General features: G+C 53.0%; 57 protein-coding genes and 2 pseudogenes (2 of these 59 only partly in view). 18 read left to right on the top strand and 41 right to left on the bottom strand.

Annotated features, from left to right (window positions below; genetic code table 11):
• The 7 genes from A7Q00_RS05805 to A7Q00_RS05775 form a co-directional block, all read left to right on the top strand.
• Nucleotides 1-137 carry the 3' portion of a TrbC family F-type conjugative pilus assembly protein gene (locus tag A7Q00_RS05805; protein ID WP_179946200.1) on the top strand. The gene continues 775 nt to the left of window position 1, outside the view, so only the last 137 of its 912 coding nucleotides appear in the window; the start codon falls outside the window, past its left edge; the stop codon is at nt 135-137.
• A gap of 13 nt (nt 138-150) precedes the next feature.
• Entirely contained in the window at nt 151-1383 is a 1233-nt protein-coding gene (locus A7Q00_RS12835; RefSeq protein ID WP_082887768.1) for a TraU family protein, read from the top strand.
• Between the two features lie 190 nt (nt 1384-1573).
• Nucleotides 1574-2446, top strand: a complete 873-nt coding sequence (locus A7Q00_RS05795; protein ID WP_064089658.1) for a tetratricopeptide repeat protein — start codon at nt 1574-1576, stop codon at nt 2444-2446.
• A gap of 12 nt (nt 2447-2458) precedes the next feature.
• Nucleotides 2459-3424, top strand: coding sequence for a conjugal transfer protein TraF (gene traF / locus A7Q00_RS05790; protein ID WP_064089657.1), 966 nt, complete (start codon nt 2459-2461; stop codon nt 3422-3424).
• A 12-nt stretch (nt 3425-3436) separates the two neighbouring features.
• A complete protein-coding gene (locus A7Q00_RS05785) occupies nt 3437-4969 on the top strand; it encodes a conjugal transfer protein TraH (RefSeq protein WP_082887766.1) in 1533 nt (510 codons plus the stop codon).
• A 35-nt stretch (nt 4970-5004) separates the two neighbouring features.
• Entirely contained in the window at nt 5005-9594 is a 4590-nt protein-coding gene (locus tag A7Q00_RS05780) for a conjugal transfer protein TraG N-terminal domain-containing protein (RefSeq protein ID WP_064089655.1), read from the top strand.
• Between the two features lie 9 nt (nt 9595-9603).
• On the top strand, nt 9604-9933 hold the full coding sequence (locus tag A7Q00_RS05775; protein WP_064089654.1) for a lysozyme inhibitor LprI family protein: 330 nt from the start codon (nt 9604-9606) through the stop codon (nt 9931-9933).
• A gap of 46 nt (nt 9934-9979) precedes the next feature.
• Here the strand turns inward: A7Q00_RS05775 and A7Q00_RS13445 are convergent, their stop codons facing one another.
• The gene (locus A7Q00_RS13445) at nt 9980-10432 is read right to left on the bottom strand and encodes a hypothetical protein (protein WP_156503756.1); all 453 of its coding nucleotides are present in this window, start codon (nt 10430-10432) and stop codon (nt 9980-9982) included.
• Nucleotides 10433-10760: 328 nt separating this feature from the next.
• Between A7Q00_RS13445 and A7Q00_RS12830 the strand changes: the two genes are divergently transcribed.
• From A7Q00_RS12830 to A7Q00_RS05765, 3 genes are all read left to right on the top strand, one after another.
• Nucleotides 10761-11465, top strand: coding sequence for a lytic transglycosylase domain-containing protein (locus tag A7Q00_RS12830; protein WP_218915558.1), 705 nt, complete (start codon nt 10761-10763; stop codon nt 11463-11465).
• A 61-nt stretch (nt 11466-11526) separates the two neighbouring features.
• Nucleotides 11527-12489 carry a tyrosine-type recombinase/integrase gene (locus A7Q00_RS05770; RefSeq protein WP_064089653.1) on the top strand — a complete coding sequence of 321 codons (963 nt, stop codon included), beginning with the start codon at nt 11527-11529 and terminating at the stop codon, nt 12487-12489.
• A 13-nt stretch (nt 12490-12502) separates the two neighbouring features.
• On the top strand, nt 12503-12868 hold the full coding sequence (locus tag A7Q00_RS05765) for a hypothetical protein (RefSeq protein ID WP_064089652.1): 366 nt from the start codon (nt 12503-12505) through the stop codon (nt 12866-12868).
• 34 nt (nt 12869-12902) lie between these two features.
• Here the strand turns inward: A7Q00_RS05765 and A7Q00_RS05760 are convergent, their stop codons facing one another.
• The 4 genes and pseudogenes from A7Q00_RS05760 to A7Q00_RS05735 all read right to left on the bottom strand — a co-directional run bounded on the left by A7Q00_RS05760 (nt 12903) and on the right by A7Q00_RS05735 (nt 16504).
• Entirely contained in the window at nt 12903-13637 is a 735-nt protein-coding gene (locus A7Q00_RS05760; RefSeq protein ID WP_064089651.1) for a recombinase family protein, read from the bottom strand.
• A gap of 251 nt (nt 13638-13888) precedes the next feature.
• A pseudogene (locus A7Q00_RS05750) lies at nt 13889-14895 on the bottom strand (IS5 family transposase).
• A gap of 62 nt (nt 14896-14957) precedes the next feature.
• Nucleotides 14958-15371, bottom strand: a complete 414-nt coding sequence (locus A7Q00_RS05740; RefSeq protein WP_064089647.1) for an ATP-binding protein — start codon at nt 15369-15371, stop codon at nt 14958-14960.
• 5 nt (nt 15372-15376) lie between these two features.
• Nucleotides 15377-16504 (bottom strand): DNA cytosine methyltransferase, encoded by a 1128-nt coding sequence (locus A7Q00_RS05735; protein ID WP_245637535.1) that lies wholly within the window; start codon nt 16502-16504, stop codon nt 15377-15379.
• A gap of 286 nt (nt 16505-16790) precedes the next feature.
• Between A7Q00_RS05735 and A7Q00_RS12825 the strand changes: the two are divergent.
• Nucleotides 16791-16928: pseudogene (locus tag A7Q00_RS12825) on the top strand (IS630 transposase-related protein); the annotation flags it as partial.
• A 271-nt stretch (nt 16929-17199) separates the two neighbouring features.
• Here the strand turns inward: A7Q00_RS12825 and A7Q00_RS13435 are convergent.
• The 29 genes from A7Q00_RS13435 to A7Q00_RS05600 form a co-directional block, all read right to left on the bottom strand.
• Entirely contained in the window at nt 17200-17673 is a 474-nt protein-coding gene (locus A7Q00_RS13435; RefSeq protein WP_064089646.1) for a hypothetical protein, read from the bottom strand.
• 149 nt (nt 17674-17822) lie between these two features.
• Nucleotides 17823-18581 carry a DUF1281 family ferredoxin-like fold protein gene (locus A7Q00_RS05725; RefSeq protein ID WP_064089645.1) on the bottom strand — a complete coding sequence of 253 codons (759 nt, stop codon included), beginning with the start codon at nt 18579-18581 and terminating at the stop codon, nt 17823-17825.
• A 133-nt stretch (nt 18582-18714) separates the two neighbouring features.
• Nucleotides 18715-19485 carry a hypothetical protein gene (locus A7Q00_RS05720; protein WP_049258619.1) on the bottom strand — a complete coding sequence of 257 codons (771 nt, stop codon included), beginning with the start codon at nt 19483-19485 and terminating at the stop codon, nt 18715-18717.
• A 290-nt stretch (nt 19486-19775) separates the two neighbouring features.
• Nucleotides 19776-20885, bottom strand: coding sequence for a DUF6094 domain-containing protein (locus A7Q00_RS05715; RefSeq protein WP_064089644.1), 1110 nt, complete (start codon nt 20883-20885; stop codon nt 19776-19778).
• Nucleotides 20886-21103: 218 nt separating this feature from the next.
• Nucleotides 21104-23458 (bottom strand): helicase-related protein, encoded by a 2355-nt coding sequence (locus A7Q00_RS05710; protein ID WP_082887762.1) that lies wholly within the window; start codon nt 23456-23458, stop codon nt 21104-21106.
• 98 nt (nt 23459-23556) lie between these two features.
• Nucleotides 23557-23907 (bottom strand): hypothetical protein, encoded by a 351-nt coding sequence (locus tag A7Q00_RS05705; RefSeq protein ID WP_064089643.1) that lies wholly within the window; start codon nt 23905-23907, stop codon nt 23557-23559.
• Nucleotides 23908-23910: 3 nt separating this feature from the next.
• A complete protein-coding gene (locus A7Q00_RS05700; protein ID WP_064089642.1) occupies nt 23911-24237 on the bottom strand; it encodes a hypothetical protein in 327 nt (108 codons plus the stop codon).
• A gap of 245 nt (nt 24238-24482) precedes the next feature.
• Nucleotides 24483-25058: a hypothetical protein gene (locus A7Q00_RS05695; RefSeq protein ID WP_064089641.1), complete on the bottom strand. Its 576-nt coding sequence runs from the start codon at nt 25056-25058 to the stop codon at nt 24483-24485.
• Nucleotides 25059-25298: 240 nt separating this feature from the next.
• Complete coding sequence (locus A7Q00_RS05690) at nt 25299-25892, bottom strand: hypothetical protein (protein WP_156503753.1); 594 nt, start codon at nt 25890-25892, stop codon at nt 25299-25301.
• 6 nt (nt 25893-25898) lie between these two features.
• Entirely contained in the window at nt 25899-26474 is a 576-nt protein-coding gene (locus tag A7Q00_RS05685; protein ID WP_064089639.1) for a DUF3275 family protein, read from the bottom strand.
• Nucleotides 26475-26692: 218 nt separating this feature from the next.
• A complete protein-coding gene (locus A7Q00_RS05680) occupies nt 26693-26926 on the bottom strand; it encodes a hypothetical protein (RefSeq protein ID WP_064087647.1) in 234 nt (77 codons plus the stop codon).
• Nucleotides 26927-27160: 234 nt separating this feature from the next.
• On the bottom strand, nt 27161-27487 hold the full coding sequence (locus tag A7Q00_RS05675) for a hypothetical protein (RefSeq protein WP_049258625.1): 327 nt from the start codon (nt 27485-27487) through the stop codon (nt 27161-27163).
• Nucleotides 27488-27510: 23 nt separating this feature from the next.
• A complete protein-coding gene (locus tag A7Q00_RS05670; RefSeq protein WP_064089638.1) occupies nt 27511-28134 on the bottom strand; it encodes a hypothetical protein in 624 nt (207 codons plus the stop codon).
• Nucleotides 28135-28215: 81 nt separating this feature from the next.
• Nucleotides 28216-28419: a hypothetical protein gene (locus A7Q00_RS05665; protein ID WP_064089637.1), complete on the bottom strand. Its 204-nt coding sequence runs from the start codon at nt 28417-28419 to the stop codon at nt 28216-28218.
• Nucleotides 28420-29737: 1318 nt separating this feature from the next.
• On the bottom strand, nt 29738-29893 hold the full coding sequence (locus tag A7Q00_RS13430; protein ID WP_153716077.1) for a hypothetical protein: 156 nt from the start codon (nt 29891-29893) through the stop codon (nt 29738-29740).
• Nucleotides 29890-30156, bottom strand: coding sequence for a hypothetical protein (locus tag A7Q00_RS05660; RefSeq protein ID WP_049258628.1), 267 nt, complete (start codon nt 30154-30156; stop codon nt 29890-29892). Before A7Q00_RS05660 ends, A7Q00_RS13430 begins: the two co-directional genes overlap by 4 nt.
• 136 nt (nt 30157-30292) lie before the next feature.
• Entirely contained in the window at nt 30293-30958 is a 666-nt protein-coding gene (locus A7Q00_RS05655; protein ID WP_231105384.1) for a DUF3577 domain-containing protein, read from the bottom strand.
• 57 nt (nt 30959-31015) lie between these two features.
• Entirely contained in the window at nt 31016-31594 is a 579-nt protein-coding gene (locus A7Q00_RS05650) for a YcbK family protein (protein ID WP_156503752.1), read from the bottom strand.
• A complete protein-coding gene (locus A7Q00_RS05645; RefSeq protein WP_245637534.1) occupies nt 31591-33507 on the bottom strand; it encodes a DNA topoisomerase 3 in 1917 nt (638 codons plus the stop codon). Before A7Q00_RS05645 ends, A7Q00_RS05650 begins: the two co-directional genes overlap by 4 nt.
• Before the next feature lie 53 nt (nt 33508-33560).
• Nucleotides 33561-33890 (bottom strand): TrbC/VirB2 family protein, encoded by a 330-nt coding sequence (locus A7Q00_RS05640; protein WP_064087651.1) that lies wholly within the window; start codon nt 33888-33890, stop codon nt 33561-33563.
• Between the two features lie 48 nt (nt 33891-33938).
• Nucleotides 33939-34550 carry a TraV family lipoprotein gene (locus A7Q00_RS12815; RefSeq protein ID WP_081258969.1) on the bottom strand — a complete coding sequence of 204 codons (612 nt, stop codon included), beginning with the start codon at nt 34548-34550 and terminating at the stop codon, nt 33939-33941.
• Entirely contained in the window at nt 34547-35818 is a 1272-nt protein-coding gene (locus A7Q00_RS05635) for a TraB/VirB10 family protein (protein ID WP_064089635.1), read from the bottom strand. The genes A7Q00_RS12815 and A7Q00_RS05635 overlap by 4 nt, the downstream gene beginning before the upstream one ends.
• A 1-nt stretch (nt 35819) precedes the next feature.
• Nucleotides 35820-36632 carry a TraK domain-containing protein gene (locus A7Q00_RS05630; protein WP_064089634.1) on the bottom strand — a complete coding sequence of 271 codons (813 nt, stop codon included), beginning with the start codon at nt 36630-36632 and terminating at the stop codon, nt 35820-35822.
• 15 nt (nt 36633-36647) lie between these two features.
• Nucleotides 36648-37532 (bottom strand): TraE/TraK family type IV conjugative transfer system protein, encoded by an 885-nt coding sequence (locus A7Q00_RS05625; RefSeq protein WP_064089633.1) that lies wholly within the window; start codon nt 37530-37532, stop codon nt 36648-36650.
• Nucleotides 37532-37837, bottom strand: a complete 306-nt coding sequence (locus A7Q00_RS05620; protein ID WP_064089632.1) for a type IV conjugative transfer system protein TraL — start codon at nt 37835-37837, stop codon at nt 37532-37534. The genes A7Q00_RS05625 and A7Q00_RS05620 overlap by 1 nt, the downstream gene beginning before the upstream one ends.
• Complete coding sequence (locus tag A7Q00_RS05615; RefSeq protein ID WP_064089631.1) at nt 37834-38355, bottom strand: OmpA family protein; 522 nt, start codon at nt 38353-38355, stop codon at nt 37834-37836. The genes A7Q00_RS05620 and A7Q00_RS05615 overlap by 4 nt, the downstream gene beginning before the upstream one ends.
• A complete protein-coding gene (locus tag A7Q00_RS05610; protein WP_156503751.1) occupies nt 38352-38756 on the bottom strand; it encodes a hypothetical protein in 405 nt (134 codons plus the stop codon). The genes A7Q00_RS05615 and A7Q00_RS05610 overlap by 4 nt, the downstream gene beginning before the upstream one ends.
• Nucleotides 38737-39405: a thioredoxin domain-containing protein gene (locus A7Q00_RS05605; RefSeq protein WP_064089629.1), complete on the bottom strand. Its 669-nt coding sequence runs from the start codon at nt 39403-39405 to the stop codon at nt 38737-38739. Before A7Q00_RS05605 ends, A7Q00_RS05610 begins: the two co-directional genes overlap by 20 nt.
• Nucleotides 39405-40601, bottom strand: coding sequence for a GspE/PulE family protein (locus A7Q00_RS05600; RefSeq protein ID WP_064089628.1), 1197 nt, complete (start codon nt 40599-40601; stop codon nt 39405-39407). Before A7Q00_RS05600 ends, A7Q00_RS05605 begins: the two co-directional genes overlap by 1 nt.
• An 825-nt stretch (nt 40602-41426) precedes the next feature.
• Between A7Q00_RS05600 and A7Q00_RS05595 the strand changes: the two genes are divergently transcribed.
• From A7Q00_RS05595 to A7Q00_RS05570, 6 genes are all read left to right on the top strand, one after another.
• Nucleotides 41427-41885, top strand: coding sequence for a hypothetical protein (locus tag A7Q00_RS05595; protein ID WP_064089627.1), 459 nt, complete (start codon nt 41427-41429; stop codon nt 41883-41885).
• Nucleotides 41876-44395 carry a MobH family relaxase gene (gene mobH / locus A7Q00_RS05590; protein WP_064089626.1) on the top strand — a complete coding sequence of 840 codons (2520 nt, stop codon included), beginning with the start codon at nt 41876-41878 and terminating at the stop codon, nt 44393-44395. The genes A7Q00_RS05595 and mobH overlap by 10 nt, the downstream gene beginning before the upstream one ends.
• Nucleotides 44396-46444: a type IV conjugative transfer system coupling protein TraD gene (gene traD / locus A7Q00_RS05585; protein WP_064089625.1), complete on the top strand. Its 2049-nt coding sequence runs from the start codon at nt 44396-44398 to the stop codon at nt 46442-46444. It begins immediately after the preceding gene.
• A complete protein-coding gene (locus A7Q00_RS05580) occupies nt 46437-47192 on the top strand; it encodes an IncC plasmid conjugative DNA transfer DtrJ family protein (RefSeq protein WP_064089624.1) in 756 nt (251 codons plus the stop codon). The genes traD and A7Q00_RS05580 overlap by 8 nt, the downstream gene beginning before the upstream one ends.
• A gap of 274 nt (nt 47193-47466) precedes the next feature.
• Entirely contained in the window at nt 47467-48822 is a 1356-nt protein-coding gene (gene trhP, locus A7Q00_RS05575; protein WP_064089623.1) for a prephenate-dependent tRNA uridine(34) hydroxylase TrhP, read from the top strand.
• 147 nt (nt 48823-48969) lie between these two features.
• Nucleotides 48970-49137: a hypothetical protein gene (locus A7Q00_RS05570; RefSeq protein ID WP_156503750.1), complete on the top strand. Its 168-nt coding sequence runs from the start codon at nt 48970-48972 to the stop codon at nt 49135-49137.
• 303 nt (nt 49138-49440) lie between these two features.
• Here the strand turns inward: A7Q00_RS05570 and cutA are convergent, their stop codons facing one another.
• The 3 genes from cutA to ilvA all read right to left on the bottom strand — a co-directional run bounded on the left by cutA (nt 49441) and on the right by ilvA (nt 52181).
• On the bottom strand, nt 49441-49791 hold the full coding sequence (cutA, locus tag A7Q00_RS05565) for a divalent-cation tolerance protein CutA (RefSeq protein WP_342668417.1): 351 nt from the start codon (nt 49789-49791) through the stop codon (nt 49441-49443).
• A 112-nt stretch (nt 49792-49903) separates the two neighbouring features.
• Nucleotides 49904-50539 carry an alpha/beta hydrolase gene (locus tag A7Q00_RS05560; protein WP_064089621.1) on the bottom strand — a complete coding sequence of 212 codons (636 nt, stop codon included), beginning with the start codon at nt 50537-50539 and terminating at the stop codon, nt 49904-49906.
• 109 nt (nt 50540-50648) lie between these two features.
• Entirely contained in the window at nt 50649-52181 is a 1533-nt protein-coding gene (ilvA, locus tag A7Q00_RS05555; RefSeq protein WP_156503749.1) for a threonine ammonia-lyase, biosynthetic, read from the bottom strand.
• Nucleotides 52182-52415: 234 nt separating this feature from the next.
• Between ilvA and A7Q00_RS05550 the strand changes: the two genes are divergently transcribed.
• Nucleotides 52416-53657, top strand: coding sequence for a D-alanyl-D-alanine carboxypeptidase family protein (locus A7Q00_RS05550; RefSeq protein WP_064089619.1), 1242 nt, complete (start codon nt 52416-52418; stop codon nt 53655-53657).
• Between the two features lie 76 nt (nt 53658-53733).
• On the opposite strand, the gene A7Q00_RS05545 is transcribed toward A7Q00_RS05550, so the two are convergent.
• The 4 genes from A7Q00_RS05545 to A7Q00_RS05530 all read right to left on the bottom strand — a co-directional run.
• Entirely contained in the window at nt 53734-54513 is a 780-nt protein-coding gene (locus A7Q00_RS05545; protein WP_064089618.1) for a hypothetical protein, read from the bottom strand.
• A gap of 120 nt (nt 54514-54633) precedes the next feature.
• Nucleotides 54634-55410: a hypothetical protein gene (locus A7Q00_RS05540; protein WP_064089617.1), complete on the bottom strand. Its 777-nt coding sequence runs from the start codon at nt 55408-55410 to the stop codon at nt 54634-54636.
• A 105-nt stretch (nt 55411-55515) separates the two neighbouring features.
• Complete coding sequence (locus A7Q00_RS05535; protein ID WP_064089616.1) at nt 55516-56322, bottom strand: hypothetical protein; 807 nt, start codon at nt 56320-56322, stop codon at nt 55516-55518.
• 74 nt (nt 56323-56396) lie between these two features.
• On the bottom strand, nt 56397-56915 hold the end of the coding sequence (locus A7Q00_RS05530) for a FlxJ family methyltransferase (RefSeq protein WP_064089615.1). The gene runs 564 nt beyond the window's last position; only the last 519 of its 1083 coding nucleotides appear in the window; the start codon falls outside the window, past its right edge; the stop codon is at nt 56397-56399.

Here is a 56915-nt window from a genome sequence, read left to right as displayed (position 1 = left end):
GCTTGGCCGATGTCGGCCTGCCAGCTTCGCCGTTGACTCCCCCTCTAGCTGGTCGACTTAACCTTCGTACTGTGCCGACCTACATGCAGCAACAAGGAACCGCTTGGCGGATGGTTTCTGTTCCGCCGTTTGATTAATTGAGGCCACATCATGCAGATCAGATACTTTGTTATAAGCCTGGCTGCCGCACTGTTGGGATTTTCAGGTAGTCTGAACGCCACCGGAATAACCGGATCAAGTGGAGGCACCACCCAAAACAGTGGCAGTACCCAAAGCGACGATTCAGATAGCGGCAGCTGTTCGAATGCCGGTTATAACGCCCTGATGAATTTCAACTATGACTCAGGTTTCCCTTTGCGGATTATGGGTAATACCACCGTGGCTGGCAGCGATGTGCCACACCCCCCGGGCGCAACCAACCAGTCTACCTGCAAATGCGGACAGGAACCTTATGCGGTGTACGGCTACACACGCGGTATGTGGCTGCCAACCCGTTTTGTTGAGGTGGTACGCCGCGCCGACTGCTCGCCGGTGTACGGCGCATCAGTCAAACCTATGCTGAGCCAAATGGCACGATTATCCGGCACGCTAAAACCGGTTACGTTACAAACGGCCGGCGAAGGATCGGCAGGCCGTTACGACACCTCATTCCGCCATTTCCACAGTTGGGAGTTCCCATTTAACCCCTATAACTGGAGTCCGCGCTGCTTCCATAAAGGCGGCAATTTGGAAACCTCAATTACACAACCCACTTGGTCGGCCAAGGATCCAGTATTTATGAACCTGCTGTATCCAGAATGGATGGCTATCGGCAACGTGGTCAATAACCCATTATTCGATATACCGGCACATACTGCTTCCTGCGTAGCCAATACCACCGGTATCGGCTGGGGGCCGGCTGATGATGCTGCCTACTGGCTGGGTGGTTGTATGGGCAACAATTTGCCGGCAGCCGGCTCGATGTCAGCCGAGAAAAACAGCATCATTGGCACGTCCACCATCCTCAATCGCTCAATCCTGTTGTCCAACCGAACTGGAGGCTTCGCCTCGGTATCCACCGTAGGGGATAAAGCATTGTGCACTCCGGTGCCCGTGCCGTTTCCATCCAAATCCGAATTCAAAGCTACCATGCTGTTCCCTTATCCTGAAGCACAGTCAGCCAACAGCAGTGCCGCAGGCAGTGGCATTGACAACGGTACGCTGTTTGGCCAGCTGAGCGGAGAAGTGGCCAATTTCTTCAATCTGAATAGTAAAGGTGCGCACCGACTCGGTGCCAGTGATTTTTCCTGGGCCATTGGACGCAGCGATCAGGCTTTGAACGATAACGACTCCGATGCGGTTTACCTGCTGTGGCGCTGGGTGGACTGCTGTGAGTTCAATTAGGAGCAAACAGATGTCCACAAAGTACAGGGTGGCAGTTACGGCGGTGATATTGTGCTGCCTACCCTCCCTATCGTCCGGTACGCCGGCAACCAACTCCAACCAAGTATTCGGTAACAGGGGCTTGGCTGGACAGGCCAATACCAATACTGCCCCCCGTACCCAAGCGGCCCGGCCGGAAAGCCGGCAGCGGATGTGGCAGCGTGATCAGGAGTTCGCTCTTAGCATGTACCGTCGGGTCATCGGCGGCGACAGTGCGGCTGCAACCGATCTGAAAAATGCTGCTAACCAAGGTAACCGTTGGGCAGCATTGCAGTACGGCTACCTAGCTCACACCGGCAAACTGCCTGGACTGGGTGGCCGTCCTGACTATGCCACTGCCGCTCGTGCCTACAATCTGGCCTCCAAGCGTATGGATGGCGGACGGCTGGCAGATATTAACGGTAATTATGCAGCCGCCTATAACATGGGGTTGATGTACTACTACGGTCAGGGCGTACCTGCCAACGGTGCGGAAGCATTGCGCTGGTTTCGAGCAGCTGAAAGTGCCTATAAAACTGGTGGTCAACACAAGGCTTTTTGGCCAGCTACTGTCTATATTGCGCAGATCTTGGAGCGGGGCTACGGCGTAGCAAAAAATGAACGTGAGGCATTGGAGTATTGGGAACGTTCAGCACGAGCCAACGAAGCTGAGGGACTGTACGGCTACGGTATGGCTATCTTGAATGGTCGTGGCGGTGTTCAAAACCCCTACCGCGCTTATCCGTTGCTGGTACAGGCCGCCGACCGCTGGCATGTCGGTGCCATGTTGGCGCTGGCCGACTACCAGGGCAGGGGCGATCGGCTGCGTGAGGCTAACCCGGTGGATGCCGCCAAATGGCTGATGATTGCTGCCGTAGCCGACCGCCGGCATAACCGTCGAGCAGAACGGGCATTGGCAGCACTGCCGTCGCCAAAGCAGCAACAGGTACGTTCACAAGTGCGCAGTTGGCTTGGTACGCACGGTACTGTTCCTAAGGTTTTTGATTGGAGACAGCCGATTAATGACACCATTCCGCAACGTTAAATAGGGAAGGCAATGCGATACCGACTTAAAAATATCCTGATTGCTGTTACGGTGGTCACCTTGGTGACTGTGCCGAGCGTTTATGCTGACAATGCTTATCGGCGCGCCGCGCCACGCGGCTGGCTGTGGTATGAAGAAACACCGGCGCAGCCTAAACCGGTACCTCGACGGCCTCCTGCTCCGCAGCCAGCCGTGCCGGTCAGAGCCGCACAGCCGGAATCTACTGGTCCTGAGCTATTTTCGGCCGCTTGGGTGCGACAGCAACTACCAATTTTGCTGGATCGCGCCATGACCAACCTGACCGAAGAAAATGTGCGTGCCTATAAATATATGGAGCGAGTGGCATTGGATATGTCCACCAACTACGCCAATATGAGCGAACAGGTGGTGCGCACCGATCCGATGTTGGACGAGTCGGTAAGGTTTCCGATTTCATCAATGGCCAGAGCGCAGGCCTTGTCGCAGATCAGCCGTGCCCGTGAGGGCATTATCCGCGATCTGAGAAGTAAAGCCGGCCTATGGCTGTTCTTCGATTCGCAATGCCACTTCTGCCACAGCCAGTTTGCAGTTACTCGGATGCTGTCGCAGAAATATGGTCTGCCAGTACGCTACATCAGTACCGATGGCGGCGTAATCCAGGGTATGCCTGCTGCGCAAATGCTTTATGACCGTGGTGCGGCACGCGCCCGTTCTTTGGGTATCAAACTGACCCCAGCCGTAGTCTTGGTTGCTCCTCCGGACAAAATGGCGATTGTGGCGCACGGCGCGATGTCTCAAGCCGAGTTGGAAGAAAAAATTGTATTGGCGGCCATCGATATGCAGATTGCCAATCCCGAGTTGAGTAACATCGCCAAACTGCAAGACAGGGGTATCCTGACACCGGGCGACATGGCTGATGTACGGCGGCGGATACGTAACCCGAATAACACCGATGAACTGGTCAAAATGCTGAATGAAATGATACAGCGCAGAATGTAATGGGAGGCAATTATGAAAAATTATTTAGGTATTAGGAAATATGTCATACCGACCATGCTGGCTTTATTACTATGGCTCGGTACAATCGTTACAGCACAAGCCGACGTTTCTAGTGGCATGGATGCCATGTGGAATCAAACCGCTCCCTCTGTTGGTGCTGTCAACGATAATTACGGTGGCACTTTGGGCGGTCTATCGGTTCGTACACCGGTACGCAGTTTTAATGTAATGGCCTTCGATCCACCACGTCTCGGAGCAGGTTGTGGCGGCATTGATGCTTATTTTGGCAGTTTTTCCATGATTTCGGAAAAAAACATGCAGAACTTGGTTCGCGCCATCATTGCCAATGGTACAGGTTATGCCATCAAGATTGCCCTGGATAACCTCTGCCCACCTTGTCAGAACATCATGTCTGGCCTGCAGGATTGGACCACCAAAATCAACAGCCAGGCCAAAAATACCTGCCAACTCGGCACCATGGGAATCGACTACTTGCGTGGCAACCGCAACCCGTCTGCCTTCGGCGATGACAGTAAGGGGCAGGCCGAAGCCGCAATGGCCGCCTCTTCCGGCAAGGCCAAAGACTATGCTGCCGCTAACGACAGCCGTACCTACGATGGTCGCAATGCCAATCGGCCGACGGATGCGGCAGATCAATCTACCGAATATGGCAACAATATGATGAATACCTTGGTTTCCGCCGGCGTATTCAAATCTTCCGGCGATGGTGCCATCGACACCCGACCGTACGGTGGCGACAAGGCTTTCCTGCAAATGGCTATGAGCTTGTATGGTACGCAAATCGTTTTAACCGGTGATAAGGCAGCCTCCTCTTCGTCCGGTGGAAAATTTGTCCAAGGTTCCAGCGAGCGTGTGGATAAAGATCTAGCTCCGATCTGGTCGTTTAAAGATTTGGTTAACGGCGCGCCGACCGGTGCAGCGCTCAGCGAATATCAATGCAAGGATTTCGACATCAACAAAGCCGACAGCTGCCAGGAAGTGAATACAGCCGACTCCCAATATCCTGGTACCCACCGCTATATTCTCAATCTGCTGATTGGTAAACAGACCGCCTTCGGCGACGGCAACAAGCTGGGAGATTCGATACCATCCCAAATCCAGGAAGGTTCGATCATGGCTTATTTTGTCGATAACAGCCAACAGCTGACCGAACAGCAAATCGCCTTCCTCAAACGCCTGCCTAAAGAGGACCTTGATGTGCTCAGCCAGGCGGCGCGCAGCGGTACCCAGACTGCCATTCAGGCGGCCGATGCCGCTGCTCACCTGTACGGCGAGCAGATGGCGGCCGAAATGATATTGGCTATGAATAAGACCATTTCCATCGCTTACTCGGCCAACATTACCACTGATGGTAAACGTGTGGTTGGCCTGTCGCCCAACCAACAAAAACAACTGGCTGAATTGACGGCTCAAGCCGAACGCTATGCTGACAGTAGTAACCGTGCCGCCGCCCACCGGAATTTCGTAACCATGGTGCGAGGGGCGGTATTACTGGCCGGTAATAGCTCTGGATTATCTCAATAATAAATACACCAAATACGCTGATAAAGGGAAATATCATGCCCAGCCCTCTCCACTTCGTCCATTTCAATTTCAACGCAGCCACGTTCAAATTAGGTCGATTTTTGCATAGCAGAACCCGTATCGGGAAAATCATAATCCTGATTGGGATGTTACTGATTCAATTGCCGGCTTGGGCGGATGCGCTGCCGGCATCCATCGATGCAGGCGCGGATCAAGACATTACGACATTATGGGTGGTGGGCGACATTGATGTATTAGCCAAAGGACTGGATGCAGTTGCCATGTTTTTCAACGGCGCAGGTACGGGTTCTCCCTTAATCAGCCTGTTGCAGCTAGGAGCAATGATGGCACTGACCTCGATGCTGGTACAGTTTATTACCAAACGTACTATGCAGCCGGTCAATAACTTCCTGATGATTATCATCGTATCTGCGTTGTTTATCCCCAAAACTTCGGTGTGGGTAGCATCCTACTATGATGCCACCGGCGGATCCACCGGCGGAGCAGTTGGTTTTCGCAAAGTGGATAACGTGCCGATCGGGGTGGCCTACCCCTTGGGGATGTTTTCCTACGTCTCCAAACGGCTGACCGAACAGTATGACACGGGGATGCAGGTCATGCCGGACAGTGCCATGACCGGCGGCACTACTGCTCCAGAAGGCGGTATCCTTACCCATGGGGCAGAAGGTTACTTTAGCCCTCTGAAAACCGTACTGAGACTCCGAAATCAGTTTTCAGGCCCGGAAAACACCCTACTGTTGGCCAACTTAGCTAATGCCTCACAAACCTGCAATTGGTCAAACCGCTGGGGTGAGGCAGATAAAGGGGGGATCTTCAATGTGTTGGCACGCGGGAAACAGACCGGCATGGTACGAATAGCCCTCCCTGCAGAAAAAGCAGGGGATCCTCCTGTTATCGGATTAGTTGGTTGTGCCGATGCCGGCAAGATTATTTCCCTGATGATGGTGCAGAACGTAGTCAATCTACCTGGGAAAAACTATTCACAAACAGCTGTCAGTGCTACTGACAATCGAAATCTGGCTACCGTAAAAGGGGGGAGTGTCAGCGACGCGAAACGTTATGAGCACGCACAATCCGAATTGGATCAACTACCGGCAGCCATGGCCGCAGCCGCCAGTGGCGATACCAGCCGTAGCGGCGCAGCGATGGGGATAAACGATCCGACCGCCATCCTTAATACCGTACGCAGCCAGATTCAACAAGGTCAGGTACAGCCTGCTGCCTTGGCTCAGGTATTTACTGCCGGCAATTCAGTCAGCGTGGCTGAAATCGAAGCCAATATGATTTTTTCACATATCGTGCAAAGCTGTATCGGCAGCAATGACGCCAATTGTGCACGACAAGCCTTTATGCTGACCGAAGCACGCAACCGTTCCGCTATTGATGCGGCCGGCGAGGCATCTTTGTTTCAGAATTTTATGGGGCATAGTATGAATGTCTTGATGTTCATTTATATTGTGATGTCCCCGATCATGATTTTCATCATTTTGGTTATGGGTTGGAACGGTATCCGCATTATGGGCGGCTACCTGATGTTCGCCGCTTGGATAAATTCCTGGCTGCCGCTGAATAGTGCTATCGCTTACTATATGCTGCAGAGCTATAACAACCGAATGCGTGATTTGGTTTTGACGATTGCCGCTTCCGGTGAACCGTCCAGAGTTTATTCGCCAACAGTAATCAGCAGCATCTTTGATGGAACCCAAGATATGTTGGCCTCAGCATCCACTATGATGTCATCCGTACCACTGGTCATGTTGTCATTGATGAGTGCATCTATCTATGGTTTGGTGCAATTGGCACAGCGCGCCAATATGGTTGGCAAAGACTTTGTCGATGAGGATAAAGCCGCACCGAAGCTGGATCAATCGGAAGTTATCGGTACTGCTCGAATGATTGCTAATAGTTCAGCGGGTGGAGTGTTGACTACGGATAATTTCAACCAGAACCTTGTTCATAATGCGGATGCATCTAATCCTGGCTCTATTAACTTACAGACCAGCCAGGACTCTATCGAAAGTGCTCGCCATGCGGTCTCGTCTAAGATACAGATGATGGAAGGCGCAACAGAAAGCCGTACATTGGCAGAAATTGATAGTGATGGCATAGTAAAAACTACCGGCATGGTGTATGCAAAAACTGAGAGTGGTGAAGATATTGCACGTATTGCCCGTCAGGGTGATCATGCTGTTCAGTCGGGAGAGTCGTTTGTAGTGGGTGCCTCAGGCGGGAAAATTATTACTGCCGGTGTTGGTGGGGAGGTTAAAGATACAGTTACCTATACCGACAGCAATGGTCAAAGCCATGATATGAAAGTTGGCACTCGATTAGATGATACTGAGGGTATTCAGACTGCATTCGGTAAGCTCGACTCTCATCAGATTAGTCACTCTGTCCAGCAAGGTTTGTCTGATGCTAGGGAAGAAATGCGCAGTATCGAACACGCAACCAGTAGCACCACTAGTCATGGGTTCAGCAGTAGTATCAATCGCACTGCATTTGACTCGTTGCTTGAGCCTACCAGTGCAGCTGTTACACAAAATCGCTTGTCCGCAGGTGCGACTGAAGCAGCTAAATACGATAGAGCTGCTGGGGCAGCATTGCAAAATGCTATTGGTAATAATAGCGAATACTTCAACACATTAACCCGTCTGTACACTGGATCAAGCAACGAACAAGCAGCTGCTCTTGCTGCCATCCACGGTATGACGTCTGCTAATCCATCAGCCCATGCCCAAGCCTATCATAATCTATCCGCAGGAGCATTGGCCGTACATACAAATGCAAATAAGTTACATAGTAGTAACCAAGAGGCCTTTGATGCTCAGATATCTGCTGATCGGGCAGAAGGTATTGGTAAGTTTGCTGCGCCGCTGGGTAACAAGGAAGCGTTGGAGGAGGCCAATCCGCATGGTCGTACGGAATCGGCATTTGCGACACACCATAATAGTGATGGCAAGGAGCAAAATAATCTGTCATTGGAGGATAGGCAGAAAATTTTGGCCTATAACCGTGCCAAAATGGCAGAGATGACTGAATTTAATAACAATGTTACGAAGGAGCTTAATGAGAGAGGTGCTATGCGAAAATTCTTAGATTACTCCCAAACGGGTGCATGGAGTGCATGGCATAGTGCAGGAGAGCAATTGGATCAAGGAGACTATGCTGGGGCTACATTTGGTTACATAACCAGTGCATTAGATGCGGCATCATTTGGTGGTGGTAGGGTTTTGCGAGATATGTTCGGTAGCACAAGCGATAGTAAAGATGGAATGCCAGCAGCAACCCTTGATCCTGAATTAAATGAAAAAATCAACCAAGTGGTTGCTAATAGAAAATTGATGGAAGGGTTTAATATGTCTGATGCAACAAAGACAATTGATGGCAAGCCAATTGAGGAAGTGATAGGGCATAAACCAGCACATCATACAGCTACTTTACAAACAGCAACATCACGGTCACATGATTCGGTTACAACAGGAAGCTCCTCAACAGGCCAACATGGCCTACCGCATCGTGGACATGAGAGTATGCCATCATCCGATAATAGGATAGATACGGAAAAACATAATAGTTTATCTAACTCTAATTATACAAAACTCGATGCTGCATTCCAAAATCGACATGAACACGGGTTTACTTATAGGGATTATGCAAACGGTCATGTAGCAAGAGAGTGGAGAGGGCATAAACAGTATGGTGATGGCGACTGTGCCTTGAATGTACGCCTGATACTGGATGATAGTGGTATGAATCCATTTGGTAAGGGTACAGGACTGGGAGATGGGAAAGATGTTGCAGCTAGATTACTTTCTAGCGGTCAATATGAACGCATTCCTTTTGATAAGAATATGCAATTCCAACATGGTGATGTGGTTTCCCTTGTTAATCCAAATAAACCTAATGCCCCTGGTCACGTAGCCATCTATAATGCGCATACTGGAAAATGGGTTTCTGATTTTGAACAGGAGCGTAAGTGGGGGGCACCAGGAAAAACATACCAAGATGCTATAGAGTCGGGAAGAATTACACCTGTAGTAGTTCGGTTTAAAGGTTTCTCTAATACGACTGGGACGTTAGGGCAATCAGTAGAATCGAATACACACTCCCAGCATTCATATGCAACTAATATCAGTGGGTTTACACCTGAAAAGGCTTCAATAATTGAACGAGTGGCTAGGAATATAGGGGCAAACCCTAATGATTTGGCTGCTGTTATTTCTTTCGAGACGGCTGGAACATTCAGCACAAATATACGAAATCCATACTCTTCAGGAACAGGATTAATCCAATTTACAGATATTGCAGACGGAAGAGAAGATAATTTGTATTGGGGTATGACTAGGGATCAGCTTGGTAACCTACCATTTGAAAAACAAATGGAATTTGTAGAGAAATATTTTAAAGATCGTGGGTTTAGAGCAGATAAGGCAACTAATATTGCCAATCTTTATACTACTGTTTCAGGGTATGGATATAGGAAAGGATCACCAGCATACAGATTGAATTCAGTATGGGATACGAACCATAATGGTATAATTGAAAAAGGCGAGATGGTTGAGGCTCCTGAATTTAAACAGCATCGTAGAAAATATTTTCTCTAAGGGATAATAATGCAAAAAAAAATATACTTTTTACTATTGTTTATTTCAGTTAACTCCTTTGCTGGTCCAGGCATAAGTAATGATGAGCAGTTACAGCAGTTAGAGGCTAGATATAATCAAACAAAATTACAAATGAATCGTATATATCATAGAATGCAACGCGGTATGCCAGCCAATGAGTTTCAATGGTTTAGTACTGTTCAGAGAAAGTGGATTGATTATAGGAATGCCAATTGCCGCTATTACGGGAGAAGTGCAACTGGGCAAATAGAGTGCCTTGAGAATATGAACGTAACAAGGATTAAAGAGATGCAGGAAATTTTACGTAACTATCAATGAAACAATCTAAATAACATTGTAAAATATTCATATTATATCTTGAAAACTATTCCGCCCAAAATTTTGGAACTGTTTTGCAGGGGATATGGGAGATTATTCTATTTCCATTTCTGATAATAATATATCCTTTACTACGATCTTCACGAAAACTATCATAATCAAAATGGATATGGTATTTTAGCCTGCCTTGTGTGAATCGATAGTCCATTTTAGTATTGCCATCCTCCACGTAGTTATAAAATCCCCTGCGCAGTCTGATCATGGATGCATCTTGTCCAATATCGGCCTGCCAAGGATGAGTTGAATAATCTTTAGGGGTAGGATGCACCAATAAGTGCCTGCCGTCAGCCAAGGTGCAGGCAACATGATCGATAATTAAGTCCCCACGCTCAGATTGTTCCGTACTATTCGAAATCCCTCTAGCTGCTGAGCATAAAGAAATAGTACATAATGTAAGTAAAATGGTGCTAGATAAATATTTAAGTCCCTGTTTTAACATTTAACATTCCTTTTTAAATAAATATTTGACATATTTGTATTTATTCAAAAATACAATGATATTATCACTAATGCAAGTGCGAATAGTAGTGCATATCGCAACCATTTATTATTACCTAGAGTGTCTATAATCTCTTCTATACCTATTTTTTTTGTCTGACTAACGAAAGATTTCATTACTCTCTGATGAGAGAGGGATGAATAATTAGAGTCAGAGATGTCGATATTTCTAAATGGGTTGGCATTTGTATAATGCCAAATATTATGAGATTCATGAGAAAAAATCTGACTAGTATGCCGATTCATATCTAACGATCTGTCATTAAAAGATGAAGAATTATGTTGGTCAAACATTACATATTCCTTTTTTATTCATGAGACTGAATTATTTTTGGCTTACTCTGCTATTACTTTTTATTAGCCCCACCACCTTATCGGATGGTGTTTCAGATTGCCTAAAAGGTCGTTCTAATACACCTGCATGCCGCCGTATGATTACAAATTATTGGCAGCATGCCCCAGCCATCGAGCATATTGCCAGGCAGGAAGGCGTAGAACCGGAGTTATTAAAAGCCATGATCGCTTACGAAAGCAGATATAACCATCAGGCCGTATCCCCTGTTAAAGCTAGTGGACTAACCCAGATTATGCCGACAACCGCCTTGGGGATGCGCGTGCATCCTTCCCAATTGTTTATTCCGGAGGTTTCTATTCGTACAGGGGCACGTTACCTGCGCCAAATGTACAACCAATTTGGTCGATTGGATTTGGCTCTTGCAGCCTACAATGCTGGCCCCCGGAGAGTAAGGCAGGCTGGAAATCGTGTACCGAATATTGCTGAAACGCAGCATTATGTCCGTAATGTTACAGCATTGTACATAGAGTTCAAACGGAAAACTCCTTCTTCAAACCATACGACCTCCCATATAACAGACGGCCTTAGTATCGTACAAGCTGAGAGCCAGCGACCTAGACGGATCAAACCCAATGCGGACGGCGACGCATATCAGTCCCATACCAGCAACCTGTATTAAACTTGCTTAGACTACATATTGGCAAAATCTGCCGCTTTCCAATTTTCATAAAGAGGCCAATATGTTAAAGTCTGAAATAGCTACGCAATTACATCAACACATCCAGTCGTTTTTGGATTATTGCCGAACTAGGTGTATGGCAGACGGGACGATCGAAGGATATGGAAACAACTTGAGGCAGTTTGCCGAGTTGTTGGGAGCTCTACCCGGCAGTAAAACCCTTACTGATTTTAAAGAAGCTTGTACGGAGTCTATCTTACTGGAGACAGTCGTGGTTAGGCAGGGCAGTAATCCGGACTTAAGCGCACATACCATCCGACGCTATATCAGTGCTTGGCGCAGCTGGGTTCGTTATCTAGTCAAAATCGATGTCTTGGACATTGCTTATGACCGGTTCAAGTTTGATTTGCCAAAACTGCCGGAAACGCTTCCCAAAGCAGTCGACATGCCGATACTGGATAAAATCCTTGATACTCCGCCTATCCGTCGACAACCTCAGTGGATGTACTTGCGTAATATCTGCATGTTCGAACTGATGATCTATTCTGGATTGCGGGTTTCCGAAGTAACCTCTCTGACTTTGTCCGATCTTTACTTTAGTCAAAAACAAGTCAGAGTGACAGGTAAAGGTAATAAAACAAGATTAGTCCCAGTTACGGAGTGCGTTATTGAGCGCATCAGGGAGTACCTGCAGGCCCGCAACACATCGTTAGTTAAAATCAAAGTAGATTATTTGTTTACCAGCCGGTATGGTGACAAACTGACGACATGTACCGTCCGACAGCATTTGCATAACTTGGCACACGAGTTATTAAAGGATAAGTTCCGGCTGACCCCGCATATGCTCAGGCATTCCTGTGCTACACATTTTATCCGGCAGACACATGACTTGCGTTTTGTACAGATCCTACTTGGACATAGCAGTGTGGCCACCACACAGATGTACACGCATTTGGATAATGATTTCGTTAAGGCGACCTTTTATCAACATCTGACAGGTAGCCGCATATCCAAACCATCATAAAGGAGTTGCAACTATGAAACTGAAATATTCCGCATCAATCCTTGCCTTGGTTCTGTTGACCGCCTGTTCCACCAATCCGGACGGCAGCATTAACTGGTCGGATAATCCGCTCAATGCCGTAGCCACTCAGGTAGATAAGGGAGTGCAGAATCTAAATCGCCAAACAGACCGGGTTCTGCCCAATGCTAAACCGCATTGCAATACTTGCGACCCTCACGGTGTAACCCATCAGCAAATGTTGGAGTGGGGCTATATCCGCCGCAATCCGGACTACCCGAGGCTCTCCAACCAGCGTTACGTCTTCACATCGAAGAACTGTGACCGGACACGGCAGACGCTGTGCTTCCGCCCGAGCAAGGATATCGCGGAGCGACCATAATCAACTCTACGTTCAAACAAGGCAGGCAGAGACTTTATTCTGTCTGCCCTTTATCTATCTTTGTGACAGGCTGCCTGAAAATACTAGGCTGATTTTCATCAAGCGTACCTGTTCTTTTCTTGTGTTGTCGACTAACCCGGTTTACTGTGGATACGCTGCAGCCAAGTGTCTGCGCTGTTTGAGTAATACTGAATCCTTGTAGGCGCAGTTTAATGATTTTCTCATGTAGCGACTTGTCAGGTTGTCGTCCCTGATAACCACCGCGCCGTTTAGCTAGGGCTATTCCCTCTTTCTGCCGCCGTTTGCGCACAGCCCAGTCCTGGTGCGACATATTTAATGCAATACGTAGGAACATCTTTTGCAGAGCGGCCAATAGGGGTTGTAACAAATAGCCAGGTAATGAGCCATCTTGTTCAAAGAAAACACCCAGTTCTTCAAAATCGAAAATTTCTGGAACTTGGATTTTTGCTCCCTTAGCAGTGATCTCATCAATCAGTCGTTCTGCCTCTGCAGGTGGCAATCTGGTAATGCGGTCGATACTTTCAGCGATTACCCAGTCACCGGTTTGCAGATCGTTAATCAAGCGGCGTAATTCTGAGCGATCAGGATTAACGCCAGATGCTTTTTCTGAGTAAATACCGGCAATATAAAATCCTTGTGCCTTTGCTCGCTCGATCAATTGATGCTGACGTTCTAAATTTTGTTCGTCGGTTGAAACCCGGAAATAGATTCGGGCCGTCTTGCTAATACCTGTATTTTTTAAGTCCATAGTTTATGCTACTACTTTTTAAGTGCGTATGCAATACAAAAAGAACTGTTTTTTTCAATATTCTTTTTGAGTATACCCAAAAAGTAGCAGAAATCGAACACTGGCAGGCTTCTTTGTCGGTGAGAGACCTTTGCAAAAATCCCCCTCCACCCAACAGCCGAAGCCCAAACCCAGGCTTCCGGCTGTTTTTTGTTCCCAATCTCCCTTTTTTTCTCCCCGGATACCTGATAATCAGGCATCCGAGCCGCCTTTTAGGCGGCAACAGGCACACTTAGCCTGTTAGACGCTTTCAACAGGTTCAAACACACCGCCTTCAGATGGCTTTGCGCACTCACTTTAATCAGCCCGAAATAGGCTGCCCGGGCATAGCGGAATTTACGGTGCAACGTTCCAAAACCCTGTTCGACCACATAACGGGTTTTCGACAAATAGCGATTACGTTTGGTTTGCACTTCCGTCAGCGGACGGTTGCGGCAGGCTTTGCGCATAATGCCGTCCGGCAACCGATGCTCTTCCGGATGTTGCCGGTTTTCCTTACTGTCGCAGCCTTTGTCGGCATAGACGGTCATACCTTCGGCTATCCCTTCCGGCAAAGGTGACAGGTGGTTGCACTCATGGGTATTGGCGGGAGTGATGTGCAGTTTCTCGATATAGCCTTCCCCATCGGTACGGGTATGTTGTTTGTAACCGGGTTTGTAGAGGCCGTTTTTCTTTGTCCGGCGGGCATCTTTGTCTTTGCCCGGTGTGGTTTGGCCGCTGGCTTGTCCTTCGTCATCGGCCTCTATGGCCTGACGCTGTTTGCCGCCGGCGGTCTGAATAATGGCGGCGTCAATGACGGCGGCGGATGCTTTCTCTATTTTTAGGCCTTTTCCGGTCAGTTGGCGGTTAATCAGTTTTAGCAATTCGGACAGGGTGTCGTCTTGCGCCGCCGGTTGCGGTAGCGGCATAAGGTGCCGTAATCGGGGATGCTCAGTTCGTCGAAACGGCAAAACAGGTTGAAGTCGATGCGGGTGATGAGGCTGTGTTCGAGCTCGGGATCGGAGAGGCTGTGCCATTGTCCGGGCAGGACGGCTTTGAACATGGACAACAGGGGATAGGCGGGACGGCCCCGGCGGTCTCGGAGGTAACGGGTTCTTTGACGATTCAGGTATTGCTCGATCGGTTGCCAATCAATCACCTGATCCAACTTCAATAGTGGGAAGCGGTCAATGTGTTTGGCGATCATGGCTTGGGCGGTTTGCCGGAAGAAGGTGCTCATGAGAAATCCCCTAAATGTCTTGGGTGGAAATTTAGGGGATTGGGGGGAATTTTGCAAAGGTCTCAACATTGTCGACCATTGTCAATAAAAAAATGGTATTGTTCTCCCATTTTCAATAGTGACCGTTTCAAACCAATACCGTATTGGCCGATACCGTATTGATGTTGGGATTGCCTTGCTATATAGAAAGCATCATTGGTCAATGTTTCTTTTTGCATACCAAAACAGTTGTCTTCTATGCAGATAGATTCCGGTGAGATATCTATGTGCACTTTATACCCTTCATATGACTTCGGCAGGCCCATCACATCTTTTTCATAGTTTCCATTTTTGATAATGCTATTTCTTGCCGCATCGATAGAATTGTCAACCAAATCATAGAGTGCGTCTAATGTGGAAATATCTTTGGTTAAAATATCCTGCAGGAAATTAGGTTCAAGACCTGTACTGATTTCAATCATATTGCTGTTTTTCATAGCGATTATTTCTTATTCAGTTTTTGATGGATGACACTTAAAATCTGTTTCGACACAATAGGAGAAACACTATTCCCAATCATTCTGAAACTATGCCATTTTGTCGGATGGAATGTAAACCAATCCGGGAATCCTTGTAGCCGTGCTGCTTCTCTGACCGTAATAACGCGGCCTTCTTCCGGATGAAGTGGCCGGACGGATTGGAAACTTCCTTTATCCGATCCGGTCCCCGCCCTTAATGTCGGGCATAAGCCGTTCCATGATAGTTTTTTGGAACGGCTGACGGGATCTGTTTCCCCGGGATTGATCTTTTTATAGCGTTCGGCAACCGTCGGAGAATGGACGGTGGCAAACAATCCCGATACCTCTCCTGCCGCGTGTTTTTTTATTGCATCTGACAACCCTAATCCTTTTGGAGCGGGGTTTCTCATTTGCCGCGCATATTCAGATAGTTCGGAAGCTTCAGGGTAGGCAGAAAACCCCCAATCGTGCCCCGAATCAGAATGGGGAATAGGTGCCGGAAGGTCTTTAATGGCATCGGCAACATTGACTTTAGGCAAAGTAAATCTGAAATGGCTTTCAGATAAGGAATCAAAGTGTGCTTTATCATAACCCACAATAATCACCCGCCGACGTTTTGTAGGAACGCCGCAGTCAGAAGCATCGACAATGAGGGGGCCAATTAATGTGTACTTTTTATTTACGATGGAAAGTGCTTTATTCAGTTGTGGTAAATTGCGTTTGTCGATCAGACCCTCAACATTCTCCATTACGAAAAATTTCGGGTCTAGTATATTGACGTGCCTGAAAAAATCTTCCAGCAGTTTTCTTCTCGGATCATTAACATCACCAATCCCCATTCTCGAATATCCTTGGCAAGGCGGTCCTCCTATCACACCGTCGATTTTTTGCCGCCCTAAAATATGGCGCCAGCCATTTTCGTCCAACAAGGACAAATCTTTATTCAGTACTTTTGTATGAGGAAAATTATTTTTATAGGCGGATTGGAGAGTGGGATCTATATCGATAGCCGCAATGGTGTAAAATCCCGCAAGTTCGGCTCCTAAACCGAAGCCGCCGCATCCGCAAAATAAATCTACTAAAACAGGTTTTGTATTCATCGTTTCGACCATTTGTATTTCTTACACGGCATTCTACGTTGAAAAAACCAATTTGTCGACCGTATAGAAGTAATCATTTCAAAACAATAGATTAGGTATTAAGAGCAAAAAATGTGTAACCAATTGTTGCATTTGTTGGCGGCGGGTTTTACTTGCCTATACAGGTATTTCAGACTTGGCTAACAGAAAAATCTAGGCCGTAATAAAGACGCTTCTTGTCGGAAAACACTATCGGGCTTTGGACATTATAATCAATTAAAAACAAAATAGTACAACACTCAACAGTGAAGGTCTAACCATGGCATATTCTGCGGACTTAAGAAGCAAAGCTTTAAACTATTACGAACAATGCAAAAACATCAGCCAAACCGCAGCAACGTTTAACTTGTCAAGAAACACGCTTTACCTGTGGATTCGCCTTAAGAAACAAACAGGCAGAGACCTTTGCAATAACATAGGTTACTAAAATTTTATGCTTAATCTCATTTTCAAAATGCAAAACTTTTCTGATTTTTCCTACTTTTTGCTCAATATTAGGAAGGTTTTAGGCAATTTAAAATTTTTTGGCGCATTTTTATGCGTCAAATTTCGTTAACAGACTATTTTTGCAAAGGTCTCGGTGAGTATATTCGGCAGCCTGAAAACGGCTGCCGAATCTGTTTTGGAATGCCAAATAAAAACGGCTGCCTCAAAGGCAGCCGTCTGTTTTATTGCCCGGATTGCGGCCGGTTTTCAGGCTGCAATCCCAGTCGTTCCTTCAAATACTGGTACAGGTCGCGACCGTCCTCTACCGGCCAGTATGCGCCGGCATCGAAGGTATAGTCCGTTCCCGTCCAATCATTGACGAACCGCACATAGAAAATCAGGCAGCCGTTTTGACCGTACGAGGTAATTTCCAAACGGCTCTGACGCAGTTTTCCTTCATAACCGTCCGAATAGACGGCGATGCCGATGGCGACGTGCTCGAACAGCCACGGGTGTGCGCGGACAACGGCCAAAGCCTGATGCAGTTTTTCCATATCGATTTCGATACAGGCATCGGGTAACTCGAAGTCGTGCTCGTCGCTGCGCCAAAAGTCGTCCAATTGCGGGCTGCCCGGAGGCAGGTGCAGGACCAACTTTTTTCGGCCGTCGTACGAATCGGTTTCCGCCGTAAAGCGGGGTTGCTTGTCGGTTGTCATAGGGTTTCTCCTAAAACAGGCAGGAGAAACCCCGGCGGGGTTTTCCCGCCAAGGGTTGAAAAAAAGAAAGGAATTGCCATCAGCTACACTGAGTTTCTGCGTTGCAGAAGCTCGCGCCGTCTGCTTTCAGGCAGCCTGTCCGGACGGCCTCATTCCTCATCGTCGTCTTCCGAATAATCCCAGCCGAAATGTTCTTCGGCGAACATGCGGAACTCCTTATCAGAGCAGGGATAGTCTTGTAGCACGCCATCCTTGATTTCATATGTACCAGCAAAACCTCCTCCTTCATCAATGTAACGGATTTCCAGGTGTAGATCAGGAAAGCGGTCAGCAATGGCTTCGTATACCGGCTCTGGTGGTGACCAGGCAGTATCGAACTCAAGATACAGTTCTCCCTCGTCCAAATAGCCGATATGCTGGTGGTAGGCATTCCACTTGGTACCCCAGTTGCGGTTGCACCATTCATACCAAGTCGGGCTGCCGTACAGTTCGATGTTGCGTTTGATCTGTTCGGCGTAGTGCAGATCGAGCCCGCATTGTTCCGCCAATCCCGGATACTGCCCGAACACTTCTTTCAGGCGGCCTACGGTGGCGGTTTCCCAGTCCAAATAACCGGTCGTCAACTCCCGGATACGGTCGATGCAATGCAGCTTGGCCGCCTCCTCGCCGGTAATCGGCAGATCGTCGGCCAAGGCATTCCATATTTCTGCCCGGTAGGTGGCAGAACCGAATTCGAGATGCAGGGATGCCGGCATTGGGAGGATGCCGTTGAAATCAACGATTACCTGAGGCAGATCATCTCGGCCGTAACTGTCGGCTTCGCCGGGGACCAGTAGGGCTGCCCGTAAGGCGGCCAGTGATTCGGCCGGACCGGTGACGGTGATTTGGTTGGTAACATGGTTAGGCATGATAAAGCTCCTATAAAAACGGAGCCGGTCCGCCCCGAAGGGCGGAAACGGCCCCTCGGGGTGGAAAAAAGTTACCGCCGGACAACCGGCGCACATTTCAGGTAACAAGTGCTTTCAGAAAAATCCAGACGGCCTATTTCAGTTTGTCCAAGTAGGTTTTGACGGTATCGCAGGCCCAGCGGTAAACCAGTTCCCAACGGACTTTTTCAGGCTGTTCCAGCACCACGTCGGCGTTGTAGCCGAAGTCGTGCAGGGCCAGTCCCCGGTTCATCATCCAGTTGAATACGGTTTCGCGGTTGCGCGCGTACAGCCATTGCGCATCCGCTGCCGACAGGGTCTGCGCCAGCACGGTGGCATAGTTGCCCTCGGCGTATTCCACGTCTTTGAGCAGGTAGGCCAAATCGTCGTAGCCGGGCAAAGCGGCTGCCGGAACCAGCAGGAAGGGATCGTTTTCGTCGGGCATGGCGGATTCGACGGCGCAGACGGCCAGGCAGTAGCCGAGCGTCCGGCCTTCCATCACACCGACGAACACTTTCGCCGCCTCTTCGTCCGACAATTGCCGGGTGAAGTCCGGCCGGCAGAAAGCATCCAGCCAGGCCCGGGTATCCGCCTGCGGCGGGATGAACACCGCTGCGGTATGGCTGTTATAGCAGCGGCTCGGCCCGGAGCCGTGACGGTTTTCATTGGCCACGTACTCGGCCACGGGCTCGAGTACGGACAGCAGGTTTTCGGCATAGCCGAGCGTACGCAGCCTTTGGCGGACAAGGTCCTCAGGGGATTGTCCGGGCTGTAAGGGCGGCAGGGATGTACCGTTTAAAGCCTCGGCGGCAGCTTCGGCGGTTTCATACTGACTGTCGAACCAGACGATATAGCTGCCGGGTTCGTAGGTTGCAGACGGTTGCATGGCAGGTCTCCGATGGAATAAAAGCGGGAAACCTGCCCGTTGCGGGGCAGGCTGTGCCCCGCAGGGTTGATAAAAAAACCGTGGCCGCACGGATGCGGGCGGTACTGTTTAACGGTTGTACCGAAGCAGTTGCGGACTGCCGGCCGGATTGCCGAAGCAATTCATGCAGACGGCCTGGGTGTCAGGCAAGCCGCCTGCATGAAGTCCCTCGCAGGGTTGATGAAATTTTCAGGTAGCCTCAACAGAGGCTACCTGAAAATACGGGTTGGAAATATCAGACCTGTCCAGGCCTATTTGATGGTCAGCACATCGCCGAAACCGTCGCTGCCGACGGTCAGGTCGATAGCGCGGATACTGGGGACGAAACGATCGAGCGCGGTGGTGGTCACGGTAATGTTGCCGTCGTCGCCATACTGCTCCTCTGTGGTCATTACCTTGGTCTTGTAGGTGCTGCCTTTGACCAACAGGCGGCGGCCGTCGGCGGCGGTCACGATACCGCTGACCTGGCCGGCGGCCAGCGCCAGGGCGGCGTGCCATTGGCCGAGCGCGCACAGCGGCCGGCGTTTGTCCGGCGACAGGGCTTCGGCAAACCATTGCCCGAAATGCGGCCACAAGGTCTGCGAACCCAAGGTGGCCAGTTCTCCGGCCAGTCCTGCCGCTTCCACCTTGAAGCTGATGGGGCGGAACGGCTTTTCCGGCGAAGGCGGCACTTCGTAGCAGCAGTCGGCTGCAGACTCGTGTATCGGCAAGGCGTTTTCAGGCTGCATCAGCACTGCTTGCTGCCGCTTGGCTAAAGCCCGGCCGATCTCAGCGCGCAGGCGCGGTTTGATGCCGAAGATGACCACCTGTTTGTAGGTGTCCACGGCAGCTCGGTACATCCGCAGTTCCGTAAAGCGTGAAGCGATTTCCCGGGTAAAGGATTCGCTCAGCGACTGCACCGGCACGATCAGCACCAAGATGCCGCCCTCCTGCAACACGTGCATGGTCCGGTCGAGAAACAGCTGTTCCAGCCGTCGCCCGCTGTCGGACGACAATTGGTCGCGGTTGGCATAACCGTAAGGAGGATTGAGGAACAATAGGCCGACGGTCTTGGGCTGCAACAGGCAGTCTTCGATGTCGGCACGGACAACGTGGCCGAGCACGGCCGAAGCATCGGCCGCACGTTCCGCATCCAGTTCCACGCCGAAACTGCGGCACAACGAACCGCAGGCCGACAGATGCTCGGACAGCTTGGCCAAAGCCGCACCGGTACCGCAGCAGGGATCGAAAATGCGGATATCGCCGCCGCCGATGTCGAGCCGTGCGGCAATGCCGGCCAAGGTTGCGTCATCGGTCGGGAAATATCCGTTGTCGGCATGGTTGTTGGCAACGCGCGGGTGCATCAGATGGTTTTGAGACATGGGAAAGGCTCCTGTAAAAAACGGGAGCCGCACGGGAGCGGGCTCCCGTGGTTGGGGGAAGAAAACCGTAACCGCACGAATGCGGGCGATACTGTTTAACGGCTGTATCGAGGCAGTAGCAGACTGCCGGCTGTGGAAACAGGCTTTTTCAGGCAGCCTTATACAAAAAACTGCCTGAAAAAGCCCGCTTGCGCGGGTAAAAGGATCGGTGTGTTGTATCAGTTCGGGCGTTCCACCAGCCGTTTGGCCAGCTGTACCTCGACCGAATCTTCGGCTTGGTTCAAAATGTCCAATCCGGTATCCGGCATGTCGCCGGAAGTGGATTGCGCCACGGCGATTTTCTGCCCCATCAGTTCCAGGCAGATTTGCTGGGCGGTGTCCATGTAACCGGCAAAATACACCTCCACCGGTTCTCGCTGGCCGATACGCCAGGAGCGTCTGGATGCCTGCATCAGCGAATAGACGTTGTAGCCCGTCTGCATGAAGTAGATGGTCGGGAAAGCCAGCAGGTCGAGGCCGGTTTTAACCAGCTCGGGGTTGCAGATGACGACTTGGCAGCCTTCATCCAGCCGGTCGCTGACCCAGTCTTCGCGTGCATCAGCCTTGACTGAGGAACGCATCACGGCGGCGCGGATACCGTGCCGTTTCAGGATGGCCTGTAGGCGGGATGTGGTATCGCGACTGTCGGTATAAGTGGAATAGACCAGGCAGCGGCGGCCTTTGGCCAGCTGCTCCTGTACCAGTTCCAGCATATCCGCCTCTTTTGGGGATAGTTCGTCTTCACCGAATACCGCTCCGGTTTCAAACAGCACTTGGCCTTTGTTACGCCAGTACACCCGTTCGGCTTGAAAGCAGCAGTCCGGCCAGGCCAGGAGTGCGTTGGTCACGACCCCGGTCAGCGTGTTGTTGCCTTTGGCCAAAGCCTCTTTCAGGTAGCCCCGCAGCGTGAACGACATTTGCCGGTATACCGCCTCCTGCTCGTCGCTCATCGCCACCGGGCGGAAGGTTTCGGTGTAGGTAGGCAGTACACCGGCATCGATGTCCCGCAGTTTCAAGAACACCGTGATCGGCAGCACATAACGCATGATGCCCAGCGGCGAGAAACCCGGCGCTTTGGCCGTGCGTACCTGGCTGCGTTTGGCGCGTGCGCTGGCAAACGAGCCTTGCCCGTATTCGCCGCCCGAGCCGTGGGTTTTGACGATGTCTTTCAACACGCCGTGCTGGCGCATAAACGCCATCGAGGCGGCGGCCAACGAGCCGGACTTGTTATAGCCGAAGCCGTCTTCCAACATAGCCTGCGGATAGAGCCGCCACAGCAGGTAGAACAGGTCTTCCGCGTAGCCGCCCATTAGGGTACCGGTCAGGCACAGCACTTTGCGGGTGCAGCGTGCCAGCACGCCCATGGCCTGCCCTTGCGCGGTGCCGTAGTTTTTATACTCGTGCCCTTCGTCCACCACCATCAGGCCGAAATAGTTTTTCGGCAGGTAGCGTTTGATGAACTCGGTCGGCTGGTAGCCGCCTTGGCCGAGCGAGAACTCGGTTTTGCCCAAGGCACGTTCCAACCGGGCGGCATGGCGGTCGTCGAAGACGAGCTCGCCTTCGCCGTCCATCAGGTTGGCAAAGGCCTGCACGTTGTTTTCCAAAATACCGGCCAACATTTCTTCCCCGAACTGCTCGAGCAGCTTCTGCGCACCTTTGCGGCCGATACCCGGCAGGCCGGAGACGGTTTTCAGCACCTTGTCATACACGGTCGATGCGGTAGCGGTATCGGGCCGGCACAAGGTCCACAGCGGCTCGCCGCACGGTTTGCCGTGCAACTTATTGCGGCAGTAACGGCGCTCTTTGGCCAAATCCGATTGGATTGAAGCATCGAAGCCGTAAGGTTCGCCTTCATCATCCAAGATTTCACCGCCGCATTTTGGGCAACAGAACACCGGCACGGTGCCGTAACCAGCCTCCAGGCGTTTGCCGGTGCGGTAGGCCGGCCGCCAATGGAAGCCCATCCGCATCCGCACGCGGCCGAGGATGAAGAATTCCGGCACATCCGGTTTTTGCCGCATGGCGCGGATGCGCAGCAGCTTGGCCAGCGTGTCGGTACCGTTCAGTATCCAGACCCGTGCACCGGGTACGGTTTGCAGGATTTCCCGGCGCCATTTGTACACCAGGTGCGGCGGACTCAGTACCAGCGTGCGGCACAGGCCTTCGGCATGGGCGACCGCTGCGGCCGCGATGGCCATCATGGTCTTGCCGGTGCCCATTTCCGCATTGATGACGGCGGCGGGCTTGTCTTCGACCAACAGCTGCTGATTGACGGCACGCACCACTTCGCGTTGCGCTGCAAACAGTTTGCGCGACAGGCCATCCAGCACATGCTCGTGCAACGGGTACTGCTGGCCGTGGTACACCGGACGGTTCTGCTCGGTTACGGCGGCAAACAGGCTGCCGCCGAAGTCGGCCAAAAAGTCGGATAAGGACAGTTCGTTGGCGGGTGTTTCCGCAGGAAGGCTGTCTGAAAGAACAGCCGTATCTTGAGACAGCGTTTCGTCGTAAGAAGAGATTTTGGGGTTTTGCATGGTGGTTCTCCGTAAAAAACGGGCGCAAAACCCCACGAACGGGGCGTTGCGCCCCGTCGGGGTGGATGATCCCGGAGGATCGGATGAAAAAAAACGGATCAACCCAGCACATTATCCGCCCACAGGCGGTATTGCTCGGGTAGAGGTTCGGTGCAATGGCGGATAGCCACGGCCAGACAGTAGTCATCAGTTTCCTGTGCTGCCTGACCGAATGTCATCCCACTGCCGATATAATCGTCGAACGCGCAAACCTGATAAGCAGAAGGCTCGGTGTCGCCGACCTGTGCCTTCAGGGTGGCCACGGTGTCTTCCGTAACCAAAGCATCGGCATCAAGATCGGCAAATTCGAAGCAAGCGGCCATATCATTAGATAGGCAGATGACATCGCTGCGGTGGTAGTCGGGATAATGCTGCTCGACAAATTCCCAGTTCAAACCAAGTTGGTTCATGACTCATCCTCCTCTTTCATTGTCAGTCAGTTGAAAGAACTGCCAATAGTCGCGGATGTCGATACCATTTACAGAAAAATGGCTATCGGCGGCATTGACGAAATAATCCACCTGCCAATCCGGCCAACGCTGATTAACGGCCTCTTTCAGACGACCTAATACTGTGTGTTGGCAGAGATTACCGAAATGGGGAATTTCGTCGCAAAGACGGGCTCGTTCCCACACATCGTGCAGCAGCGAGTCTTCCGCTTCCGGCTGGAGCCTGTAGAGGATTCGCTGCCACTGATCCAGCGCAGGGCTGGTTTCGTCGTAAATAAATCGGGCATACATGGTGTACTCCTGAAAAAAGCGGCAACACCGTGCCCGACGGGGCGCGATGCCCCGCAGGGTTGAAAGAAAACCGTAACCGCACGAATGCGGCTGATACTGTTTAACGGTTGTATCGGGGCAGAAGGCAGTCTGCCGGCTGTTGGAACAGGTTTTTTCAGGCAGCCTACGAGAATGGAAAGGCTGCCTGAAAAAACCTGCTCGGAAGCAGGTTCTGGAAAAACCGCAGGGCGGTGGTTGGGATCGATTTACAACAGGTCTTCGGTGGGCTGTGGCGGATTGCGGATCTCATCCACCAGCCCGCTCAGTTGGGCTGATAAACCGAAGCGTCGGTAATGGCTGATTAAAGCAAGGAATACCACATTATGCCTGCCGCTCAGTGAAGCAATATCCGACAATGGGAATAGGTAACGGTTGCCATCGGATAAGGAAAGCACCGCCAACCGTAGCAGCCTGGCGCCAGCTCCGATACCGAAAATTGCCGCCCGAGATTCAGGGGCATCTAGAATGGTATCCCTCTCCAGCAGGGCAATCTGTTCTTTCAGCCAATCGATTGCTTTGCGCGTGGCCGTTTTGCTGAAAGAAAAATAGTCTAACTGTCCTTCTTGCTCGGTAAAACGCAGTTCGGCAGTCAGCTTGGTACGGATACCCGTATCGGCAACATCTTTGCCCAACAGATCCGCATAGTGGAGTACATCCTGCCGAGGTAGGAGGACGTTTGCCGGCTTGAACAGGGATAATTCCGGTATTGAAAATTCGATCCTTAAATCACACGCATTATCCAATCGTTGTTGGGCAATGTTCGGCTCATCATACATACACATGAGAAATGACCTCCAAAGATAGGGGGAATGCCCCCTTATGGGAGAGCACGCAATCCCCACCGGGTTAAAAGAAAACCGTAACCGCACAAATGCGGCTGATACTGTTTAACGGTTGTATCGGGGCAGAAGGCAGTCTGCCGGCTGTTGGAACAGGTTTTTTCAGGTAGCCTTATTTGGGAAAAGGCTACCTGAAAAAACCTGCTTGGAAGCAGGTTCGGAAAAAACCGCAGGGCGGCAGGTTCAAACAGGCGGCAATTGCCCGCTTTTTAGCCAACCGCCGAGCATCGCATCGAAGTCGGGAGGCAAGCTGATGCGGCAGGCTTTGATGCCGACCAGGGAAGCTTCGCTGTCCATACCGGGCCGGAAGTATTGCAGGCTGCCGGCCTCCTCCAGCCGTGTGGCTACAAAACCTGCCCAGGCATCATCCAACGGGATGTCAGAGAGGCGGCTGAGACAGGTCCAGACCAATGGCTGCATATCAGCCGACACATCGTCTGCCACCACCCATGCGCTGCGGCTGTCGCGGTCAGGTTCGACCAGCTCGCCACAATACAGAAAGGTGTGCAGCAGCACGCCGTACTGCCGGGTGTGCAGCTTGGTGGTTCGCTTGTGTAAGTTGGAGAAATGACGGGCGGTACGGGACACCGGATAGTATGGTCGGTCTTCAGGTAGCCTGAAACCGATCGGTTCCTGACTACCCTTATTGAGCCGCGCCAACAGCGATAGCATATTGGCATCACGGCCGTACAGTGAAGCAAACATCAGTCGTTCGTGCAAAATAAAGAAGGCATCGGCAAACAGGTCGCCACCGGAAGTTTGGTACAGCTGCATCATTCCTCCTTACGCCACCTGAGGCAGAAACCAGGATTGGTTGTTACCGTCGAAACGGTAGCCCGCCTCCTTTAAAGCGTCACGCAGCTGACGGAACAGGGTTCTGTCCTCAATCGATGCGTCGAGCTTGATGTAGGCAGCATGGTCGGCCAACAAGCGTTGCAGCGTAGCCATATCGGCCACCGACTCATCGTCGTCCATCGGCGGTGCGGCTTTGGCAGCAGGCTCTGCCGGAGTGGCAGCCGCTGCGGCCGGCGGGTGGGTTTCTTCGTCTTCGCCAACGATTTCGGCCACCGCCATCGAGGTGCTGACCTGCACCTGCTCACTCTGCGCCATAATCTGCAAAGCATCCCAGTCCAAATCGGCACACAGGCTGACCCAAATCTGTCCTTTGGAAAAGTTAGACTGGTTGTAGATGCGGGTAACGATAAACACCCCCGAATACGCACCCTGGTCGAACTGTTCCAGCACGCGGTGCTTGATTTTGAACACGCCGACATCGGTATTCAGTTCGGCCACGGTAAACGGTCCGTTGCGGCCGTTGCGCTCGATGACGTTGAGGGTTCCGGGTAAAGAAAAAGACATATGCGCCTCCTAGGCAAGATAAAAACGGGACGCATACCCGCAGGTATGTTTCCCACGGGGTTGGAAGAAAACCGTGGCCGCACGGATGCGGCTGATACTGGTTAACGGCTGTATCGGGGCAGAAGGCAGTCTGCCGGCTGTTGGAACAGGTTTTTTCAGGTAGCCTTATTTGGGAAAAGGCTACCTGAAAAAACCTGCTCGGAAGCAGGTTCGAAAAATCAGGGCTGCGGCCAGTTTCCGGCATCCAGCCAGGCCTGCGCCTCCTGATGGGTTTCCCAGTATATACTCTCGCGGGAGTAGGGTTGTGGCCAATCGGGCATTTCGAGGTCGAAACATTCGCGGCCGATATAGAAACCGGCGGTAGAATGCAGCACGCACGGCCGACGGGCAATATAGACTTGGCCGTTGTTGTCGAAAACGAAATCCGAGGCGGGGAAAAGATGGGTATTCATGATGCAATCTCCAAAAGAACAGGGGTACACCCTCCCTTTTGGGATGTGCATCCCCAAAGGGTTGAAAGAAAACCGTGGCCGCACGAATGCGGCTGATACTGTTTAACGGCTGTATCGGGGCAGAAGGCAGTCTGCCGGCTGTTGGAACAGGTTTTTTCAGGTAGCCTGCAATCAGATAAGGCCGTCTGAAAAAACCTGCTCGAAAGCAGGTTGGTTGGAACAGAAACCGTCCAGTTAAGCGTGGTATCCAGCCTCTTTGCGTAAGGCTAACTCGGTTCGCGCCTGACGCATGGCATCGGAAAGCTCGACCAGACCAGGGAAGTTTTGGTACACCCACCTTCCCGCCTGACGCAACTCCTCAGTTTCGCCGCGTTCGGCATATTCGGCCAGCATCGCCAGCACCGTATCGGTGTATTCGCGATCCAGGCTCCATAGCACTTCGCCGGCGGAAAAAGCGTGGCAGGGGTCGTACAGGGACAAGATGCACTTGGCCAAGGCGATCTGACCGCTGGTTCCGGGATGTTTGCGCACCAGCTCGAAACCTCGTGTATAAGGGCTCATCGGGGATTTCTCCTTGTCGGTTTTCAGGCTGCCCGGGCAGCGGGTTGGTAATAGCAGGAAGTCCAGGCGGAACTGCGGAACGACATCCGCGCGGCAAAACCGGCGGTATCGGCCAAGATGCTTTTCAGCCTGCGGAATACCGCCTGCATTTCGCGGTGCAGCCCACCACCCTCAATCGAACGGATGGCCGAAGCCCAACGTGCACGCTCGGCAGCCGTACAGGCCTGCCAGTCGATTAAGCCGTATTTCCGTTCCGGAAATAGCGGGTTGTCGGACAACACAACATGGATTTTCTCCTGCCATTCGGCATTGGGGGTGACTACCAATGCAATGCGGTCGCCGTAATAAGTCGGTGCAGCAATTACGGCCATACGGCCGCATTCGCCCAGCAATTCCTCATGGCTGTTGAAGCTGCTCCTGCAGACATCGTGTTGATAGCGGTAGCATGGTCCGGTAAAACCGTTCAGGTATTCCAGTAGCAGGCTGCGGATATCCTCGCGGATGCTGTCCTGAAAATCCGGATCGAAATCCGACAAGTCTTCATCGCGTGCATATCCCCACTCGTCCACATAAACCATCAGGTTGTATTGGTCGGAATGGTCGTCGCGCAAAATAGGGGAAGAGTAAGAGTAGTTTCCGGCACCCATGGTGCACCTCCGGTATGAAAACAGGGAGACACCGGCACCCTCGCGGGGACGGCGTATCCCCGGCGGGTTGGAAAAAGACGATTAGGCTTCGTTAGTGTCGCAGGTGGCAAAAGCCAGCAGCAACACGGCAGACAAAACCATCATCGAGAGAGAGGCGGTACGGTCGGATTCAGGCCCCCACAGGGCAAACGACATACCGAAAAACAGCGATAAGCCCATAGACAGGCCGATCAGCATGGGGCAATACCGCACGATGGCGGCGGTCAGTACAGATTTGCGGAACATATCCGTCTCCTTGAAAAAAAAGGGGATGTGCCCCGCATGGGGACGTAATCCCCATAGGGTTAAGAAAAAACCGTGGCCGCACGGATGCGGCTGATACTGTTTAACGGCTGTATCGGGGCAGAAGGCAGTCTGCCGGCTATTGGAACAGGTTTTTCAGGTAACCTTAATTGGGAAAAGGCTACCTGAAAAACCTGCTTGAACACCGTTGGGCGATGAGGAAGCCCACCCTCAGAAGAGGGTGGGAAAAGGTTTACGGTACACAGCGTGAGCAGTGTAGGGAGAAGCGATTGTGCCCAAGGGACACAAGCTCGCAACGCCAACCTCGGCGGAGCATAACAGCCTGATAGACTGCCAACGCCCAAACATTGTTCCCTTGGAACAAGTAGAGGAAGTTGTTTTCCTCACGAACCTCATCCCAATCATGGGAGAAGTGTGTGGAAACGCCAAGGAGGCGGTGGATAGCCGCCAGTAGGCGGGTAGAAAAGGTGGACATAGCCAATCTCCTTTAAAAAAGGGGATGCCTGCCCATACGGGGAGGACATCCCCGTGGGGTGGGAAAAGAAGCACTGCCAAACGGACGGGCTCAGGTTAAATTAGGTAGATGCCCATCATCTTTGAGAAATGCTCGGCACGATACCGTTAAGGGAATTTGTTTTCCAGATATAAAAAACCGTGACCGCACGGATGCGGCTGATACTGTTTAACGGCCGTATCAAGGCAGAAGGCAGTCTGCCGACTGTCGAACAACTTACCATGCGGCTCTTGCGTGCAAAACCGCATGGTAAGTTGCCCGTAAAACGGGCAACCCTTGTGAACAAAGGCGTTTAAGCCAAAATATCAAGTTGTACCAATCCACAGTTCCTGTGGAAAAGTACAGGTAAAATGTATTGAAGTACCGATTGTTAAAGAACAAAAGCATCAAGCCTAAAATTTAGGCAACTGCTATTTAACTGCTTAGCAGTACCCGCCCGAGAAGACGGGCACGAATAAACAGTCAAATTTATGGTTGTAAGCCTGCGGTTGTGAAGGGAGCCGCCACCCTGTTTCGGAAAAATGGCTGAATGCCGATGATGCTGACCACAGTACCGTCGCCGACCGTACTGTGGTCAGCATCATCAGGCAGCTAGAGAGGAGGAGGGATTTTTCCGGCGGGGCCGGATAAAAAGGGGAATTTAAAGAATTTGGTTTGAGGAAAGCCTGCGCCGCCGGGGCAGCGGTACGGATTCAGGCAGCCGTACGGTGCGATAGGTTTGCCAAGCGTTACTGTATCAATACGGCTTGGCAAACCCACCGGAGTGGGTTTGAAAAGGGTTATCGGTTAATCCAGTTTGTCTAAATGATGTCTGGCACGAAAAGCTGCCTTTTCTTCTTCGCTCATGCTATCAGAGATTTTTTTACCCTCAATAAGCATATAAGCTACAAAAGACAAGCCTATGCAAGCCACCATCAGGGTCAGAAATAGCTGAATCATCATTTCCATCCTTTCAGGATAAAAGCAGTCGTCCACAATATAGCACAAAGAACTAGGCTGAGTAAAAGAACTATTATTGCCAAGCCAAAATGCCAATCGTATTTGGTTAAACCAAACCAAGCTTGTGTAACAAGAAAAACACCGAGAATATCGAGTTTTGCTGCAACTGCATCGGTTTGTTTCCCAGTCCACTGATTTCTTTCCAGAAACAGAAAAATGCGATCTTTGGATTTCCGATAGGATTCACGGAAAAGGTTCAGGTTCATAATACTACGCTCCAAAAATACAAGATAAAAGCCGGAGCAAACGAACCCGAAAACCGGGGATGTTTGCCCCGGCGGGGTGAAGGAGAGGAAGTTTTCACTTCCCCTCAGGCAGACGGACTGCAGGTTGAAACGTTACTTAGGCGGCAGCATTTTCAGATACTGGGGCTTGGGTATCGTTTTTTTCAGTGTACCAAACTTGGCGATTGACCTTGATGAACTTGAATTTCAACAACCGGGCGTCAATAGACGGGGTGTTTACTTTTACAGGCTCGTTTTTGTCATTTTTCGAGTTGGTCTCAAAAACAACAGGGCGAAGGTCACCAACACGGAACCCAACAAATACGGTGGGGCGGCGTTTGTAGTCGCTACTGAGCAAATCCGGAAATTCTTCCAGCAGCTTGGCAAACAACTCTTTAGCTTTCCCGCCGACGATACGCACGTCAAAACGTGATTTTTCGTCAGCATCTCCGTGAAGGGCTTGGATGGTACAGGAAAAGTACTCGGAACCTCGTTTGCCTTGAACCACGCGAGGGCGGTTCATAAAACCGACACCGTCGGCGGTCAAATCGAAGTAGGCGGGTACGTTCTGAACTTGGTTAGACATGATGTAATCTCCAAATAAACAGGGGATACACCACGCCCGTTTGGGGAATGAGTATCCCCAAAGGGTTAAGAAAAGAATGCCTGCTTGAGGCAGATTGAAAAAACCGCAAAACCGACGAATCGGTTTGTGTGCTTGAGCGGCTGCACACCTTTGCTTTTTGAATGAAAGCAACAAAACATTGAAATACGGTTTAATCATGCTACTGCTCGCTGGTTTTGTCAAGCACTATCATGATGTTTTATGTTCCTATCTTCATTACCCTCGCCAATTGCGTACCCTGCCTGTATCCAGGTGGATAAAGCTGCTGTAAATGCCAATACCTCCAGCATTGAAGTGCGCTGCCATGGAAGTTAGTTGATTCAAGCTAATACCACGCATGGTCAAATCAACGGCTCTGCCATAAATATGCATAGAATTTTGTGCAGCCCCTTCAATGGTGGCATTGCGCCGTCGGGTGCGGTATGCGCTGTTGATCTGCAGTAATGGATTGGACTTGCCCGCAATTCGAGCCCATTCCTGCAAGCCATATAGCAGGTTAAGTAAACCAATATCGATATTGGTTATAGCATTGCCGTCTTTGGCATCACGTAGCAGCCAACGGGCGGCCATGTAGCCGTTTTGCAGGTAGCCTTGGCCAGCCGCGTAGAAGCGTACGCTTCTACGCTCGCCGGTGTCGGTACGCCGGATGTCGATCAGGCGGTCGCGCCGCCAAAAATCACTGTTATCGACGGCCAATGCCTCGTCGGGAAACAGGATGGCACCTGAGCAGAGCGCTAAAGCGGGGGCGGTTCGAATAACGGTGCCGAGAAACTGCCGGCGGTTGATGGCGTTCATGGTTGTTTCTTCCTGTCGGTAGCCGGCATACCGGTCGGGGCAGCCTTCTTCTTATCTGCCAGATCGGCTTTGGCTTGAGCCACTAGGCGGCTGATCCAGGCAGACTGATGGTGCATAAATTCCGCCAAACCGAGCTTCCCGGACTCAATGCCGCCGAGAGCCAGTTCCCATTTGGCGGTGGTAACCGGATCGGCCAATGCTTCGGGTATGAGGGAAATCAGCCGTTTCCCTTTGTCAGTGGCCGAAACCTTGCGCCCCTTTTTCTCCAAATATCCCATTTCATACAACCGCTTCAAAATATTGGCCCGGGTGGCTTCCGTGCCCAATCCTTCCGTGGCGCGCAGCACTTTTTTGATTTGTGCGTTGTCCACCGTTTTCAAAAAATCGGACAAGGTCTGCATTTCGTCCAGCAGCGAGGGTTCAGTAAAGCGTGGCGGCGGGACGGTCTTTTTGTGGGCGGCATCGGCGGAACGGCAGCGGACGGCTTCGTTTTCGTCGACCGGCGGCAGGGCAGCACTGTCTCCTTCTTCATCCCCTCCCGCCACTTCGTTTTCCGCCTCTTCCCCCAGCAGGCTTTTCCAGCCCGGTTTGACCGGTTGCCGGCCGACGGTACGGAAGCGGTGGCCGCAACATTCGACTTCTATCGTGCTGGAGTCGTATTCGCAATCCGGATAGAACTGGGCGATATAGCGGTTGCGGATCATCAGGTAGATATCGCGCTCCGCTTTGCTGAGTTTAGATAAATCGATCCCGGCCTGGGTGGTCGGAATGATGGCATGGTGCGAGTGTTTGTTGACCTGGCCGTCGTTCCAGACCCGAGAAGCCCGAGCCGGATCGGCCTGCTTCAGCACATTGCCCAAAGAAGGATCCAATGACAGCATGGCGGCAAATACGGCCGGCACTTCGGCCTGCTGCGATTTGGGCAGGTAGCGGCAGGGAGAACGCGGATAGGAAGTGATTTTGTGCTTTTCGTACAGTGCCTGGGCGATGTCCAACACCTTATCGGGGCTGAGACCGAAACGGTTGCCGGCGGCCTTTTGCAGGGCAGACAGGCTGTAGGGCAGTGGTGGCGGGCTGTGTTTGCGTTCGGTTTTGGCGGCGGCGATGCGGCCGCTGCTGTCCGGCAGTGTGGCCGCCAACTTGTCCACAGCCTGCTGGTCGGTACACAGGCCGTCTTGGTTTTTCAGGGCATCAGGTATCTGCCACAGCGCCTCAAAGCTGCCGGAGGCTACCTGAAAAACCGCACGCAGGGTGTAGTAGGGATAAGGTTTGAAGGTATCGATGGCCGCATCACGGCGTACCACTAAAGCTAAGGTCGGCGTTTGAATGCGTCCGACCGACAAGGTATGTGCTTTGCCCCGGCCTTCGGCATAGGCAGCGGTATAGGCGCGGGAGAGGTTCATGCCCACCAGCCAGTCGGCACGCGAGCGTGCCAGGCCTGCCTGATACAGGGTTTCGGTTTTGCCGCCGGGCATGATTTTGCCCAATGCCTTTTTTACCGAAGCCGCATCCAACCCACTGGTCCAGAAGCGGGACACTTTACCGCGATAGCCACAATACTCCAGAATCTCGCGCCCGATGACCTCACCTTCGCGATCAGCATCGGTAGCAATAACAACTTCATCCGCTTCGGCCAGTAGGGTACGAATGACCTTAAATTGTTTGGCTGCAGAATCGGAGACCTCCATCAGCCATTTGTCAGGCAGTAATGGTAGAGCATCTGTGTTGCCGAAATCGGCATAAATCTCCCCATAGGCGGCAGGCATGGCATTGGCCAACATGTGGCCGAAACACCAGGTAACAGCCGTGTTCCCTTTGCGGAAGAAACCGTTATCCCGACCGCCCAATACACCGAGTACTTTGCCGATGTCTTTAGCCTGAGAAGGTTTTTCACACAAAAACAGCTTCATCATTATGCCGTTTGCACAATGCAGGTTAGGCTACCTGAACACTGTATCCATCTGAATCAAAAGGTTGCCGTGAAGAAACCGATAACAATGGCACCACCCAAAGTTGCGCCTACCACTACAACCAATACCGTCAAAAAGGCCGAGAATTTGCCCATCATGGATGAAATAATGGCGATAACTAAGGCGATGATGGCGATCAATGCACCCATAGAACCGGTCAATTTGTCATTTACCCAATCGACCATCGTAGAAAAAGTGGTATCCGAACCAGCAAAAGCTGGAGCGGCCATCAGACCGGTCAGCAAGAATAGAAATACCTGCCGGGCTTTGTTCTGCCAATGGCCAACGAAGTTGCACAAATTGCGAAATAGTTTGAGATTTTGCATGATGTTTCCTTTATGAAAGTGTGGCCTCAATTGCACTGAGAGGAAGAGTTATTGCAAAGGGGGTGGTAGAGTGCCAGGTGGAAGCGTATCCGGCTGGGTAGTCGGAGCGGGAGCGGTAACAGGTTCTGCCCCTTCTCCTTCCGCTGCGGTTGCTCGCGCATCGCTGCCTTCCACTCCGGTTGCAGTAGCAGGTGTTGCCTCCTCCGTCGGCGCAGTGACCGGGTTGGCAGCAACCAACGGAGTAACAGTACGAGACGACTGAATCATCTGTGCAGCGGAATAACCAACATTCCAGCGACGCGGGGTGACTTCAGAGAACACCCGGGTTGGGTAAACCAAATTGCCGTTACTGTCCTCATAGGCATTAACCCACACTCGGAGCACTTGGGCTGGCATCAGTAGCGGCTTTGGCTCATCGATAGCTGCCATATTAGGTACGGGATCGGGTAAAAATGGGGTAATCCCGCCGCTTTTGCTGCCAGATGGTGCAGCATGATCCTGTGGCCGATAATCGCTACTGGCTTCCCAGGCTTGGCTCATGCTCATGCAGCGCCCCCTATTAGCCGTTCCGCAGGATAATTCGGTAGAACCGGTATTCATCATGGAGGAACAGCCGCCCAGCAACAACAGGAGTGGTAACAAACGGGTTGTCGATCTCATCTTCTATCCTTTACATATTCCAATGAAATGCCCTCCTGCAACAGAATGTCGCCGGTACGCATTGGCTGGATTTCCACTACCGGGAAAGATTGCTGGGCATATTTTTCATAAATACTGGCTACCCGCCCGAAAATATCGTTGATGCCGTGGGCAGCACTGTTCAAGGCTACCTGGCCAGGCGTGCCGGTACCGATGTTGATGCTGTTTCCTCCACCGTCCCGATGACCGATACGGGTCGTGCCAGCCAGTGCCACTGATCCTTGCCCGAAGGTGTTGAGCATACCGATTTTAATCATTTGTGAAATGGCTCTGCCGTCGCGCGATACTAAGCGACCACGCCAACCGGGTTTGCCATCCTCACCAATGACCGTTCCCTTCATCGTTGCCTCGACCGCCACGCCATCAGAGCGGATACAAGTAATCGACTTTGTACGTACATAGGCACGTTCATCGGCTAGCTGCCCATAGGCGTTGGCAATGATGACGCAGTCTGATAAGTCAGAACGGAAACCATTGGCCATCGTTGCCAATCCTTTAACACGCAGTAGGATAGGCATGGCGTTTTCAGCACCACCACCGGCTGCTTCTCCAGTAGGTGCATTGATGCCGGAGACCGAGATAATCGACAATTGCGAGCCTGCCGGCAGGTAGGTTTTGGTGTCGTGAGCACCACTTTTCCGATTGTTGGTGACGCGATCGGCACCAATTGGCTTACCGTCGGCTGGAGCGGCTTCGGAAGCGGCACGGATTGAGGGGGTATTACCACTATTGCTGGTATGTGACTGGTAGGGGTTACTGTCGACCTCTTCTGCAGAAGTGTTGTTGCTGCTACCAAAATTGCCTCCGCCTCCCAACGGAGGTGCACCGCTGTCACCCGGCAAGGTTCCCGGAGGAGTGAACCCTGGTTCTGATGCAGACAAAGCCCCGGTGCCCGAACCTATTCGGGAGGCATCATGCTCCGCAATGATTTGTCGCACTTGATCAGCAGTTAGGCCAGTCTGGTTGGCAGCCTGATTAGCTTGTTGTTGCTGCATCTGCTGGCGCAATGCGTAAACTTCAGCAGCCAGACTTTCTACCGTCAGGTTACGCTGGTTTGGAGTTACCACCTGAGTAACCTCGGTTTTGGTACGTCCGAACTTGGTACCCCTGATGCTATCGGTAATCATGGCTGCAATAACCAACATGATGAGCCCACCGCCCACGCCAATCAGTACGGTATTGCGTTTCTGTTTACCGGTTTTCTGATTCCAGTTTTCACGGATGCCCATTTCACTGCTCCCGTCCGACCATAATCAGCACATCGGTACTTTCCCCAGGACTGACTTGGATTTTCGGATAGAAGGCTACAGCTACCACACGCGGGTTAGCACCGAACATCTCTTCGGAAAGGATTTGCCGTTGCCGGCTGTTGTTTTTCAGACGGTAACGGTAAATATCGAACTCGTTGCCGCTATAGCGTTCAACCGGGATCACTTGCATACCGTTGCCCATGGCAAAGGTATTCTGTAGTGGCCGTACACTGTACCCAGCCGGGATTTTCAACATGACGATATCCCGTATAACTGCCGCCAATTGTTGCGAGAAACCGCCGCCAGTGTCGCTTGCTGCCGTCCCCTGTCTGCCGCCAAGCGATACGGTAATGGTCTGCGAATCTAAACTTGCAGATGGAACCAGCGTCAGCGAGATGGGGATGCCGGTAGGGTTATCCGCATCGGTAATAGACACAAAAAACGGTTTGTTGGTTTTCGGGGTAACTAATAGGGCGGAACCGTTTGAACCTAGGTCGTAGTTGGCCTTTAACCCGACCGCGTGAGCCCGGGTAAACGGAGTGTTAATGATGTTGGGATGGTGGCGGGAAACCCGAATCCGATGGTTTTCGCCGTAGGAGGACACAACGGTTTGCACGCCGCGTATCCGACCCTCCTGGATATTGCTGTTGATCCGTTCCAACCCGATGGGGGTGGTGACCTGTACTACGCGCCGACGAGGATAATCACTCCTGTCTGGGATATTTTCAGCTGCTGCCGGCCACATCATCGTAACCAACAGCAGAGATAAAGAGGTTAACGCTGTTTTGTTCATGTTCGGTTTCATCCTTTACAGCAAATCACTCTGGCTTTGGTCGGCCGGTGGCGGTGCAGTTTCGGTTTCCGCAGGCGGAGCGGTTTCGTTTGACGGCGGCATCACGACACCCGGGATCTTTTCCTGCCCGGTGGCGACAGGTACGCCTGAAGCCGGTACGGCGGCTGCAGAAGCAGTATTCGGTTGCGGTACAGGCTGCGCATCTTGTGGGAAGCTGATTTCGCTTTCCGGAACGGTGGGCAATATTTGTATTTGCGCCTGTCGGTCTTTGGCCTCCTGTTCGGCTTTGTCGGGATAGCGGTCGGCCCATTTGAGCGTGTGCGGTTCGCCGGGATAGACATACCAAGACTTAACCCTCGGGGTGCCGTTTACCATGTGCATAACAACTTCGTAAGTCACGTCCACCGCACCTAATTGGGTCATGGCGCCCTTGCTGTATGCCGAAGAAACAATCTTGCCGGGAATAAAAATCTTTCCCGTCTTGGGTTCGTAAATTAGATTGGCCGTCGGTGTGAAGTTGCTGACCGGGTTAATGCCGATATAGTTGGGATTGTTTTTGACTGCCAACAACTGCGGCTTGATTACCTGCCAAAGCTGTGGGTCGAACAGGGGCTCCATTACTTTGGCGGTGTAATCAACCGTATTTGGGGTGGCGGAAGACATGGAGCCGACAATATAGAGGGCAAATGAATTGAGGTACTCCTGCGAAGCGTGATCCCAGCCAATGATAACTTCTTCAGACAAGCTACTCGGCGGCTTTAGGGTGATACGCTCGTGTTGGCTGTTAATTTTAATCTGCTGCAATACCGCTATAAACAGCAGACCTAAGCATACAAGGCCTAGAATGGTATTGCTTTCCAAAGCCTTACGCAGTTTGGTTTTAAATGTCGGCCACTGCATCAGTTATCTATCCTTTTGGTTAAACCGTTCGGATAACGGTCATTGAGCGAAAACAGACCGGTCAGCGCATATATCATGTGTACCAGCGTACCCGGCAAGGTATTGCGTTTAAATTTGACATACTGATAAGACAACCATACCCCTAATACGATACCGGCCATCATGCCGACCGGGCTGCGGGAAGCATATTGCAGGATAACCCCAATAATCATGCCGAAAATAAAGATGGCAATATCGTCCGATTCCAAAAATAGGAATTGGGGCAACGTATCAACATATTCAGGAAAAATTACCGCTTTGCTCATTCAGTCCTCCATTCGCATAATTCGCTATTTGGCAGGCGGGTTTCACCAAATATGCACTCCCGATTGACTGTGACACCCAACTGCCCTAAATAGGCCGCCACACTGTCTATGCGGCGTTTGGCCAGCCGGTTGTTGTAGGCCGTGCTGGCACGTGGATCGGCATACCCTGACAAGGTTATGCCCTGTGTACGTAACACCGGTACCAGCTGTGACAACCGTCGCTTCTCCGAAACACTCAATGCGGCTGAGTCAGTTTTAAAGTACACTGTGTGCAACAGTTTGTGCTGCCCGTCAGCATCGTTAAAGCTCAGATTTATACCAAAGGGGCTGACAGCCTGAGGCAGCCAGATATACGTTCCTTCTTCCTCATCAATCCAAGCAGCATCACTGTAAGTACTTTTTCGCAACACGACTAATTCGGTTCGCTGCGCCAACGGCGGTTCGGGTGGTTCCTGCTGAGAGGTACAGGCAGCCAGTAGGCTACCTGAAAGCAATACAGATAAACTTGTCTTTTTCATGCGCCATCCTGTTTGGTGCCAGCAATGCCGCGCCGGCGGTTGCAGTAATGTCGGAACAGACGCAACAGTAGTGGCAGCGTACCGCCGATCAGCAACAGCGTACCGACAGCAAAACGTTGCCTGTCAAAAATACGGTAAGCATGCGCCTGTAAGGTTGCTGCCGTACTGTGCGTCCAACCAAAACCAGATGCTGTTTCAAGCCGACCAAAACAGGCAGGCTGCCATCCGGCAGAAACGGCAAACTGTAACGTAGCCATAGTCGGTTGCCGGATTTCTTTGCCGGTATAACGCATCGTTTCGGTATTGTTTGGTATCGAGCATTTCGGCGGCAGGGGCATGTTCAACAACAGCAGTGCGTACAGGCACATGGCTGCTGCCGGTTTACCGGTTTTGAAGGACATTGGATACCAAACCGTTGAGCAGTTGGGTCAGCATCTGGTAATTGCCGCCGGTAAAGCCGGCATGGGTGGTATAGCGTCCGCCGACGGCAAAAAACGGTGTAGCCGTTACTCGGTAGCGGCGTACCAGCATCATAGCCCGTGCCATACGTTCCTGCGTCAGCCGTTTCCTGACAGAGGTATTGATTGCCTCGCGACTGAATCCCATGCGGTAAAGCACGGCTACAAAATCCCGTTCATTCTTTGCCGTCCGGGCGGCCTCAAAAGTTAGGCGTTGATAGTCGGCAATCCTAGTTGGAGCTAGGTCACGTACGATATAAAACCCTGTGGCGGCGGCATCGAGACGTTTGTTGCCGGTGTAAATGGGGACATAAACAAAGCGGAACGGGTCAGGTAGCGTGCGCCCCCATTCGCCCATGCCATACCACGTCTGCTCGCAATACGGGCACTCGTAGCTTAGGAACATATAAACACGGTTCAGGTCTTCACGATACGGACCAACAGAAAGGTATGGTTTAACCGTGTCGGCAAGATTATTTTGCTGCCGATCCTGCCCAGGCAGGCTGAAATCCTGTATGTCTGCCGCTGCACGAAGGGATAAACCTGCAGCCGCACAGGCCAGTAGGAAACGGCGGCGGTCAAAGTTCTGCATTATTCGGCTCCCGTGGAACTCAAGCGGTCGATGGCCAGGCTGCCGATATGGCAGGCCTCGTCGAAATCTACCAAGCCGGCCGCCGACATCTCCAGCGCGGCTTCGCTCAATGTCCGGTAGGAAGGCTGCCGCAACAATGCCGCTTCCATGGCTCGGCTGTCGCCGTTAATCAAGGCCAGCCGGACATCGGGTGCGTTCAGGGCAAACTCCATCACCGGGATGCGGGAGATGCTACCTTCGTGGTTGCATTCGTCGCAGCCTGCGCTGTTGCGGCGGAAATATTTTTCTGCCGGGAAGCGGGTAGGCAAATTCTGATGAGTGCTAGACATAACCTCTATCCGGCAATGTGGACACAAACGGTTCATCAACCGCTGAGAGAAAAAGGCCAGCATCACGTCGGCCAACAGGTATGCCTCCACACCCAAGCCCACCAGCCGGGATAAGGCAAGCGCGGCATTGTTGGCGTGCAGAGTGGATAAAATCAGGTGACCGGTATTGGCGGCGGTCACAGCGGTTTGCGCCGTTTCCAAATCGCGGATTTCTCCGACCAGGATCACATCGGGGTCGTGGCGCAGGAAGCTGCGCAGCACGCGCGCAAACGGACGGTGTACCGGATGGATGCTGACCTGGTTCGCCCCTTCCACCGGATACTCGACCGGATCTTCCGCCGTGCACAGGTGGATGCCTTTCCGGTTGATGTGGTTGAGGCAGGCATTCAGGGTAAACGACTTGCCCGATCCGGTCGGACCGCAGACTAGAATCATGCCTTCGTCGTTGGCCAAGGCTTGTTCCAGGGCGTAACGCACATAATCGGGCATATACACCGCGTCCAACCCAAATCCGGCGTTTTCTTGGTTCAGGATGCGGCATACTATGCTCTGTCCGTAACGGGTCGGCAGGATGCTGACCCGGACATCGACCATGCTGTCGCGTTCCTGATCCAATAGCCAAAACGAACCGTCCTGCGGCGATTCGCGGTCGCTACTGCTGATGTTGCACTTGGCACGGATTTTTTCATCGATGGTTTGTGCCGCCATTCGGCTGAACAGCCAACTGTCTTCCATCTGCATTTTGCGGTTGCGCAACCTGACCTGACAGCCATTTTTTTGGTCACGGAAATGGATATCGGAAGCTTTGATAGAAGCAGCGTATGGAAAGACCCAATTCAAAAAAGCCACTGCCGCCTCATCCCCCATCGAAGTAGAAATAAAGCGGGCAGCCACTCCTAAATCATAAGATTTACCTTTGTCTTGTAACAAACGTTCGATATCAGACGGCAAGGAGGATTCTGACGTGGAGTGTTCCATGGTGCTGCCTAAAAAACGGTTAAAGACATACCGCATACTCTCCGGTTCGGATAGTCTCGACGCGGTGCGATGTGCGCCGTGCTTGGTTGGTGGCGAAGCGGCGACTACCCGAGCCGGAAAATACGCGGCTCCTGTTGTTGAAGCCGTGTATGGCGGATGCCCCCATCTGCCCACAATCCGGCTGTTCATTTAATCATGCCGAAACAGCTTGGCGGCTATTCCGACCCGCGCGCTATTATTGGGCAAAAATGTTGTCAAATCACGCAACAATTTGAAAAATATTAAATTTAATTCTTACTTGACATTTGTTGGGGTAATGTAGAAAAATAAAAAATTTCGTCATTACAAGCTCTCTCCTAGATAGCCGAATGTTTTTATGTAAAATAAAGGTAATGGCACTTATCAGAAAAGCCAAAAAAGCGATATGCTGAAGACACGCATATCGCTTTTTTTACCAACAGCCCAAACGGATAATGGCAACAGCTTTAAGGGAAAAGGAAGGGAAAACGGGTAAGGGGTAAACGCTTAATGGGAAGGAAGTATTTGTTATTGTTTCGCAATAACAAATACTTAAAAAGCCAAAAGGCTTTGCTTTCACGCTTATCATAAGCAATCCGATAAGGCAAGAATTAAAAGAAATCCGCTTTTTCAAATTATTACTTGCTACGAAGAGGAGCTTTACGAATACTGCCAGCATTTCAACTAGGATTCCGTATGCCGATGTTCCCTTTTTGTTTCCGGCAACTACAACAGTGCCTGACACGCTTCGGAAGCCTTTCTAACCGTTGGCCGGCAGTCTTGGCACACCGTATCGTACAGTGCAATGGGTTCTTGGAGCAGCTTACTCTGTCCGAAGAGTGTACCGCCTATTGGTTGTGCGATAAAACAATCGCATTATTTGAAACGCTGCCTGATGATTTGGACGATACCGCAACCATTCGATTGCTGTCTGTCGAGTTTGAAGGATTCCATTGTCACGCAACTGTTTATAAGCCCCTACTCTGCGCTGAGGATACTAGGGGAGAATACTGGAATAGCCTGTACGAGCCCTTTAACACCTTTATCAGCCGGCATCCTGAAGCAGATCTCTTTATCGGGGAGCAGGCACATACGCCGTCGGCTGATGCAGAATCTTGGTTTGCAGCAGCACTAGGTATGAGCACATGTCACTAATTTGGTATGCGGCAATCACAATGGCGGCAGCGCTTATTCTGCTGTTTTTATTTTATCGTCCCCAATCTTCTTCAAAATCTTCCAGCACCTCCGTATCGGCCATACTTGAGACTGCCTCGTCTCCGAATATTGTCGGCGACAAACTTCGGGTTCTTACCGCCGAAGAGCTCATCCGCATTCTCGATTTATCTCCCCAGCTGGCTAATATTCGATCCAATCTCGGTTTATCCGATGAAAACTGGCATAAAGACGTGCTGCCTATGCTGCACGAATACATCGCATTCGTGCAGCGGCTGCCTGCATCTGAATCGCACCACCATGCTGGGGACGGGGGGTTAGTGCGGCATACTTTGGATGTGGCCGCCTTGGCGCTGACTGCTGCCGCCGCGTACAGCTGGCCACCGGATGCCAAAACTGAAGACATCGCTAGGCTCGGCATGGTTTGGCGTTTCGGTATCATGGTGGCCGCCCTGCTGCACGACATCGGAAAAACCCTGACCGGGTTCGAGGTGGAATTGTTCGAGCGCCCCGATCAGGATTCGGGCAACCCATGGCTGCCGGATGCCGGCAATATGGCGAACAGCGGCCGGCATTATTACCGCCTTTCCTTTCCCGACAAAAAGGCACCCTATACCGCGCATACCGAAATCGCCTGGGCATTTTTCCAGACCATCGTCCCTGCCCATGTACGCCGCTGGATGAGCGATAGCGATCCGAAATTGGTTGTGGCACTGAGGCAGTATCTGAGCGGACACGCCGAAGACAGCCCGTTTGGCAAAATCATCCGCGACGCCGACATGGCCTCCACCGCGCGCGACCTGAAATCCGGTACGCGCCAGCGCTTTGCCGCCGCCAAACGCACCCCTCTGATTGAAACCGTGATGGAAACTCTGCGCGACATGCTGGCCGACCGTGGCCGCTGGTTCAGCATCGCCACCCGCGCCGGCGGGGATTTGTTCCGCCAGGGCGATACGGTTTACATGGTGTCCAAAAACGTTCCCGATGCCATCCGCGAATTCCTGCGCAGCAGCAATCATCCGGCCGCGCCCTCTTTCCCCAACGACAACCAACGCATTTTCGACACCCTACTGGAATACGGTGCCGTGTTGCCCAATCCGCAGGACGAGCACCGAGCCGTTACCGCCGTCGATGTCTGCTTTATGCGGCAGGACGGCGAGGCAAAGGCGCAACGCTTTACCATGCTGGCCTTCAAGCTGGATACCCTGTATCCGGACGGAACCTACCCAGCAGAGTTTTCAGGTAGCCTGAATATTTCCCCCGATCAGAGCAGCCGTCCGCACAAACCGCCGGAGGACGAAGAACACCCCGTCGGCAGCATGGCCGACGATGCGGCCGTCGGCAGTACGGAAACCACCCGGGAAATAATCGCACCGGAAGTGGCCGCCGCCATTCCGCCGCCTCCGCGCAGGCAGGAAACTGAGGCAGCAACCCTTCCTGCAGCCGCCACCCCGGCAACCGAACTGACCGGCTTGCCGACACAAGGCCAGTCTGCTGAGGCAGGGGATATCGACGCACTGCTGGGCAAATACGGGTTGTTGGACATCACTGACGACGAAACAGGGGAAACTGAGGCAGCAGCAGAAACCGTGCCTACTGAAACACTGCAACAGCAGCATGGCAATCATGACGCAGTAGACAGTAATCCCGTACCTGATCAGCCGAACCCTGTCCGAACCCGAGAAGTCCCCGCTTCTCCCCCGAAAAACAAAAAAACCGGCAAAAAACCGACCGGCGGCAACCCAGCCGGACTGAACATCCTGAAAGAGTTGTTTGCCGACGGTGGTACGGCAGCCAACCCTGCCGGCGAGGAGCTGCCACAGCAGGAAGCGGCAGCTGCCGGTTTGGCGGAAATCCAAAGGCAGCGGCAGGCGGGCAAGGCGGAATCCCCGCGTCCCGTGACCGTGCACCGCATGGCCGGTACCGCCAATCCGGAGGCGCTGGTGGCAGAAGCCGCCTTAGCGGCAGACACCGGGGTGCCAGAACCCATCGCATCGGATGCCGAAACGGCAACCGCTGCCGAAGCAGCCGACAACGCTTTGTCCGATATCCGCCAACGGCAGCAGCAGGACGGCCGGCATTTTTGGCGCTGGCTGGCCGACGGTTTGACCGACGGCAGCATTGCCGTCAACCAGCGTGGCGCACCGGTGCATTTCGTAGCGCAGGGCATGTTACTGGTCTCCCCTGCCATCTTCCGCGATTATGCCGGCGGCGTGTTCGACAAGAACAACGAAAATTGCCTGGGGCTGCGGGCTCAGCGCGGTTTTATCAGCCTGAAACTGCATCAGCGTGCCAAAAAAACCGCCCTGTTCAATGTGGAAACCAACAAAGGCGTCCGGCGGCGACTGTTTTGCTGCTATCTGGTACCGGAGGAAAATCTCCGCCATATCATTCGTGCCGACAGCAGACCACCTAACAATACCGACATCAGCATTGCCGAATACGATTTGCTGGCGGCTGGACTGCCACCTGAAACCCGAGAGGAAACCTAAATGGGCGTAACCATCCAACCGCCGGAAAACGTTTACCGTAAACCCTACGAATTCGTCAGCGGCGGTGCCTACCTGGGCGGGGCACTGAGCCTGGTATTCCTGCCGCTGCCCTCCCTGATGGCCTATGTCGGCATTCCCCTGCTGACGGCCTTGGCCGGCTACCGCTGCAAACAGGGGCTGCGCATCCGCCGCTACCGGCGCAATCTGCGCCGCCTGAGCTTTTACGCACTGACCCCGCCGCAGATTCCAGTATCCGACAAGGCGCTGTTCCTCGGGCGCGGTTTCAAATGGACACAGACGCACACCCAACGGCTGCTGATGGCCAGGCTACCTGAAAACGAATCCCTGCGCGAGCCGGGCCGGCTGTACCGTTGGGCGCGTGAGCGGGAAATCCGTACCGCTGGCCAATCCGTATTAACGCGCCTGACTTCGAAACCCGCCTGGTGGAACCCCATCGCTCCCTTACCGCCGGTAGGCGGCGCACCCGAATTGCACGGTGTCGAGCCGGATGAGCGCGACATCTATTCCGCCCTGTCGGAACGGGTCGGCCACACCATCGTGCTGGGTACCACCCGCGTCGGCAAAACTCGGTTGGCGGAAATCCTGATCAACCAAGACATCGCGCGCGGCGACACAGTGATTACCTTCGATCCGAAAGGCGATGCCGAACTGATGCTGACGCATTATCTGGCCGCCAAGAAGGCGGGACGGCCGTTCTATATGTTCCACCTCGGTTTTCCCGACCTGTCCTGCCGCTACAACCCGGTCGGTGACTTTACCCGCATTACCGAAGTGGCCACCCGTATCGCCAATCAACTGCCGGATGAGGGGCAGTCGGCGGCATTCCGCGATTTCGTTTGGCGCTTCGTCAATGTGTTGGGAAAAATGATGGAGGCACTATCGATCAAACCGAGCTATCTACTGATTTACCGCTGCGCCGTCAATGTAGACGATTTGGCCGCGCAATATTTTGCATCTATCCTGAACCGGGAATGCCCGGGCTGGCAAAAAGATTTTGATGATTTCGATTTGTCCGATGCCGAAAAGAAACAGGTCAGCAAAACCGGGCGCAGCATTGATGCGGTACGCTTGTCCGCCTTCCTGAAGCAGAAAAACCTGAACGATGCGGTAAGTGATGCGGTAACCGGTATCTTGGGCAACGAGCGCAGTTATTTCGAAAAGCTGGTCAGCTCGCTCTACCCCTTGCTGGAAAAACTGACCAGCGGTCGCGTGGCCGAGCTGATCAGCCCGAATTTCGAAGATTTGGCCGATACGCGTCCGATTATGGACTGGCGCAAAGTGATGGAGCAGAACGCAGTGGTTTACGTCGGGCTGGACGCACTGACCGATGCCGAAGTGGCCGCTGCCGTTGGCAACGCCATGTTCGCCGATCTGACTTCGCTGGCCGGTCAGATTTACAAACACGGCCACGGCTACGGCCAGTCCGGCCCGACCAAGAAGCGCATGGTCGCCATCCATGCCGACGAGTTCAACGAACTGATCGGCAACGAATTCATCCCCATGCTCAACAAGGCCGGCGGCGCAGGCTACCAGGTTACCGCCTACACCCAAACTTGGTCGGATGTGGAAGCCAAAATCGGTTCCAAAGCCAAGGCCGAGCAAATGGGCGGCAACTTCAATACCATGATTATGTTGAGGGTCAAACTGGAATCGACCGCCAAAATGCTCACTTCCCAACTGCCGGATGTGCGGGTGGTAACCGGCACGCTGGTATCAGGCGCGGGCGATGTCGCCTTTCCCGAAGGTTACGAAGACTTTACCAGCCACAATGAAGACCGCCTCAGCAGTGAAACCGTTCCTATGTTGATGCCGTCCGATCTGACCAACCTGCCTAAAGGGCAGGCCTTCGCCTTGCTGGAAGGCGGCAACTTGTACAAGTTGCGGTTACCTCTGCCGCTACCCGATCCCGATGCTGATATCCCGCAAAGTCTGACCGATATGGCGGAGCGGATGCGCGAAACCGTGCGTCTGAGTCATAAACCTGAGGAAGAAGAAAGTGTGTTTGTAGAAGGACACAGTTATGGCTAAAAACAACCGTCAAGACTTGGTTGCCGAATCACTGGTGCTTCGTTTTTTAACTGCTCCAGTCAAGCTATTGAAAATCATCCTGTTGGTTATTGCTATCCTATTTGGCAGTTCCATCATTCTACAAAGCTATTTCTACCGGCCAGACCTATTACAGAGGGAAATAGAAAATACCCTGCAACTGGGCAACCAAAGCCTGTGGCAACAATGGACGGCAAGCGACGAAAGGCTACCTGAACATAATAGGATGTCGTCTGAAAACGGTAGCCCGGATACCGGCATCAACCTGACCCTGACCCGTTATACCTATACCGCGTTGAGTACCGTGTTGTACGAATGGATACCGCTTAACTATCTGCTGGAAAGCAATCCCGGCGACATCGGCTACAGTTTCAAGGAGCAGTTTCTTGAGCCCAACCGCGGCTACCTCGAACGCTTCGACCAAGTTATCCGCATCATTTCATTACGGTTGGGCAATATCGCCTTTCTCAGCATTTTTGCCCTATACCTGTCGCTGTTGGCTGTTATCGACGGTTTAGTACAACGTCGTATCCGCCAAGAAAATGCCTCCCGTGAGAGTGCGGGCATCTACCACCGAGCGAAATACTGGCGTACCGGCATTGTTTCCACCAGCTCGGTACTCTACTTGTCCACACCGTTCTCCGTATCACCATTGTGGCTGCTGATACCGGTATGCGGCGGCGCAGGGATGCTGTACCTTCAAGCGAAATATCTTAAAAAATATCTGTAATCACTTGCCAATATTCATATATTGGGGTAGTCTTTGATTACCGTGTATTTTTTTATTACGGTATTCTCAAAATTCCTCTCAGCTTACTCCTTGAGGGCAAGCGTCTAGTTGAATTCACAGAAACTTCGTTTTAGCTTCGCAGAAACTTCGTTTCAGGTAGCCTGCTTAAGGGGCTACCTGAAAATCGTTTAAAGCATCTCCGAATAACTTAAAGGCTAGCTGAAAGCAAACCGCTTCTATTCCGATTACCCCCTTATCCCATTTGAATCACGCCATGAAATCTCCCGAACTCCTTCTCCCCGCCGGCGGCCCCGAGCGTATGCGTACCGCCTTCGATTACGGCGCCGATGCCGTGTATGCCGGCAGCCCGCGCTATTCCCTGCGTGCCCGCAACAACGAATTCGCCAAGCTCGACGTATTGCAGGCCGGCATTACCGAAGCCCACGCACGCGGTAAAAAGTTCTATCTCACCGTCAACACCCTGCCGCACAACAGCAAGCTCAAAACCTTTGTGGCCGATATGGATCCGCTGGTTGCCATGAAGCCCGACGCGCTGATTATGGCCGACCCCGGCTTGATTATGGTTACCCGCGAACGCTGGCCCGATATGCCTGTCCACCTCTCCGTGCAGGCCAACACCACCAACTACTGGGGCGTGAAATTCTGGCAGAAAATCGGCGTGGAACGCATTATTTTGTCGCGCGAATTGAGCATGGAAGAAATCGCTGAAATCCGCCAAGAATGCCCCGATGTCGAGCTCGAAGTGTTCGTGCACGGCGCACTCTGCATCGCCTACTCTGGCCGCTGCCTGCTTTCCGGCTACTTCAACCACCGCGACCCCAACCAAGGCACCTGCACCAACTCCTGCCGCTGGGACTATAAAGTCCACCCCGCCGAAATCGACGAAATGGGCGACGCCCGCCTGCTGCAAGGCTTTGATTTCAACAAAGCCCAAGAAGAAGCCAACGCCGCCTTCGAAGGCATCAACGGCCAAGTGCGCCACCCTGCCGCCAATAAAATCTTCCTCATCGAAGAGAGCAACCGCCCCGGCGAAATGATGCCGATTATGGAAGACGAACACGGCACCTACATCATGAATTCCAAAGACTTGCGCGCCGTAGAGCAAGTGGCCGAGCTCGCCCGCATCGGCGTGGACAGCCTCAAAGTAGAAGGCCGCACCAAATCCGTATATTACGTCGCCCGCGTGGCTCAGGCCTACCGCAAAGCCATCGACGACGCCGTGGCCGACCGCCCCTTCGACTACAGCCTGTTGGCCGAACTCGAAGGCCTCGCCAACCGCGGCTACACCTCCGGCTTCCTCGAGCGCCACCAAACACAAGACTACCAAAACTACCTCACCGGCCATTCCGTGGCCAAACAGAGCCAATACGTCGGCCATGTTACCGAAATCGACGCCGAAGGCTGGGCCACCGTGGAAGTGAAAAACCGCTTCGCCGTGGGCGACACGCTGGAAATCATCCACCCGAAGGGCAACCAAACCATCGTGCTGCAAGCCATGAAACGCAGGGGCGAAGCGGCGGAAGTTGCCCCCGGCAACGGCATTCAAGTGCAGATTCCGAATATGGCGGGCAAGGATAAGGCGCTGATTGCGCGGGTGATTAAATCGTAATAGTCAAAGATACAGGCTGCTTTTGGGAGGTTGGGAAAGCAGCCTGTATTCTGCAACACACGGTTTGCCATCATAAAAATGAAATATTTTTTATACTTTACTGCCGCCTTGTTCCTGCTTTCGCTGTGGGTTTGGCCGCAAATCAGCATGTTGATACTGCTGCTTCTGCTGGCAGCTGGCGAAAAATATGCCCGCCGCTATCCGCTGCCTGATACATGGCAGAAAAAAGCGTTGCAGGCGTATAAAATCATTGGGATAGGCCTCTTGGTTTCATTGGTTTGGGGTGTGTGGTATATGATGCGGCGGCTGGGATAAAAAGCAGCCTGAACACGATAGCAAACGTAGACGTATTGTAGGATAGGCGTTGACCCATCAATCCTTCATATGCTTTGCAATGGCGGATCGAAGCTATCCTACTCATGATATCTGTTTGTATATTAGCTGTAATAAGCGAAAGGGATGGTAAAAATTGCCAAAAGCCTTGTTATACGCGGCTTTTGGCAATTTTTACCATCCCTTTCGCTCATGAGTCTGAAAGCAGGTTCTGCGGAGCTAATATTTCAGGTAGCCTTTGATCTGCGGCAATAGTGGATGAGTGGCTGGTTCAAGTTCGCCTGGTCATGGCGCGAGGTTGTCGTTCAGCCATTTCAGGTAGCCTTCTGCGCCGCCGGATACGGGCAGCAGCAGGATTTGCGGGCAATCGTAGCTGTGCTGTTCGAGAATCAGGCGTTCAACGGCGGGGTAGTGCCGCTCGGCGGTTTTGATGGTGAGGTGGATTTCGCTGTCGCAACAGAGCTTGTCCTGCCAGAGGTATTGGCTTTGAATGGCTTCATATTGCACGCAGACGGCGAGGTGCTGTTGCAATAGGAGTTTGCCGATGCGTTCGGCTTCGGCTTGGCTGGGGCAGGTGGTGAGGACGATGGCGGGTTGACAGGTGGGCATGGTGGTAAGGAGAAGATAGGGTTTCAAGTAGCCTGGTTGGGCGCTGCAGGCTGGCATTTTGATTTCAATAGGGGGAAAGTGTGGCGGATAGTTTTTCAGGTAGCCTTTCCAATCCAAAGGCTACCTGAAACTGATTAGCTTATTTTTCTAACACACTGGGTACGAAGCGCAGCAGGGTGTCGCGCAGGGGGATGAGTTTGCCGTGGAAGAAGTGGGAGGATTGGGGCAGTACAACCACGGGGATGTCTTGTGGGGCGACCCAGCTGAGGGCGTTGGCCAGCGGGACGACTTCATCAATTTCGCCGTGGATCACCAAAGTGTGCGCCGGGTCGGCGGCTTGGGCGGCGGGCACTTCATACATGCCCACGGCGGGGCCGAGCAGCACGAGGGCATCGGGGCGGCGCTGTTGGGCGGCAAACAGGCTCACGTAGCCGCCGAAGGAGAAGCCGGAAATGATGAGTTGGGCGGCATGGGGGTGTTGGCTTTTGGCGTAGTCGATTACGGCGAGGCAGTCGTCAGTTTCGCCGTGCCCGTAGTCGTGCTCGCCTTCGCTTTCGCCCACGCCGCGCAGGTTGGGCAGGTAGCAGTGGAAGCCTAGGCGGGCATAAACTTTGGCGGCGGTTTGGATCACTTTGTTGGTGAACGTGCCGCCGTGCAGGGGATTGGGGTGGTTGATGACGGCCACGCCGCGCTCGGGGGCTTCGGGCGGCAGGTAGATGGTGTGCAGGCGGCCGGCGGGGCCGTCTATCCAGAGGAGGTGTTGGGAGGCGAGCATTTGGGTTCTCTTTGTTTGTAAATGGATTTTGATTTTAACTGCTAAGGCGGATGTTTTCAGGTAGCCTGAACGGGCTGATGAGGCTACCTGAAAATGAGCAGTATTGATCTTAAGCCTGGCCGAGGAACAGGCGGTAGGCGGCGTTGCCGGTTTGTTCGGTGTGCACATAGCCCAGTTCTTGCAGGAAGGTGGCGAAGGCTTGGTTGTCGGCCGGTGGCACGTCGATGCCCACCAGTATGCGGCCGTAATCCGAGCCGTGGTTGCGGTAGTGGAACAGGGTGATGTTCCAGCCGATCTGCATGCGGTTGAGGAAGTAGGCCAGTGCGCCGGGGCGTTCGGGGAATTCAAAGCTGAACAGGCGTTCGTGCGCCACTTTGCCGGTGCGGCCGCCCACCATGTAGCGGATGTGGATTTTGGCGGTTTCGTCGTCGGTGAGGTCGGTGTTGGGCAGGCCGGCGGCGGTGAGTTCGGCGCTGATGGCGGCTAGGTCGGACGCGCCTTTGCTTTGGATACCCACGAAAATGTGGGCGGTGGCGTCGTCGCCGTAGCGGTAGTTGAATTCGGTGATGTTGCGGCTGCCCAAGATGTTGATGAACTTGAGGAAGCTGCCGGGCTGTTCGGGAATCGACACGGCAAAAATGCCTTCGTTGCCTTCGGCCAGCTCACTGCGCTCGGAAACGTGGCGCAGGCGGTGGAAATTGATGTTGGCGCCGCTGGTGACGGCAATCAGGGTTTGGCCTTGCGCCTGCTCGCGGGCGATGTAGGCTTTGAGGCCGGCCAAGGCCAGCGCGCCGGCGGGCTCGCAGATGCTGCGGGTGTCGTCGAAAATATCTTTGAGCGCGCCGCAGATGGCGTCGGTGTCCACCGTGATGATTTCGTCCAAAAATTCGCGGCACAGGCGGAAGGTTTCTTCGCCCACCAGCTTCACCGCCGTGCCGTCTGAAAACAGGCCGACATCTTTGAGCTCAACCAGGCGGCCGTGTTCGATGGAGGTTTTCATGGCGCAGGAGTCATGGGTTTGCACGCCGATTACTTTGATTTCGGGGCGCACCTGTTTGATGAACACGGCCACGCCGGCCGCCAGACCGCCGCCGCCGATGGGCACGAACACGGCATCAATCGGCTTGGAATGCTGGCGCACGATTTCCAGCCCGATGGTGCCTTGGCCGGCAATCACGTCGGGGTCGTCAAACGGCGGGATATAGGTTTGGCCGCTGCTTTTGGCCAGTTCTACGGCGTGGTCGTAGGCATCGTTGAACGACACGCCTTTGAGCACCACTTTGCCACCGCGCGAGCGCACGGCGTCCACTTTAATCTGCGGTGTGGTTTCGGGCATTACGATGGTGGCTTCGCAGCCGAGTTTCTGCGCGGAAAGCGCCACGCCCTGGGCGTGGTTGCCAGCGCTGGCGGTAATCACGCCTTTTTGCAAGAACTCGGGCGGCAGCTTGGCCATTTTGTTGTATGCGCCCCTGATTTTGAAGGAGAAAACGGGCTGGAGGTCTTCGCGTTTGAGCAGGATGCGGTTGCCGCTGCGCGCGGAAAGGTTGCGGGCGAAATCGAGCGGCGTTTCGGCGGCTACGTCGTAAACGGCGGCGGTGAGGATGCGGGTGAGGTAGTCGGTGTGGGGCAGGGGCATGATGATGGTTTGAAATCGTTTTGAAAGGCGGCAAGATACCCCGTTTGCGCCGCCGCTGGCAAGAAAAATCAGGTTAAACGCTTAGCAATACGGGCTTGAGCGGCTATAATCGGCGCGATTTTGCCGCATGGTCGGCACTTGCGGCAGGCTACCTGAAAAGGTGCGGCTTCCCGTTTTCAGGTAGCCCCAACGCAAGTCCCGCTTCGGCAAACCACTCAATCAAACCAATCAGACAACACAATGAAAAAAAAGCTCACCCTTCTCACCCTATCCCTTTTGATGGCCGGCTGGCAGGTGCAGGCCGCGCCGCAAGCCGCTTCCGCCCCCCGCCAAGCCTCTGCGCCCGCCGCTTCCGCCCCGGCCGCGGCCAATCCCGCCGCCACCCAGCCCGTAACCGCCGTGGGGCTGCCCGAAATCAAAGCCTCGGCCTATGCCGTGTATGACGCGCAAAGCGGCCAGATGCTCGCCTCGCACAAATTAAACGAACACATCGAGCCCGCCTCGCTCACCAAGCTGATGACCGCCTATTTGGTGTTTAAAGCGCTGGAAGAAGGCAAACTCAAGCCCGACCAAACCTTTACCGTGTCCGAGCAGGGCTGGAAAGTGGAAGGCTCGCGCATGTTCCTCGATCCGAAAACCCCCGCCCGCGTGGACGATTTACTCAAAGGTCTGATTGTGCAGTCCGGCAACGATGCCTCCATCACCCTGGCCGAAGCCGTGGCCGGCAGCGAGGCGCAGTTTGTGCAGCTGATGAACGCCGAAGCCAAGCGACTCGGCATGAAAGACACTAATTTTGAAAACAGCACCGGCCTGCCCGGCGCGCAGCACTACACCTCGGTGCAAGACCTCATCACCCTTTCCGCCGCCATCATCCACGACTATCCGCAATATTATCCGCTCTATTCCATCCAGTCTTACAGCTACAACAACATCACCCAGCCCAACCGCAACCTGCTGCTCTACCGCGACCCCGACGTGGACGGCATGAAAACCGGCCACACCGACAGCGCCGGCTACAACCTGGTTGCCTCCAGCAAACGCAACGGCCGCCGCGTGATTTCCGTGGTGGTGGGTACCGAAAGCATGCAGGCGCGCGCCGCCGAGAGCAGCAAACTGCTCAACTGGGCGCTGCAATCCTACGACACGCCCAAGCTGTATGAGGCCGAGACCGCCATTTCGCAGGTGAAAGTGTACAAAGGCGCGGATAACGCCGTGAACGTGGGCTTTATCGACGCCACCTACATCACCGTGCCGCACGGCCAGGCCGCGCAGCTGCAGCCCGTGCTGGAAACCGTGCAGCCCGTACTCGCGCCGATTAGCAAAGGCCAAGTGCTCGGCACCGTGAAATTTATGGACGCGCAAAACCGCGTGGTGGCGCAGAAAGACGTGGTGGCGCTCAACGACGTGGCCGAAGCCGGCTTTTTCGGCCGCCTGTGGGACAGCATCGTGCTGTGGTTTAAGAGCCTGTTTAGCGGGTCTTGATACAGTTTGATTGATGCGATAAAGGCTACCTGAAAACTCGGAACGGGGTTTTCAGGTAGCCTTTTTTGGCTGCTGCCTATCGGCGGTTGGCGCAAAAGCCTTTGGGGATGACGACATCGACCGAACCCGGGCGGTTGGCGAAAGTAAAGTGCTCGTGGAAGGCGTAATGGCTGTTGCCTCTGGCGAAGGGCGGGGAAGTGCAGAAGGTGTTCTCCGTATGCTGCCGGAGCTTTGTACGGATGGCAGATAGGCTTTGTCCGGGAAATTCGGGATCGGTCACGATGATGTGGCGGTGCAGGGTTCGTTTGGCGGCATCGAAATGGATTTGGGTTATGGTTATTGCGTCGCTAACCTTAATCGGCAGTTGGGATTGGAGGCTGTTTGCCAAATTGGATACCATGGTCAGGTAATTGTCTTCCGGACTGCCAGACCGGGCGGGATGGGCGGCGCAATAGCCTTTGGGTATGGTAAAGGTTATGATGTCGGAAGGGGTGTCGGATAGGCGGATTCGCATCGTGAAGGCTACGGAATCGTTGAGTTGCCTGCTTTCCGGGCTGTTACAGGCGAAAAGCGGTATGATGTTATCGTTGGAGAAATTGTCTTGCAGGACTTGCCGTAGGCTGGCTGTTGGGGGGCGGGGGCGCAATTTTGCCAGGTCGATTGTACTGTCGAACACGATCTGGTCGTTTTCCAAAGACGCTTTGTAGATGGTCGTCGGCCCGCCTCGATTGGCGGGCAGATCGCGGTTGATGGCATCAATCGCAGTTTGCAGCTCTTGCCGGGTGGGCTGGGCTTGGATGCTTGGGACGGCGGCCAGCAAGGCGGTTAGGAGGAGGGTTTGAAGGCGTGCCGACATGAGGTTTCCTGTTGCTTTCCGGGTTGGGCTACCTGAAACGGGGTTTTTGCGGGACTTGGCTTGCGGGTGGTTTCATGGCATGAGCCCGGTTTTCAGGTAGCCTTTGTGTGGCTCGGCGGTTTATTTTGCGTTTCCGGCACAGCTGTTTTTGGCAACGGTGGCTTCGAAGGTTTCGGCTTGGCCGGGGAGGGTGAAGTGGTGGGTGGTGGGGTAGTAGCGGTTGCTTTGGGCGAGCAGGGGGTCGTCGCACACGAGGGTGTTGGCTTCGGTTTGCAGTTTGGCGCGGATTTGTGCAGCGGGCTGTTTGGCGAGCTCGGGGTCGTTGAGGGTGAGGTATTTGTGCATGGTGCGCGTGGGGAGATCGAAGCGGACGCGTTGCAGGGTGAGGTTGTCTTCGGTGAGGGGGAGGCGTTGGTTCATGCCGGGGATGAGGAGGATGAGGGCGGCGATTTGGCCTTCCTCTTCCTGCTCTGCGGGGCTTTGGCTGCTTTTGATTTGGGCGCAGCGGCCGGCGGGGATGTTGATGTTGATGAGGGTGGGTTCGCCGCTGACGGTGTAGCGGATGGTGAGGCTGCGGGTTGGGTTGAGGGCGGGGAATTGGGGATGGCGGCACCAGGCGGCTTCGGCCAGGGTTTGCAGGGCTTGGACGGTGGGCGCGCGTTCGGCGTTGGGCGGCAGGGGGAGCAGTTGGCTGTCGATGGCGGCATCAATCAGGATGTTGCTGCCTTGTGCGGTGGCGTGGCGGATGGTGATGGGGCCGGATTTGATGGGCGCGTCCCGGTTGATGCTGCGGATGAATTGGGGCAGGCCGGCGGTTTGGCGGGCGGGCGGCTTGGCTTGGGCGGCAAGGGGCAGGGCGGCAGCGGATAGGATGAGGGCTAGTTTAATGGCTTGCATGGCGGTTTCCTTTTTATGCGGCTTAGGGGCTACCTGAAAACTGCGGTTTGGCTTTAGCTTTGCAGAAGCTGTGTTGATGCTTGCGTTTTCAGGTAGCCTTTTGAGTTAGCGTTGGCGGTCACAGTGGCCTTTGGGGATGGTGATTTCGAAGGGGGTGGCGTGGCCGGGGAGGGTGGTGTGGAAGGTAGTGGCGTAGTAGCGGTTTTGGGGGGCTATAAATGGGTCGCATACCTCTTGTTCTGCTTCTTGTTGCAGCCGAGTGCGGATGACATGGCTGGGTTGCATGGCTAAGCTGGAATCGGCTTTGCTGATATACCGGTGTTGGGTACGGGATTGGGCATCGAAAGTTAGGCGCATAAGCGTGATGTTGCCGTTCTGTATTGGTAGTTTTTGATTGACAACAGGGGTCATGATATTGGTATTGTCGATGACGAATTCTTCAACCCGTTGCAAGATTGGTTTGCGGAGGTAGCGGGTGCAGTAGCCTTTAGGCACATTGATGGGAATAATTTGCTGGCTACCGTGAACTTGATAACGAACGGTAATGGAAAGCTGTTTGTTTAATGTTGCGGTTTCTGATATTTCGCAAAGCTGCTTTGAGCCGGAAACTTGAAAAAGTGCTTGCAAAATTTCAGGTCGGCGGGCTTCTGGCGGGGTGTTGAGTTTGTCTAAATTGATGTTGCCGTCGAATACCAGCCGATTGTTTTCAATAAATACGCGATTTAATTGGTTTGAGCCGTCGTAGCTGGGATATGGCAGTTTTCCGTTGATCTCGGCGACAGCCTCTTGAAGCATCCGTTGCCGTTCGGCGGCGGGAATTCGGTTAAAGTCGAAGTCGGTCTGTGCCTGTACGGCGGAGGAAATAGCCAGTAGCAGGGCGGCAGAGATGGCGGCGGGTTTGTTAATCGGCATGATGTTTCCCTTTTGTTCGGATTAGAGGCTACCTGAAAACTGCGGTTTGGTTTTTCAGGTAGCCTTTTTCTATTTTACGCTTTCTTGCAGCACAAGAGGCTGTGGCCGAGGCCGAGGTTGTCGTGGATTTTTGCTATTTGCAGGCCGGCGGCTTCGATACAGCGGGCGAGGTCGGCGCTGTGGAAGATTTTGCTGTTGCCGTTGGCCAGGGCGGTGAAGTAGAGGCTGGTTTGGGTGAGGCAGTAGGCGGCGGTTTCATATTTTTGCCTGTCCCACAGGGGCTCGAGGATGTAGAGGGTGCTGTTTTCGCTCATGCTGGCGGCGGCACGGCTGAGAATGGAGGTAACTTGCTGTTCGGTAAAGCAGTCGAGGAATTGGCTCATCCAGATGGCGTCGAAGCCTTCGGGAAATGGGGCATCGGGGTCGAGCAGGTTGGCGGGGTGGCCGTGGATGCGTTCGGCACCGGGCAGGCTGGCGGTGTGCTCTTTCATCAGTTGGATTTGTTGGGGCAAATCCATGATGGTGACCTGTACTTCCGGGTTGTATGCCACGCATTGCAGTGCCCAGCGGCCGGTGTTGCCGCCTACGTCGAG

Origin of the sequence: Eikenella halliae, assembly GCF_001648475.1 — a bacterium.
Classification (GTDB): domain Bacteria; phylum Pseudomonadota; class Gammaproteobacteria; order Burkholderiales; family Neisseriaceae; genus Eikenella; species Eikenella halliae.
The sequence above is the reverse complement of the archived record's forward strand: the minus strand, read 5'-3'. Positions and strand labels throughout refer to the sequence as shown.

Bases quoted from the DNA above. Each gene is read 5' to 3' on its own strand.
- A7Q00_RS12835 (WP_082887768.1), top strand. From the start codon at position 151: ATGCAGATCAGATACTTTGTTATAAGCCTGGCTGCCGCACTGTTGGGA.
- A7Q00_RS05795 (WP_064089658.1), top strand. From the start codon at position 1,574: ATGTGGCAGCGTGATCAGGAGTTCGCTCTTAGCATGTACCGTCGGGTC.
- traF (WP_064089657.1), top strand. From the start codon at position 2,459: ATGCGATACCGACTTAAAAATATCCTGATTGCTGTTACGGTGGTCACC.
- A7Q00_RS05785 (WP_082887766.1), top strand. From the start codon at position 3,437: ATGAAAAATTATTTAGGTATTAGGAAATATGTCATACCGACCATGCTG.
- A7Q00_RS05780 (WP_064089655.1), top strand. From the start codon at position 5,005: ATGCCCAGCCCTCTCCACTTCGTCCATTTCAATTTCAACGCAGCCACG.
- A7Q00_RS05775 (WP_064089654.1), top strand. From the start codon at position 9,604: ATGCAAAAAAAAATATACTTTTTACTATTGTTTATTTCAGTTAACTCC.
- A7Q00_RS13445 (WP_156503756.1), bottom strand. From the start codon at position 10,432: ATGTTAAAACAGGGACTTAAATATTTATCTAGCACCATTTTACTTACA.
- A7Q00_RS12830 (WP_218915558.1), top strand. From the start codon at position 10,761: ATGAAGAATTATGTTGGTCAAACATTACATATTCCTTTTTTATTCATG.
- A7Q00_RS05770 (WP_064089653.1), top strand. From the start codon at position 11,527: ATGTTAAAGTCTGAAATAGCTACGCAATTACATCAACACATCCAGTCG.
- A7Q00_RS05765 (WP_064089652.1), top strand. From the start codon at position 12,503: ATGAAACTGAAATATTCCGCATCAATCCTTGCCTTGGTTCTGTTGACC.
- A7Q00_RS05760 (WP_064089651.1), bottom strand. From the start codon at position 13,637: ATGGACTTAAAAAATACAGGTATTAGCAAGACGGCCCGAATCTATTTC.
- A7Q00_RS05740 (WP_064089647.1), bottom strand. From the start codon at position 15,371: ATGAAAAACAGCAATATGATTGAAATCAGTACAGGTCTTGAACCTAAT.
- A7Q00_RS05735 (WP_245637535.1), bottom strand. From the start codon at position 16,504: ATGGTCGAAACGATGAATACAAAACCTGTTTTAGTAGATTTATTTTGC.
- A7Q00_RS13435 (WP_064089646.1), bottom strand. From the start codon at position 17,673: ATGACAACCGACAAGCAACCCCGCTTTACGGCGGAAACCGATTCGTAC.
- A7Q00_RS05725 (WP_064089645.1), bottom strand. From the start codon at position 18,581: ATGCCTAACCATGTTACCAACCAAATCACCGTCACCGGTCCGGCCGAA.
- A7Q00_RS05720 (WP_049258619.1), bottom strand. From the start codon at position 19,485: ATGCAACCGTCTGCAACCTACGAACCCGGCAGCTATATCGTCTGGTTC.
- A7Q00_RS05715 (WP_064089644.1), bottom strand. From the start codon at position 20,885: ATGTCTCAAAACCATCTGATGCACCCGCGCGTTGCCAACAACCATGCC.
- A7Q00_RS05710 (WP_082887762.1), bottom strand. From the start codon at position 23,458: ATGCAAAACCCCAAAATCTCTTCTTACGACGAAACGCTGTCTCAAGAT.
- A7Q00_RS05705 (WP_064089643.1), bottom strand. From the start codon at position 23,907: ATGAACCAACTTGGTTTGAACTGGGAATTTGTCGAGCAGCATTATCCC.
- A7Q00_RS05700 (WP_064089642.1), bottom strand. From the start codon at position 24,237: ATGTATGCCCGATTTATTTACGACGAAACCAGCCCTGCGCTGGATCAG.
- A7Q00_RS05695 (WP_064089641.1), bottom strand. From the start codon at position 25,058: ATGTGTATGTATGATGAGCCGAACATTGCCCAACAACGATTGGATAAT.
- A7Q00_RS05690 (WP_156503753.1), bottom strand. From the start codon at position 25,892: ATGATGCAGCTGTACCAAACTTCCGGTGGCGACCTGTTTGCCGATGCC.
- A7Q00_RS05685 (WP_064089639.1), bottom strand. From the start codon at position 26,474: ATGTCTTTTTCTTTACCCGGAACCCTCAACGTCATCGAGCGCAACGGC.
- A7Q00_RS05680 (WP_064087647.1), bottom strand. From the start codon at position 26,926: ATGAATACCCATCTTTTCCCCGCCTCGGATTTCGTTTTCGACAACAAC.
- A7Q00_RS05675 (WP_049258625.1), bottom strand. From the start codon at position 27,487: ATGAGCCCTTATACACGAGGTTTCGAGCTGGTGCGCAAACATCCCGGA.
- A7Q00_RS05670 (WP_064089638.1), bottom strand. From the start codon at position 28,134: ATGGGTGCCGGAAACTACTCTTACTCTTCCCCTATTTTGCGCGACGAC.
- A7Q00_RS05665 (WP_064089637.1), bottom strand. From the start codon at position 28,419: ATGTTCCGCAAATCTGTACTGACCGCCGCCATCGTGCGGTATTGCCCC.
- A7Q00_RS13430 (WP_153716077.1), bottom strand. From the start codon at position 29,893: ATGATGATTCAGCTATTTCTGACCCTGATGGTGGCTTGCATAGGCTTG.
- A7Q00_RS05660 (WP_049258628.1), bottom strand. From the start codon at position 30,156: ATGAACCTGAACCTTTTCCGTGAATCCTATCGGAAATCCAAAGATCGC.
- A7Q00_RS05655 (WP_231105384.1), bottom strand. From the start codon at position 30,958: ATGATTAAACCGTATTTCAATGTTTTGTTGCTTTCATTCAAAAAGCAA.
- A7Q00_RS05650 (WP_156503752.1), bottom strand. From the start codon at position 31,594: ATGAACGCCATCAACCGCCGGCAGTTTCTCGGCACCGTTATTCGAACC.
- A7Q00_RS05645 (WP_245637534.1), bottom strand. From the start codon at position 33,507: ATGATGAAGCTGTTTTTGTGTGAAAAACCTTCTCAGGCTAAAGACATC.
- A7Q00_RS05640 (WP_064087651.1), bottom strand. From the start codon at position 33,890: ATGCAAAATCTCAAACTATTTCGCAATTTGTGCAACTTCGTTGGCCAT.
- A7Q00_RS12815 (WP_081258969.1), bottom strand. From the start codon at position 34,550: ATGAGATCGACAACCCGTTTGTTACCACTCCTGTTGTTGCTGGGCGGC.
- A7Q00_RS05635 (WP_064089635.1), bottom strand. From the start codon at position 35,818: ATGGGCATCCGTGAAAACTGGAATCAGAAAACCGGTAAACAGAAACGC.
- A7Q00_RS05630 (WP_064089634.1), bottom strand. From the start codon at position 36,632: ATGAACAAAACAGCGTTAACCTCTTTATCTCTGCTGTTGGTTACGATG.
- A7Q00_RS05625 (WP_064089633.1), bottom strand. From the start codon at position 37,532: ATGCAGTGGCCGACATTTAAAACCAAACTGCGTAAGGCTTTGGAAAGC.
- A7Q00_RS05620 (WP_064089632.1), bottom strand. From the start codon at position 37,837: ATGAGCAAAGCGGTAATTTTTCCTGAATATGTTGATACGTTGCCCCAA.
- A7Q00_RS05615 (WP_064089631.1), bottom strand. From the start codon at position 38,355: ATGAAAAAGACAAGTTTATCTGTATTGCTTTCAGGTAGCCTACTGGCT.
- A7Q00_RS05610 (WP_156503751.1), bottom strand. From the start codon at position 38,756: ATGTCCTTCAAAACCGGTAAACCGGCAGCAGCCATGTGCCTGTACGCA.
- A7Q00_RS05605 (WP_064089629.1), bottom strand. From the start codon at position 39,405: ATGCAGAACTTTGACCGCCGCCGTTTCCTACTGGCCTGTGCGGCTGCA.
- A7Q00_RS05600 (WP_064089628.1), bottom strand. From the start codon at position 40,601: ATGGGGGATGAGGCGGCAGTGGCTTTTTTGAATTGGGTCTTTCCATAC.
- A7Q00_RS05595 (WP_064089627.1), top strand. From the start codon at position 41,427: ATGCCGATGTTCCCTTTTTGTTTCCGGCAACTACAACAGTGCCTGACA.
- mobH (WP_064089626.1), top strand. From the start codon at position 41,876: ATGTCACTAATTTGGTATGCGGCAATCACAATGGCGGCAGCGCTTATT.
- traD (WP_064089625.1), top strand. From the start codon at position 44,396: ATGGGCGTAACCATCCAACCGCCGGAAAACGTTTACCGTAAACCCTAC.
- A7Q00_RS05580 (WP_064089624.1), top strand. From the start codon at position 46,437: ATGGCTAAAAACAACCGTCAAGACTTGGTTGCCGAATCACTGGTGCTT.
- trhP (WP_064089623.1), top strand. From the start codon at position 47,467: ATGAAATCTCCCGAACTCCTTCTCCCCGCCGGCGGCCCCGAGCGTATG.
- A7Q00_RS05570 (WP_156503750.1), top strand. From the start codon at position 48,970: ATGTTGATACTGCTGCTTCTGCTGGCAGCTGGCGAAAAATATGCCCGC.
- A7Q00_RS05560 (WP_064089621.1), bottom strand. From the start codon at position 50,539: ATGCTCGCCTCCCAACACCTCCTCTGGATAGACGGCCCCGCCGGCCGC.
- A7Q00_RS05550 (WP_064089619.1), top strand. From the start codon at position 52,416: ATGAAAAAAAAGCTCACCCTTCTCACCCTATCCCTTTTGATGGCCGGC.
- A7Q00_RS05545 (WP_064089618.1), bottom strand. From the start codon at position 54,513: ATGTCGGCACGCCTTCAAACCCTCCTCCTAACCGCCTTGCTGGCCGCC.
- A7Q00_RS05540 (WP_064089617.1), bottom strand. From the start codon at position 55,410: ATGCAAGCCATTAAACTAGCCCTCATCCTATCCGCTGCCGCCCTGCCC.
- A7Q00_RS05535 (WP_064089616.1), bottom strand. From the start codon at position 56,322: ATGCCGATTAACAAACCCGCCGCCATCTCTGCCGCCCTGCTACTGGCT.